55 protein-coding genes and 3 pseudogenes (2 of these 58 running past the window's edge) are annotated in these 55,923 nt (G+C 70.1%); 22 read left to right on the top strand and 36 right to left on the bottom strand.

What is annotated here, in order from left to right; all coding sequences use genetic code 11:
- A protein-coding gene (locus tag ABZ664_RS00520; protein WP_362501171.1) for a DMT family transporter crosses the window boundary here: on the bottom strand, positions 1-148 show its start. The gene continues 839 nt to the left of window position 1, outside the view; the window shows 148 of its 987 coding nt (coding positions 1-148); its start codon is at positions 146-148; its stop codon lies beyond the left edge, outside the window.
- Between the two features lie 22 nt (positions 149-170).
- Between ABZ664_RS00520 and ABZ664_RS00515 the strand changes: the two genes are divergently transcribed.
- Positions 171-1,586 (top strand): PLP-dependent aminotransferase family protein, encoded by a 1,416-nt coding sequence (locus ABZ664_RS00515; protein WP_362501169.1) that lies wholly within the window; start codon positions 171-173, stop codon positions 1,584-1,586.
- A gap of 63 nt (positions 1,587-1,649) precedes the next feature.
- On the opposite strand, the gene ABZ664_RS00510 is transcribed toward ABZ664_RS00515, so the two are convergent.
- Entirely contained in the window at positions 1,650-1,949 is a 300-nt protein-coding gene (locus tag ABZ664_RS00510) for a hypothetical protein (RefSeq protein ID WP_362501167.1), read from the bottom strand.
- Positions 1,950-2,128: 179 nt separating this feature from the next.
- On the opposite strand from ABZ664_RS00510, the gene ABZ664_RS00505 reads away from it, so the two are divergent.
- The 3 genes from ABZ664_RS00505 (at position 2,129) to ABZ664_RS00495 (ending at position 4,322) form a co-directional block, all read left to right on the top strand.
- On the top strand, positions 2,129-2,683 hold the full coding sequence (locus ABZ664_RS00505) for a CGNR zinc finger domain-containing protein (protein ID WP_362501165.1): 555 nt from the start codon (positions 2,129-2,131) through the stop codon (positions 2,681-2,683).
- 132 nt (positions 2,684-2,815) lie between these two features.
- Positions 2,816-3,427, top strand: a complete 612-nt coding sequence (locus tag ABZ664_RS00500; RefSeq protein ID WP_362501163.1) for a GNAT family N-acetyltransferase — start codon at positions 2,816-2,818, stop codon at positions 3,425-3,427.
- Positions 3,428-3,452: 25 nt separating this feature from the next.
- Positions 3,453-4,322 (top strand): 1,4-dihydroxy-2-naphthoate polyprenyltransferase, encoded by an 870-nt coding sequence (locus ABZ664_RS00495; protein WP_362501161.1) that lies wholly within the window; start codon positions 3,453-3,455, stop codon positions 4,320-4,322.
- A 37-nt stretch (positions 4,323-4,359) separates the two neighbouring features.
- Here the strand turns inward: ABZ664_RS00495 and ABZ664_RS00490 are convergent, their stop codons facing one another.
- From ABZ664_RS00490 to rimP, 14 genes are all read right to left on the bottom strand, one after another.
- On the bottom strand, positions 4,360-4,869 hold the full coding sequence (locus ABZ664_RS00490; protein WP_362501159.1) for a GNAT family N-acetyltransferase: 510 nt from the start codon (positions 4,867-4,869) through the stop codon (positions 4,360-4,362).
- 199 nt (positions 4,870-5,068) lie between these two features.
- Positions 5,069-5,806, bottom strand: coding sequence for a 4-hydroxy-tetrahydrodipicolinate reductase (gene dapB / locus ABZ664_RS00485; RefSeq protein WP_362501157.1), 738 nt, complete (start codon positions 5,804-5,806; stop codon positions 5,069-5,071).
- 130 nt (positions 5,807-5,936) lie between these two features.
- A complete protein-coding gene (locus ABZ664_RS00480; RefSeq protein WP_362502208.1) occupies positions 5,937-7,250 on the bottom strand; it encodes a pitrilysin family protein in 1,314 nt (437 codons plus the stop codon).
- The gene (locus tag ABZ664_RS00475) at positions 7,250-9,604 is read right to left on the bottom strand and encodes a polyribonucleotide nucleotidyltransferase (protein ID WP_362501155.1); all 2,355 of its coding nucleotides are present in this window, start codon (positions 9,602-9,604) and stop codon (positions 7,250-7,252) included. The genes ABZ664_RS00480 and ABZ664_RS00475 overlap by 1 nt, the downstream gene beginning before the upstream one ends.
- Before the next feature lie 324 nt (positions 9,605-9,928).
- Entirely contained in the window at positions 9,929-10,198 is a 270-nt protein-coding gene (gene rpsO / locus ABZ664_RS00470) for a 30S ribosomal protein S15 (RefSeq protein ID WP_350944705.1), read from the bottom strand.
- Between the two features lie 370 nt (positions 10,199-10,568).
- The gene (locus ABZ664_RS00465) at positions 10,569-11,522 is read right to left on the bottom strand and encodes a bifunctional riboflavin kinase/FAD synthetase (RefSeq protein WP_362501152.1); all 954 of its coding nucleotides are present in this window, start codon (positions 11,520-11,522) and stop codon (positions 10,569-10,571) included.
- A 144-nt stretch (positions 11,523-11,666) separates the two neighbouring features.
- Entirely contained in the window at positions 11,667-12,575 is a 909-nt protein-coding gene (truB, locus tag ABZ664_RS00460) for a tRNA pseudouridine(55) synthase TruB (RefSeq protein ID WP_362501150.1), read from the bottom strand.
- A 30-nt stretch (positions 12,576-12,605) separates the two neighbouring features.
- Complete coding sequence (locus ABZ664_RS00455) at positions 12,606-13,613, bottom strand: bifunctional oligoribonuclease/PAP phosphatase NrnA (RefSeq protein ID WP_362501148.1); 1,008 nt, start codon at positions 13,611-13,613, stop codon at positions 12,606-12,608.
- Positions 13,610-14,098 (bottom strand): 30S ribosome-binding factor RbfA, encoded by a 489-nt coding sequence (gene rbfA / locus ABZ664_RS00450; RefSeq protein ID WP_362501146.1) that lies wholly within the window; start codon positions 14,096-14,098, stop codon positions 13,610-13,612. The genes ABZ664_RS00455 and rbfA overlap by 4 nt, the downstream gene beginning before the upstream one ends.
- Before the next feature lie 68 nt (positions 14,099-14,166).
- Complete coding sequence (locus tag ABZ664_RS00445; protein ID WP_350944711.1) at positions 14,167-14,466, bottom strand: DUF503 domain-containing protein; 300 nt, start codon at positions 14,464-14,466, stop codon at positions 14,167-14,169.
- Positions 14,467-14,578: 112 nt separating this feature from the next.
- Complete coding sequence (gene infB, locus ABZ664_RS00440; RefSeq protein ID WP_362501144.1) at positions 14,579-17,737, bottom strand: translation initiation factor IF-2; 3,159 nt, start codon at positions 17,735-17,737, stop codon at positions 14,579-14,581.
- 143 nt (positions 17,738-17,880) lie between these two features.
- The gene (locus tag ABZ664_RS00435; RefSeq protein WP_350944851.1) at positions 17,881-18,183 is read right to left on the bottom strand and encodes a YlxR family protein; all 303 of its coding nucleotides are present in this window, start codon (positions 18,181-18,183) and stop codon (positions 17,881-17,883) included.
- Positions 18,167-19,174, bottom strand: coding sequence for a transcription termination factor NusA (nusA, locus tag ABZ664_RS00430; RefSeq protein ID WP_362501141.1), 1,008 nt, complete (start codon positions 19,172-19,174; stop codon positions 18,167-18,169). Before nusA ends, ABZ664_RS00435 begins: the two co-directional genes overlap by 17 nt.
- Positions 19,175-19,186: 12 nt before the next feature.
- Positions 19,187-19,687, bottom strand: a complete 501-nt coding sequence (rimP, locus tag ABZ664_RS00425; RefSeq protein WP_362501139.1) for a ribosome maturation factor RimP — start codon at positions 19,685-19,687, stop codon at positions 19,187-19,189.
- Positions 19,688-19,879: 192 nt separating this feature from the next.
- Here rimP and ABZ664_RS00420 point away from each other — a divergent pair, with 192 nt between their 5' ends.
- The 4 genes from ABZ664_RS00420 (at position 19,880) to ABZ664_RS00405 (ending at position 21,509) form a co-directional block, all read left to right on the top strand.
- Positions 19,880-20,365: a hypothetical protein gene (locus tag ABZ664_RS00420; protein ID WP_362501137.1), complete on the top strand. Its 486-nt coding sequence runs from the start codon at positions 19,880-19,882 to the stop codon at positions 20,363-20,365.
- Complete coding sequence (locus tag ABZ664_RS00415; RefSeq protein ID WP_362501135.1) at positions 20,362-20,844, top strand: ferritin-like domain-containing protein; 483 nt, start codon at positions 20,362-20,364, stop codon at positions 20,842-20,844. Before ABZ664_RS00420 ends, ABZ664_RS00415 begins: the two co-directional genes overlap by 4 nt.
- Before the next feature lie 180 nt (positions 20,845-21,024).
- Complete coding sequence (locus ABZ664_RS00410) at positions 21,025-21,216, top strand: DUF4236 domain-containing protein (protein WP_350944719.1); 192 nt, start codon at positions 21,025-21,027, stop codon at positions 21,214-21,216.
- Entirely contained in the window at positions 21,216-21,509 is a 294-nt protein-coding gene (locus tag ABZ664_RS00405; protein WP_362501133.1) for a DUF4236 domain-containing protein, read from the top strand. Before ABZ664_RS00410 ends, ABZ664_RS00405 begins: the two co-directional genes overlap by 1 nt.
- Before the next feature lie 124 nt (positions 21,510-21,633).
- Here the strand turns inward: ABZ664_RS00405 and ABZ664_RS00400 are convergent, their stop codons facing one another.
- Together ABZ664_RS00400 and ABZ664_RS00395 are read right to left on the bottom strand one after the other, a co-directional pair.
- Positions 21,634-23,376 (bottom strand): proline--tRNA ligase, encoded by a 1,743-nt coding sequence (locus ABZ664_RS00400; RefSeq protein ID WP_362501131.1) that lies wholly within the window; start codon positions 23,374-23,376, stop codon positions 21,634-21,636.
- Positions 23,377-23,474: 98 nt separating this feature from the next.
- Positions 23,475-24,107: a hypothetical protein gene (locus tag ABZ664_RS00395; RefSeq protein ID WP_362501129.1), complete on the bottom strand. Its 633-nt coding sequence runs from the start codon at positions 24,105-24,107 to the stop codon at positions 23,475-23,477.
- Between the two features lie 480 nt (positions 24,108-24,587).
- Between ABZ664_RS00395 and ABZ664_RS00390 the strand changes: the two genes are divergently transcribed.
- Together ABZ664_RS00390 and ABZ664_RS00385 are read left to right on the top strand one after the other, a co-directional pair.
- Positions 24,588-25,937 carry an FAD-dependent oxidoreductase gene (locus tag ABZ664_RS00390; protein WP_362501127.1) on the top strand — a complete coding sequence of 450 codons (1,350 nt, stop codon included), beginning with the start codon at positions 24,588-24,590 and terminating at the stop codon, positions 25,935-25,937.
- A gap of 150 nt (positions 25,938-26,087) precedes the next feature.
- Complete coding sequence (locus tag ABZ664_RS00385; protein ID WP_362501125.1) at positions 26,088-27,326, top strand: aldolase; 1,239 nt, start codon at positions 26,088-26,090, stop codon at positions 27,324-27,326.
- 168 nt (positions 27,327-27,494) lie between these two features.
- On the opposite strand, the gene ABZ664_RS00380 is transcribed toward ABZ664_RS00385, so the two are convergent.
- The 3 genes from ABZ664_RS00380 to ABZ664_RS00370 all read right to left on the bottom strand — a co-directional run bounded on the left by ABZ664_RS00380 (position 27,495) and on the right by ABZ664_RS00370 (position 29,888).
- Positions 27,495-28,169 (bottom strand): copper homeostasis protein CutC, encoded by a 675-nt coding sequence (locus ABZ664_RS00380; protein ID WP_362501123.1) that lies wholly within the window; start codon positions 28,167-28,169, stop codon positions 27,495-27,497.
- A gap of 43 nt (positions 28,170-28,212) precedes the next feature.
- A complete protein-coding gene (locus ABZ664_RS00375) occupies positions 28,213-28,869 on the bottom strand; it encodes a GNAT family N-acetyltransferase (RefSeq protein ID WP_362501121.1) in 657 nt (218 codons plus the stop codon).
- A gap of 272 nt (positions 28,870-29,141) precedes the next feature.
- The gene (locus ABZ664_RS00370; protein WP_362501119.1) at positions 29,142-29,888 is read right to left on the bottom strand and encodes a GntR family transcriptional regulator; all 747 of its coding nucleotides are present in this window, start codon (positions 29,886-29,888) and stop codon (positions 29,142-29,144) included.
- 136 nt (positions 29,889-30,024) lie between these two features.
- Between ABZ664_RS00370 and ABZ664_RS00365 the strand changes: the two genes are divergently transcribed.
- The 3 genes from ABZ664_RS00365 to ABZ664_RS00355 all read left to right on the top strand — a co-directional run bounded on the left by ABZ664_RS00365 (position 30,025) and on the right by ABZ664_RS00355 (position 32,383).
- On the top strand, positions 30,025-30,378 hold the full coding sequence (locus tag ABZ664_RS00365; protein ID WP_362501117.1) for a hypothetical protein: 354 nt from the start codon (positions 30,025-30,027) through the stop codon (positions 30,376-30,378).
- 276 nt (positions 30,379-30,654) lie between these two features.
- The gene (locus ABZ664_RS00360) at positions 30,655-31,305 is read left to right on the top strand and encodes a GntR family transcriptional regulator (RefSeq protein WP_362501115.1); all 651 of its coding nucleotides are present in this window, start codon (positions 30,655-30,657) and stop codon (positions 31,303-31,305) included.
- 40 nt (positions 31,306-31,345) lie between these two features.
- Positions 31,346-32,383, top strand: a complete 1,038-nt coding sequence (locus ABZ664_RS00355; RefSeq protein WP_362501113.1) for a 1-aminocyclopropane-1-carboxylate deaminase — start codon at positions 31,346-31,348, stop codon at positions 32,381-32,383.
- Positions 32,384-32,436: 53 nt separating this feature from the next.
- Here ABZ664_RS00355 and ABZ664_RS00350 read toward each other — a convergent pair whose 3' ends face one another.
- A complete protein-coding gene (locus ABZ664_RS00350) occupies positions 32,437-33,180 on the bottom strand; it encodes an SDR family oxidoreductase (protein ID WP_362501111.1) in 744 nt (247 codons plus the stop codon).
- A 244-nt stretch (positions 33,181-33,424) separates the two neighbouring features.
- Here ABZ664_RS00350 and ABZ664_RS00345 point away from each other — a divergent pair, with 244 nt between their 5' ends.
- Positions 33,425-34,723, top strand: a complete 1,299-nt coding sequence (locus tag ABZ664_RS00345; RefSeq protein ID WP_362501109.1) for a DUF2252 domain-containing protein — start codon at positions 33,425-33,427, stop codon at positions 34,721-34,723.
- 26 nt (positions 34,724-34,749) lie between these two features.
- On the opposite strand, the gene ABZ664_RS00340 is transcribed toward ABZ664_RS00345, so the two are convergent.
- The 5 genes from ABZ664_RS00340 to ABZ664_RS00320 form a co-directional block, all read right to left on the bottom strand.
- Positions 34,750-35,721 (bottom strand): ABC transporter ATP-binding protein, encoded by a 972-nt coding sequence (locus ABZ664_RS00340; protein WP_362501107.1) that lies wholly within the window; start codon positions 35,719-35,721, stop codon positions 34,750-34,752.
- 109 nt (positions 35,722-35,830) lie between these two features.
- Entirely contained in the window at positions 35,831-36,841 is a 1,011-nt protein-coding gene (locus tag ABZ664_RS00335; protein WP_362501105.1) for an ABC transporter ATP-binding protein, read from the bottom strand.
- A 13-nt stretch (positions 36,842-36,854) separates the two neighbouring features.
- Complete coding sequence (locus ABZ664_RS00330; RefSeq protein WP_362501103.1) at positions 36,855-37,772, bottom strand: ABC transporter permease; 918 nt, start codon at positions 37,770-37,772, stop codon at positions 36,855-36,857.
- An 83-nt stretch (positions 37,773-37,855) separates the two neighbouring features.
- A complete protein-coding gene (locus ABZ664_RS00325; protein ID WP_362501101.1) occupies positions 37,856-38,890 on the bottom strand; it encodes an ABC transporter permease in 1,035 nt (344 codons plus the stop codon).
- Positions 38,891-38,896: 6 nt separating this feature from the next.
- The gene (locus ABZ664_RS00320; RefSeq protein WP_362501100.1) at positions 38,897-40,570 is read right to left on the bottom strand and encodes an ABC transporter substrate-binding protein; all 1,674 of its coding nucleotides are present in this window, start codon (positions 40,568-40,570) and stop codon (positions 38,897-38,899) included.
- A 489-nt stretch (positions 40,571-41,059) separates the two neighbouring features.
- Between ABZ664_RS00320 and ABZ664_RS00315 the strand changes: the two genes are divergently transcribed.
- Positions 41,060-41,821: an SDR family oxidoreductase gene (locus ABZ664_RS00315; protein ID WP_362501098.1), complete on the top strand. Its 762-nt coding sequence runs from the start codon at positions 41,060-41,062 to the stop codon at positions 41,819-41,821.
- Between the two features lie 105 nt (positions 41,822-41,926).
- On the opposite strand, the gene ABZ664_RS00310 is transcribed toward ABZ664_RS00315, so the two are convergent.
- From ABZ664_RS00310 to ABZ664_RS00295, 4 genes are all read right to left on the bottom strand, one after another.
- Complete coding sequence (locus ABZ664_RS00310; RefSeq protein ID WP_362501096.1) at positions 41,927-42,760, bottom strand: hypothetical protein; 834 nt, start codon at positions 42,758-42,760, stop codon at positions 41,927-41,929.
- A gap of 717 nt (positions 42,761-43,477) precedes the next feature.
- Positions 43,478-43,915 (bottom strand): SDR family oxidoreductase, encoded by a 438-nt coding sequence (locus tag ABZ664_RS00305; protein ID WP_362501094.1) that lies wholly within the window; start codon positions 43,913-43,915, stop codon positions 43,478-43,480.
- A gap of 72 nt (positions 43,916-43,987) precedes the next feature.
- Positions 43,988-44,689, bottom strand: a complete 702-nt coding sequence (locus ABZ664_RS00300; protein ID WP_362501092.1) for a pentapeptide repeat-containing protein — start codon at positions 44,687-44,689, stop codon at positions 43,988-43,990.
- A 168-nt stretch (positions 44,690-44,857) separates the two neighbouring features.
- The gene (locus ABZ664_RS00295) at positions 44,858-46,378 is read right to left on the bottom strand and encodes a glycoside hydrolase family 3 N-terminal domain-containing protein (protein WP_362501090.1); all 1,521 of its coding nucleotides are present in this window, start codon (positions 46,376-46,378) and stop codon (positions 44,858-44,860) included.
- 502 nt (positions 46,379-46,880) lie between these two features.
- Here ABZ664_RS00295 and ABZ664_RS00290 point away from each other — a divergent pair.
- From ABZ664_RS00290 to ABZ664_RS00270, 5 genes and pseudogenes are all read left to right on the top strand, one after another.
- Positions 46,881-46,934: pseudogene (locus ABZ664_RS00290) on the top strand (hypothetical protein); the annotation flags it as partial.
- A gap of 35 nt (positions 46,935-46,969) precedes the next feature.
- Positions 46,970-47,227 (top strand): annotated as a pseudogene (locus ABZ664_RS00285) (IS30 family transposase); the annotation flags it as partial.
- 8 nt (positions 47,228-47,235) lie between these two features.
- Positions 47,236-48,251: pseudogene (locus ABZ664_RS00280) on the top strand (RNA-guided endonuclease TnpB family protein); the annotation flags it as partial.
- Positions 48,248-48,937: a TetR/AcrR family transcriptional regulator gene (locus ABZ664_RS00275; protein ID WP_362501088.1), complete on the top strand. Its 690-nt coding sequence runs from the start codon at positions 48,248-48,250 to the stop codon at positions 48,935-48,937. The pseudogene ABZ664_RS00280 and the gene ABZ664_RS00275, both read left to right, overlap by 4 nt.
- Before the next feature lie 80 nt (positions 48,938-49,017).
- Complete coding sequence (locus ABZ664_RS00270; protein ID WP_362501086.1) at positions 49,018-49,701, top strand: DNA alkylation repair protein; 684 nt, start codon at positions 49,018-49,020, stop codon at positions 49,699-49,701.
- 68 nt (positions 49,702-49,769) lie between these two features.
- Here the strand turns inward: ABZ664_RS00270 and ABZ664_RS00265 are convergent, their stop codons facing one another.
- The 5 genes from ABZ664_RS00265 to ABZ664_RS00245 all read right to left on the bottom strand — a co-directional run bounded on the left by ABZ664_RS00265 (position 49,770) and on the right by ABZ664_RS00245 (position 54,777).
- Entirely contained in the window at positions 49,770-50,669 is a 900-nt protein-coding gene (locus tag ABZ664_RS00265) for a carbohydrate ABC transporter permease (protein WP_362501084.1), read from the bottom strand.
- An 11-nt stretch (positions 50,670-50,680) separates the two neighbouring features.
- The gene (locus ABZ664_RS00260) at positions 50,681-51,583 is read right to left on the bottom strand and encodes a sugar ABC transporter permease (RefSeq protein ID WP_362501082.1); all 903 of its coding nucleotides are present in this window, start codon (positions 51,581-51,583) and stop codon (positions 50,681-50,683) included.
- A 108-nt stretch (positions 51,584-51,691) separates the two neighbouring features.
- Entirely contained in the window at positions 51,692-53,101 is a 1,410-nt protein-coding gene (gene ngcE, locus ABZ664_RS00255) for an N-acetylglucosamine/diacetylchitobiose ABC transporter substrate-binding protein (RefSeq protein ID WP_362501080.1), read from the bottom strand.
- A gap of 39 nt (positions 53,102-53,140) precedes the next feature.
- Positions 53,141-53,899 (bottom strand): SIS domain-containing protein, encoded by a 759-nt coding sequence (locus tag ABZ664_RS00250; RefSeq protein ID WP_362501078.1) that lies wholly within the window; start codon positions 53,897-53,899, stop codon positions 53,141-53,143.
- Between the two features lie 2 nt (positions 53,900-53,901).
- A complete protein-coding gene (locus ABZ664_RS00245) occupies positions 53,902-54,777 on the bottom strand; it encodes a MurR/RpiR family transcriptional regulator (RefSeq protein ID WP_362502206.1) in 876 nt (291 codons plus the stop codon).
- Positions 54,778-54,975: 198 nt separating this feature from the next.
- Here ABZ664_RS00245 and ABZ664_RS00240 point away from each other — a divergent pair, with 198 nt between their 5' ends.
- Together ABZ664_RS00240 and ABZ664_RS00235 are read left to right on the top strand one after the other, a co-directional pair.
- Positions 54,976-55,350 carry a hypothetical protein gene (locus tag ABZ664_RS00240; RefSeq protein WP_362501077.1) on the top strand — a complete coding sequence of 125 codons (375 nt, stop codon included), beginning with the start codon at positions 54,976-54,978 and terminating at the stop codon, positions 55,348-55,350.
- A 267-nt stretch (positions 55,351-55,617) separates the two neighbouring features.
- Positions 55,618-55,923, top strand: the 5' portion of a protein-coding gene (locus tag ABZ664_RS00235; RefSeq protein WP_362501075.1) for an HAD family phosphatase. 288 nt of this gene lie beyond the right edge of the window; only the first 306 of its 594 coding nucleotides appear in the window; it begins with the start codon at positions 55,618-55,620; its stop codon lies off the right edge, out of view.

The following is a 55,923-nucleotide window of genomic DNA, read 5'->3' as shown; positions in this document are numbered from 1 at the left end:
CCAGCAGGGTCCCCCGCCACGCTCCGCCCGGCGCCTCCGGCGACGTCGCGCCACCCGGTCGCCGGTCGTGACGCGCCTTTCCCGGGGAGGCGAGGCCGGGCAGCACCTCTGCGGGCGGGACCGTACCCGCCGCTATCCGATTTGGCACGATAGCGCTACTCTTTTCACTCATGAATGACGATAGCAGTATCGTCCGGCTCACCGCCACGCTCCGTGAGGAGGTGTCGCGGCTCCGCCCGGGTGACCGGCTGCCGTCGAGCCGGGAGCTGGTCCGGCTGCACAATGTGAGCCCGGTGACCGTGTCACGCGCGATCGGCAGACTCGCCGCCGAGGGACGGGTGATCACCAAACCCGGGAGCGGGGCCTACGTGGCTCCGGCGATCACACGGGGCGGCGACAACGCCGACATGTCATGGCAAACGGTGGCGCTGGGCGACAGGGTGGTGGACGACAGCGAGGTGAGCGGACTTCTCGCCTCGCCACCCGAGGGGGTCATCCCGCTCACCGGCGGCTACCTCAACCCGGCCCTGCGCCCCTCCAGGGCGCTGTCGGCCGCCGCCTCCCGCGCGCTGCGCCGTCCCGACGTCTGGGAGATGCCTCCGCTGAGCGGTCTGCCCGAGCTGCGCAGGTGGTTCGCCCAGGAACTGGGAGGTGACGTCACCCCGTCGGACGTCCTGATCGTCAGCGGCGGGCAGACGGCGCTCATTCACGCTTTCCGCGCCCTCACGGCCCCCGGCACCCCCGTACTCGTCGAGACCCCCACCTACCCGGGCGCGCTCGCGGCCGCGCGGGCCGCGGGACTTCGCGCGACGGCCGTGCCCATGGACCGCGAGGGGGTGCGGCCCGAACTCCTCGCGGAGGCGTTCGCCGTGACCGGCGCGCGGGTTTTCCTCTGCCAGCCGACCCTGCACAACCCCACGGGCGCGACCCTGCCCCTGGAGCGGCGCGAGCAGGTGCTGGCGATCGCCCGCGCCGCCGGGGCGTTCGTGATCGAGGACGACTACGCGCGCTACTTCACCACCGCCCCCGCACCTCCGCCGATGGTCGCGCTGGACGCCCACGGCACGGTCGTGCACATCAACTCCCTGACCAAGGTCCTGTCGCCGAACCTGCGGGTCGCCGGGGTCGTCGCCCGAGGCCCCGCCGCGCGACGGCTGAGGGCGAGCCAGCTCGTGGAGTCGTTCTTCGTCGCCAGGCCGCTCCAGGAGACGGCGCTGGAGTTCGTCGGCTCGCCCGCCTGGCGGCGCCACCTCGCCGCGCTCGGCACCGAGCTGGCGCTGCGCAGGGACACCCTCGCCGCGGCCCTCGCCGCCCGGATGCCCGGCGCCACGATCCACCTCGTTCCTCGCGGCGGCCTGCACCTGTGGGTACGGCTCCCCGAGGACCGGGACGAGGAGAGTGTGGTGGAGGCCGCCAGGAGGGCGGGAGCCCTGGTGAGTCCCGGGCGCATCTACTACCCGGCCGAGCCGCCGGGCCCGCGCATCAGGGTGACCCACTCGGCGGCCGTCCACACGGCCGAGCTGGTCGAGGGCGTACGCAGGCTGGCGACGGCCCTTGACGGCCCTGACGGCCCTGGCGGCCCCTGACCATCTGGTCGCCCTCGCGGGGGTTCGGGGGAGCCCCCTGCCCCCGAACCCCCGCGAGGGCGGTCAGGTGGCCGCGAAGACCTCGTGGTGGGTGACCATGAGCTCTCGCTCGACCAGGAAGCGGTCGTCCTCTTCATAGAAGACGGCGCGCGACGGATCCTCCCCCGCGAAGGCGGTGATCGCCTCCCATGACTCCCAGAGCGAGGTCAGCAGGAACTCGGACCGCTCCCCCACGTCCCGGCGGGTGAAGCACACCCCCCGGTTGCCCTTGGTCGAGGCGTAGCCGACGTATCCCGTGGCCAGCAGGTATCTCTCATAGGCGGCGGCGTCCTCGGCGCGGGTCCAGCCTCTCCACATTCTCATGATCATGGTTTCTCCTCCGGTACGGCGTGCGCCTGCCGGCCTCCTTGAACGCGAGATAGGCCAGGTACCACATGCACGCCCCCTCTTAAAACACCATCTATCACGTTATGCAGGTGTTGAAAGTAACACAACCCCCTAATGCCGTACAGTGGTTGCGAAGAGGGAAGAGGTGACACGCCATGGACAACCCCTCCGACCTGGTGATCGACTTCGTGAACACGTACGACGTCGAGGAGCGGACCGACTCGATCCCCTCTCCCGCCGCGCTCACCGCCTGGCTGGGCGGGCGAGACCTGATCGGCCCCGGGGACACCGCCGACGAGCGGGATCTGGCGACGGCCGTCGATCTTCGCGAGGCACTCCGCGAGGCACTCCGCCACAACCACGACCGCCCCGGCAAGACCGGCGACGGTCACGAGGCCGGGCTGTCGATGCCCTTCGCCACCCTCCCGCTGCGCGTCGCCCTCACCGCCGAGGGGCCGGTGCTCGAACCGGTCGCGACGGGGGTGCCCGGAGGGTTGGCCGGGATCGTCGCCGCCGTGATGGACGCCCGTTCCGGCGGGATGTGGCCGCGCCTGAAGGTCTGCACCGAGAGCACCTGCCAGTGGGCGTTCGTCGACTCCTCCAAGAACCGCTCACGCTCGTGGTGTTCCATGAAGGTCTGCGGCAACCGTACGAAGACAAGGGCATATCGGGCCCGACGGCAGATGGAGCCGGGTTCACGTCATCTCTGAGTCGGATTCCCCGATACGGTGTAAGAGCCTGTCTCACGGATCCACCCGCCTGATGCCCGCTCGCGTGGCACGAGATCCATGAGACAGCGCGTTTCGAGGCGACGGCAGACGGCAGAGAAGGAGCGGGCCGAGATGGCAGACGTAGGCGTGCGGGCGGCTCGGCACGATGATGTCGCCGCGGTGACGGGCACCCAGATCCGCGCGTGGAGATACGGCTACCGGGACTTCCTTCCCGAAGGACCGCTGGAGCAGATGACCGGCCCCGCGGCCGAGAACATGTGGCGGCAGCAGTGGGACGACGCGATCACCTCGCCGCCCAGCCGCCGGCACCGCGTGCTGGTGGCCGTGGAGCAGGTCGTCCTCGACACCGACGCCTTCCCGGCGCTCGGCCCTGGCGGCATCGAGGCCATGGCCGCGCTGCAGGGCGCGGAGAAGATCGCCGGTCTGGCGTCACACGCCCCGGCGGAGGATCCCGACCTCGACCCGACCACCGCCGGAGAGATGCTCACCTTCCTGATCGACCCCGACCACGTCCGGCGCGGCCACGGCAGCAGGCTGCTGAACGCCACGGTCGACTACCTCCGTGACGACGGCTACCACACCATTGTGACCTGGGTCTTCGCCGAGAACTACGCGGTGCGGGGCTTCCTGGAGTCCGCCGGGTGGGGCGCCGACGGGGCCGAGCGGGTCATCGACATGGGCCGTACGGTGCGGATGATCCGCCTGGCGACCGACATCAGCTAGAGCCGGAGAGGAACGCCGCAACGCCATGGCCACCCCGAGCCAGTGGATCGCCGGAGCACGCCCGCGCACCCTCCCCGCCGCCGTCGTCCCCGTCGCGATCGGCACCGGAGTCGCGATCGGATACGGCGGAGGGGTGTGGTGGCGGGCACTGCTGGCCCTGTTCGTGGCCCTCGCCCTTCAGGTGGGCGTCAACTACGCCAACGACTACAGCGACGGGGTGCGCGGCACCGACTCCGACCGGGTCGGTCCGATGCGCCTGGTCGGCTCGGGCGCCGCGCCCCCTCGTCAGGTCCTCCTCGCGGCCCTCGCCTGCTTCCTCGCCGCCGCGGTGGCCGGACTGGTGCTCGTCGCGGTCACCGGGGCCTGGTGGCTGCTGCTGGTCGGCGCGGCGGCGATCGCCGCGGCCTGGTTCTACACCGGCGGCTCCAGCCCGTACGGCTACCGGGCGCTGGGCGAGGTCTCGGTCTTCGTGTTCTTCGGCCTGGTGGCGGTGACGGGCACCACCTACGTCCAGCTCGAACACCTGCCCTGGCTCGCGGTGGCGGCCGCTGTCCCGGCCGGCCTGCTGGCCTGTGCGATGCTCGTGGTCAACAACCTGCGCGACATCGTGACCGACGGCCCCGCGGGCAAGCGCACCATGGCCGTGGTGCTCGGTGACACCCGCACCCGCGTCCTCTACACCCTCTGCCTCGTCCTGCCCCTGGTCATCGCGCTCGCGCTCGCGCCGTGGCGGCCCTTCGCGGCCCTGGCACTGCTCGCCGCCCCGCTCGCCATCGCCCCGGTCAAGGCGGTCCGGGCGGGCGCCACAGGCCCGGCGCTCATCGCGACGCTCCAGCAGACGGGCCGCTTCCAGCTCGTGTACGGCCTGCTGCTCACCGTCGGCCTCGCCCTCTGACCTTTGAAGCTCCCCGGCCTCACCCGACCGGGACCCTTCACAGGATCCGGCGCATCACGACGCGGGGGACGATCTCGATACCCAGTTCCCGCTCGTGGCGCACCAACTCGGCCATCTCCGGCCCCCACTCGGCCGGGTCGAGCACGACGAAGCCGCGCCGGGCGTACCAGGGTGCGTTCCAGGACACGTCGCGGTAGGTCGTCAGCGTCACGGCGGCGAAGCCGGTCGAGGCCGCGTGCTCGCAGACGGCCTCCAGCAGGCGCCCACCGGCACCCCTGCGCCCATGGTCGGGATGGACGGCCAGCTGGTCGAGGTGGAGTTGCCCGTCGACCAGGCCGACCATGGCGAACCCGATCGGCGGGTCACCCGCGACGAGCACCCGGCCGGGGTCCTCGGTCTCCTCGATCATCGTGGTCCCCGGCGGGAAGGTGATCCCGACCTCGGCGAACAGCCCGTCGGCCGCCAGCTCCACCGCCGCCAGTCCGGCCAACTCCTCCGACCGCGCCCAGCGAACCTCGGTCGAAGTCGAAGATCGAGTGCTTGTCATAGAACTGGAGGGTACAGCGGCATCACTCGCAGATCATCAGGGTTAACCGGTGCGAGGTGATGCCCCAGCGGCTGTCGAGCCTGCCCGTCTCCTTGCGGAACTCCGTGCCGCGACAGAGCGGGCAGGCAGCTCAGGGTGCGTCATACTCGCACGACGAGCGGCGCCAGGCCCTGGGTTCCAGGGCCTGCGGAGCTGGTGCTCAGAGGTCGAGAAGAGGCTCCAGGCCGACGGTCAGGCCGGGCAGCTCACGGACCCGGCGCACTCCCAGGAGCACGCCCGGCGTGAACGACGAGCGGTTCATGGTGTCGTGGCGGATGGTGAGGATCTCGCCGTCGCCGCCCAGGATCACCTCCTGGTGGGCGATGAGCCCGGCCAGCCGCACCGCGTGCACCCGGACCCCGTCGACGTCGGCACCGCGGGCCCCGTCGAGCTCCGTGCTGGTGGCGTCGGGCATCGGCGCGGAGCCCGCCTTGCGCCGGGCATCGGCGATCAGCTCGGCCGTGCGGCGGGCGGTGCCCGAGGGCGCGTCGGCCTTGTTGGGGTGGTGCAGCTCGACGATCTCGGCCGACTCGAAGTAGCGGGCGGCCTGCTGGGCGAAGTGCATCATGAGCACGGCCGCGATGCCGAAGTTGGGGGCGATCAGCGCGTTGACGCCGGGGTTGGCGTCCAGCCAGCTCTTGACGGTCGCCAGCCGCCCGGCGTCGAAGCCGGTGGTGCCGACCACCGGGTGGATGCCGTGGGAGACGCACCATTCGAGGTTGCCCATCACGACGTCGGGGTGGGTGAAGTCGACCACCACCTCGGCGCCTTCCAGCGCCTCGATCGGGTCGCCCTGGTCGACGGCCGCGACCAGCTCCAGATCGTCCGCCGCCTCGACGGCCCTGCACACTTCGACACCGACGCGCCCTCGGGCGCCGAGAACTCCAACCCTGATCACGGCCCCAAGGCTATACCGTGTGGGCCCGCCGGGCTGTCGCGGACCACCGGGTCCGGCCCTCCAGGAGCGCCCCCGGAGACATGGGCGGCCCCGGCGCGGGAGGCGCCGGGGCCGCTGACAGACGGGGTCCTCAGCCGGTGACGACCGCGCTGAAGTCCCTGTCCTCCTCGTAGGGGCCGATGACCGCGAGGGACATCGGGCGGGTGAGGACGTCCGAGGCGACCTCGGCGATCTGCTCCGGGGTCACCGCGTCGATCCTGACGAGCAGGTCGTCGACGGAGAGCAGCTCGTCGAAGACCAGCTCGCCCTTGCCGATCCTGGACATCCGGGAGCCGGTGTCCTCCAGGCCGAGCACGAGACCGCCGCGCATCTGGCCCTTGCCGCGGACGATCTCCTCCTCGGTGATGCCGTCGGTGACCACGCGGAGCACCTCCTCGCGGCAGATCTTCAGCACGTCGTCGATCTTCGACGGCAGGCAGCCGACGTAGATGCCGAACTGGCCGGTGTCGGCGAGGGCGGAGGTGTAGGAGTACGCCGAGTAGGCCAGGCCCCTCTTCTCCCTGATCTCCTGGAACAGCCGCGAGGACATGCCGCCACCGAGCGCCGCGTTGAGCACCCCGAGCGCGAAGCGGCGCTCGTCGGTGCGGGTCAGCGCGGTCGTGCCGAGGACCAGGTTCGCCTGCTCGGTCGGCCGGTGGACCACCCGCGTGCCGGAGCGCAACTCCACGCCGGGCCCCGACACGCGCGGGGGCACCGGCGAGGCGTCCCCGCCCAGGGCCCCGGCCCGCTCGTAGGCGGCGGCGACGAGAGCCACGACCCGCTCGTGGTCGACGTTGCCCGCCACCGACACCACGGTGTGGGTCGGCAGGTAGAAACGCCGGTAGTACTCGGCGATCCGGTCGCGGGTGACCGCGGTGATCGAGTCGACCGTGCCGAGGATCGGCCTGCCGACCGGCGTGTCACCGTACAGCTCCGCGGAGAACTGCTCGTGCACCACGTCGGAGGGGTCGTCGTCGTGCATGGCGATCTCCTCCAGGATCACGCCACGCTCGGCCTCGACGTCCTCCTCGGTGATGAGCGAGGAGGTCACCACGTCGGCGAGCACGTCGATCGCCACCTGCAGGTCCTCGTCGAGGACCCGCGCGTAGTAGCAGGTGTACTCCTTGGCGGTGAAGGCGTTGATCTCACCGCCGATGCCCTCGATGGCCGCGGAGATCTCCAGGGCGTCCCGTGTCGGCGTGCCCTTGAACAGCAGGTGCTCAAGGAAGTGGGAGGAGCCCATGTGCTGGGGGGACTCGTCTCTCGATCCGATGCCGACCCACATGCCGACCGCGACGGAACGCACGGTCGGCATGGACTCGGTCACCACCCGGAGCCCACCGGGAAGGACGGTGCGCTTCACGACCCCGGCGCCGTCCTTGCCGGGGTGCAGAGTGGTGGTGATCACGAGTTGCGGTCTTCCCCTCCGCCGCCACCGCGGTTGCCACCGCCGCTGTTGCTGCTGCGGGTGCGGGTGCGGCGGGGCCGCTCCTCGCGGGGCCGCTCGTCGGCGGCGGACGCCTCGGCCGCCGGGGCAGCCGAGGTCGCCGAGGACTCGGTGTCGCCGGACTCGGCCTTGGCCGCGGCCTCCTTCTCGATGACCTCGACGGGCACCAGGGAGAGCTTGCCGCGGGAGTCGATCTCGGCGATCTCCACCTGGACCTTCTCGCCGACGTTCATGACGTCCTCGACGTTCTCGATGCGCTTGCCGCCGTGCAGCTTGCGGATCTGGGAGACGTGCAGGAGGCCGTCCTTGCCCGGCATGAGGGAGATGAAGGCGCCGAAGGCGGCGATCTTGACGACCGTGCCCAGGTAGCGCTCGCCGACCTCCGGCATGTGCGGGTTCGCGATGGCGTTGATCGCCGACCTGGCCGCCTCGGCGGACGGGCCGTCGGTGGCGCCGATGTAGATGGTTCCGTCGTCTTCCAGGGTGATCTCGGCGCCGGTGTCGTCCTGGATCTGGTTGATCATCTTGCCCTTCGGGCCGATGACCTCTCCGATCTTGTCCACCGGGATCTTGATCGTGATGATGCGCGGGGCCGTCGCGTTCATCTCCGCCGGGGAGTCGATGGCCTCCTGCATCACGTCGATGATCGCCAGACGGGCGCCCTTGGCCTGCCTCAGCGCGGCCGACAGCACGGAGGCCGGGATGCCGTCCAGCTTCGTGTCGAGCTGGAGCGCGGTGATGACGTCCTTGGTGCCGGCGACCTTGAAGTCCATGTCGCCCATCGCGTCCTCGGCGCCGAGGATGTCGGTCAGCGTGACGTACTGGTCACCCTCGTTGATGAGGCCCATCGCGATGCCCGCGACGATGCCCTTGAGCGGGACACCCGCGTCGAGCAGCGCCATCGTCGAGGCGCAGACCGACCCCATCGAGGTCGAACCGTTGGAGCTCAGCGCCTCGGAGACCTGGCGGATCGCGTAGGGGAACTCCTCGCGCGCCGGCAGCACCGGCAGCAGCGCCCGCTCGGCGAGCGCGCCGTGACCGATCTCGCGCCGCTTGGGCGAGCCCACCCGGCCGGTCTCACCGGTGGAGTAGGGGGGGAAGTTGTAGTTGTGCATGTAGCGCTTGGTGCGCTCGGGGTTGAGCGTGTCGATCATCTGCTCCATACGGAGCATGTTGAGCGTGGTGATGCCCAGGATCTGGGTCTCACCGCGCTCGAACAGGGCCGAGCCGTGCACCCGGGGCACGACGTGGACCTCGGCACCGAGCTGCCTGATGTCCTTGACGCCCCGGCCGTCGATGCGGACGCCCTCGGCGATGACCCGCTCGCGCATGAGCTTCTTGGTCAGCGACCGGAACGCGGCGCCGAGCTCCTTCTCGCGGCCCTCGAAGTCGGGGCCGACCTTCTCCAGTACCAGGGCCTTGACCCTGTCGAGCTCGATCTCGCGCTCCTGCTTGCCGGCGATGGTGAGCGCGGCGGCGAGCTCGCTGCGCACCGCGCCGGTCACGGCCTCCAGGACGTCGTCCTGGTAGTCGAGGAACAGCGGGTATTCGGCGGTCTCCTTGGCGGCGACCTTCGCGACCTTGGCCTGCGCCTCGCACAGCACCTTGATGAACGGCTTGGCGGCCTCAAGGCCCTGGGCCACGGTCTCCTCGGTCGGAGCCACCGCACCCTCGGCGACGAGCTTGAGCGTGTCGCGGGTGGACTCGGCCTCGACCATCATGATCGCGACGTCGCCGTCGTCCAGGACCCGGCCCGCGACCACCATGTCGAAGGTGGCACTGGCCAGCTCGGTGTTGGTCGGGAAGGCGACCCACTGGCCCTCGATCAGCGCGACGCGGACGCCGCCGATCGGACCGGAGAACGGCAGCCCGGCGAGCTGGGTGGACAGGGACGCGGCGTTGATCGCCACGACGTCGTACAGGTGCTCGGGGTGGAGCGCCATGATGGTGGCGACCACCTGGATCTCGTTGCGCAGGCCCTTGACGAACGAGGGGCGCAACGGCCGGTCGATCAGACGGCAGGTGAGGATGGCGTCCTCGGAGGGACGGCCCTCACGCCGGAAGAACGAGCCGGGAATGCGGCCCGCGGCGTACATTCGCTCCTCGACGTCCACCGTGAGGGGGAAGAAGTCGAGGTTCTCCTTGGGATTCTTGGACGCGGTGGTCGCTGAGAGGACCATCGTGTCGTCGTCGAGATAGACGACGGCGGAACCCGCCGCCTGGCGCGCGAGCCGCCCGGTCTCGAACCGGATGGTACGTGTGCCGAATGAGCCGTTGTCGATGACGGCTTCGCTGCTGTGGACACCCTCCACGGGGGACCTCCTTGTGGATCGGTCGCCCGCGTCCGGCCAGACGCACGTGTCGCGCCTGGTTCGTCGTGTTTTGCCGGCTCCCCGTAGGTGCAGCGCCGGTCTTCGATCGAAGCGCCCGGTTCCGTATGGCTTTGTGCCATGATGACCGGGGGCCACTACCGAGGACCGGCCCTCCGACGCCGTGGGGCGCGCTTGCTTGCGGACGCGGGGCACTGTCTCGGCTATTCAGTTTGCTCACCGGGGCGGCGTCTTCGTGGCGCGACGCGCCGACATCGTCCCCCATGAGAGATGAGGGAGCGGCGCGAACGCCACTCCCCCACAACACTATCGGCGCAGGCCGAGCCGCTCGATGAGCGAGCGGTAGCGCGCGATGTCCTTGCTCTGCAGGTACTTCAGCAGCCGACGGCGGCGGCCGACGAGCAGCAGCAGGCCACGGCGGCTGTGGTGGTCGTGCTTGTGCACCTTCAGGTGCTCGGTGAGCTCGCTGATGCGCTTGCTCAGCAGCGCGATCTGCACCTCGGGGGAACCGGTGTCGGTCTCACCCTTGGCGTAGTCACCGATGATCTTCTTCTTTGCTGCGGTGTCGAGAGACACTTTTCTCCTTGAACCTCTGCGGGCACGCGCAATTCCGGCTCCCCGAACGACCGTGCGTGCCTACAGTCGCCGTGGCGAGATCAGCACCGGGATCATACGACACCGGTTACAGAGCTGACATGCCAGGCTACCACCGGCTTCGCGACCCCCGCACATCCTGTGAGAGTGCGGCGAGCCTCACCCGAAACCCCTACAGGACCGGCATTTCGGGCCCCGAGGTCCACGTGACGTGAGGGCCGTGTGACACGAGGGCCAGGCGGGACCGGGCATAAGATCGGGCATGGGATCGGAATTCCGGGATCCGGGGTCGGCGTGGCATGAGGGCCGGACGGGACCAGCGCGGAAACCCCGTGGGGACCTGCGGGGAAAGTCAGCTCGTCAAGCGCCGGACCTCGTCCACGTCGGCGTGGATCTGCGCGACGAGAGCCTCGATCGAGTCGAACCTGGTGTTGCCGCGCAGCCTCGGCCCGAAGTCGACGGCCACGTGCGCGCCGTAGAGATCGAGGTCGTCGCGGTCGAGGGCGTACGCCTCGACGGTGCGGGGCACTCCCTCGAAGGTCGGGTTGGTGCCCACGGAGATCGCCGCGGGCCAGCGCTCGCCACCGTACACCGCGGGCAGGTTGCCGGTCTCGACCCCCTGCAGCCAGCCGGCGTAGACGCCGTCCGCGGGGATGGCGGTGAACTCCGGTGACTCCAGGTTCGCCGTCGGGAAACCCAGCTGCCGGCCGCGCTGGTAACCGCGGACGACCACGCCCTCGACCCGGTGCGGGCGGCCGAGCGTCTGCCTGACCGCCTCCATGTCGCCGGAGGCGATCTGCTCGCGGATCAGGGTGGAGGAGATCGTCTCCCCGTCACTGACCAGCGGGACCGCCTCGGCCACGAAGTCGTACTTCTCCCCCAGGGTGCGCAGCGTCTCCACGTCGCCGGAGGCCTTGTGGCCGAAGCGGAAGTTCTCCCCCACCACGACCCCGGCGGCGTGCAGCCGGTCGACGAGGACGGTCTGCACGAACTCGTCCGGGCTCATCTGGGAGAACTCCAGCGTGAACGGCAGGACGCACACCGCGTCGACGCCCAGACCAGCGAGGAGCTCGGTGCGGTGCCTCGCCGTCGTCAGTCTCGGAGGGTGCGTGCCCGGCCGCACGACCTCCTCAGGATGCGGGTCGAAGGTCACCACCACCGAGGGCACCCCGAGACGAGCGGCCATCGCGACGGCACGGGCCACCATCTGCTGGTGCCCGCGGTGAACGCCGTCGAAGACGCCGATCGTGACGACGGACCTGCCCCAGTCTTCGGGCACGTCGTCCAATCCGTGCCAGCCTCGCACCGTAGCCTCTTCCCTCGTAGCGGATGAACCCCTAAAGCCTGCCATGCTCTGAGTCCTTCCCCCCAATCGGGGAGCCCCTTGCCCGTGGCGCGCCCCTCGCCGCGAAAGGCCCGGGACAACGCCCGAAACAACGACGGACAGCCGTCAGGGGACGAAGACGGCCAGGGACCTGGCGACCTGGCCGCGCTCCTCCACCAGCGCCACCAGGGTGCCGTCGGGGGCGAACACCCCGATCGGCCCGCTCCCCGCGCCCAGTGCGGGCAGCCGCCCGCCGTGCGCGACGGTGGCCGCCTCCTCGGCGGTCACGTCCCGGCGGGGAAAGGCCGCCGCGACCGCGTCGGCCATCGGCAGGATCACGCACTCGGCGGCGAGGTGCTCCAGGGTGTGGGCCACCGACAGGTCGTAGGGGCCCACCCGGGTACGGCGCAGGGCGGTCAGATGGCCGCCGACGCCCAGGTCGGCGCCGAGATCACGGGCGAGCGCACGAATGTAGGTGCCACTGGAACAGGACACCGAGGCGTCGACGTCGACGAGTTCGCCGAGATTACCGTGCCGGCGCACGGCGGTGATCTCGAAGCTCGACACGGTCACCTGGCGAGCCTTGAGGTCGACCTCCTCCCCCGCCCTGGCCCGTTTGTAGGCCCGCTCGCCGTTCACCTTGATCGCGCTGACCTGCGGCGGGATCTGCATGATCGGGCCGGTCAACGTGGCGACGCCCTTCCTGACGTCCTCCTCGGCGACCTGCGCCGCCGACACCGACGCGGTGATCTCGCCCTCGGCGTCGTCGGTGTTGGTGGTCTGGCCGAGGCGGATCGTGGCGTCGTAGCCCTTCTCGGTGAGCGCGAGGTGGCCGAGCAGGCGGGTGGCCTTCTCGACACCGACCACCAGCACGCCGGTGGCCATCGGGTCGAGGGTGCCCGCGTGGCCGACCTTGCGAGTGCCCGCGATGCCGCGGAGCTTGGCCACCACGTCGTGCGAGGTCCACTCGGCGGGCTTGTCAACGATGATCAGTCCGCTCGGCGGCGGGGTGCGCTTGGCGCGAGCCGTACTCATTGTGGTCCTTACAAGCGTGCGGTGAAGGGCTTACAGCAGTGCCCGGAGACTCGCGATCGTCTCCTCGACAGGCTGGTGAGAGGTGAAACCCGCCGCCTTGGCGTGCCCGCCGCCCCCCAACGCGACGCTGACGCGCGAGACGTCCACCCCGCCCTTGGAGCGCATGGAGACCTGCCAGACGCCGTCGTCGTCCTCCTTGAGAATCGTGGCGACGTCCGCCTCGTCGGTGCGCCGGATCACGTCGATCATCCCCTCGACCTCGTCGTAGGGCAGCCCGTACGCGGCGCGGTCGGCTCGGGTGACGAACGTCCAGACCAGGCCACCGCCCACCTCGGGCTCCAGCCGCACCCTGTCGAGCACGACGCCGAGCACCTTCAGGTAGCCGAACGGAGAACGGTCCCACAGCTCGCGGGAGATCTTCTCGGGATCGAGCCCGGTGTCGAGCAGCCGGGCGGCCATCGCGTGCGCCACCGGGGTGGTGGAGGAGTGCCTGAAGGAGCCGGTGTCGGTGACGAGCCCGACGTACAGGCAGGTCGCGATGTCCTTGTCGATCGGCAGGCCGAGCCTGTGGATCAGCTCCTCGGCGAGCACGGCGGTGGCCGCGGCGTCGGGATCGACCAGGTTGAGGGTGCCGAACCCGGTGTTGGACGGGTGGTGGTCCAGCACGACCAGCTCGTTCGCCTTGACCGTGTTGCCGGTCAGCACGCCGAGACGCCCGACGGTGGGGACGTCGAAGGTGACCATCACCTCGGGCGCGGCGGGGTAGTGCGCGGGGTCGGCCAGCAGCTCCTGCCCCGGCAGGAAACGCAGCAGCCTGGGCACACTGAAGCGCCGGTCGCCGAAGGAGGCGGTGACCCGCTTGCCCGCCGCGCGTAGTGCGAGCCCGACGGCGAGCATGGAGCCGAGCGCGTCACCGTCGGGCGAGACGTGACAGGCGAGCGCGATCTCGTCCGCGGCGGAGATGAGCTCGACGGCCCGTGCCCAGTCTCGACCGGACACCGGGCCCACCGAGCCGTCGTCACGCGAGGCGGGCCTCACGTCGCGGAGCGTCCCGCGCGTTCCGGGGATTCGTCTTCCTCGTCCCCGGAGTCGTCGCCGTCTTCCCTGTCCTCGGGCCTGCGGTAGGGATCGGCGTCCCCGGCGTGCGACGCCCCTTCGGCCCGCTTGGCGATCTCCACGTCCCTGGCCTTCGCCTCGGCGAGCAGATCCTCCAGATGACGGGCGGTGTCAGGGAGCGGGTCGTGGGTGAACGTCAGCGTCGGCGTGTGGCGCAGCCCCGTCTGGCGGCCCACCTCCGAGCGGATGAGCCCCTTGGCGCTCTCCAGTGCCATGGCGGAGTCGGCCCGCTCGGCCTCGGAGCCGAACACGGTGTAGAACACCGTGGCCTCGCCCAGGTCGTTGGTGATGCGCGTGTCCGTCACGGTCACGAACCCCAGCCTGGGGTCCTTGATGCGGCGCTCCAGCATCTCCGCCACGATCTGCTGGATCCGATCGGCGATCTTGCGCGCGCGTGCGGCGTCCATAACTCCCCCCTTCTCACGGGGATGGCCGGTGGCGGTAGGGGTCCTTCCGCGACCGGCCGTCTCCGTATCTAGTCTTCGTCCTCGTTGTAGAGCCGATGTCTGGCGGACAGCAACTCGATCTCCGGGTGGAAGGCGATCAGGCGCTCGCAGTCGTCGAGCACCTCACCGCAGTTGGCGGCGGTGGCGGAGACGACCGCGATCCCGATCTCGGTACGGCGATGCAGGTCAAGGTGACCGGTCTCCGCGACGGCCACATTCGGGAACCGTCGCCGCACCTCCGCGACGATGGGACGCACCACCGAGCGCTTCTGCTTCAGCGAGTGGACGTCGCCGAGCAGGATGTCCAATGTCAGTGCACCTACATACATGATGGGTCACTCGCCACGATCGACACCGTGCCACGGGCTCGGGTCCCGCCCACCGGCCGCGCACCCGAGGGTGCGCGGCCGGTGGAACGGTTTCCCTGCCTGTCGAGAGGCATCAGGTTCGCGGCTTCTCCCGCATCTCGAAGGTCTCGATGACGTCATCGATCTTGATGTCGTTGTAGCCGACACCGATACCGCACTCGAACCCATCGCGGACCTCGGTCGCGTCTTCCTTGAAACGGCGCAGCGAGGAGACGGTGAGGTTGTCGGAGATGACGACCCCGCCGCGGATGATCCGGGCCTTGCTGTTGCGGACGATCGTGCCCGAACGGACCAGCGCACCGGCGATGTTGCCGATCTTCGGCACCTTGAAGACCTCGCGGACTTCGGCGGTGCCCATCTGGACCTCTTCGAACTCCGGCTTGAGCATGCCCTTGAGGGCCGCCTCGATCTCCTCGATCGCCTGGTAGATGACCGAGTAGTAGCGGATGTCGACGCCCTCGCGCTCGGCCAGATCGCGCGCCCTGACCTCGGGACGCACGTTGAAGCCGATGATGACGGCGTTGTCGTCGGCGACCGCCAGGTTGACGTCGTACTCGGTGATCGCACCGACGGCGCGGTGGAGCACCCGCAGGCGCACCTCGTCGCCGACATCGATCTTGAGCAGCGCGTCTTCCAGAGCTTCGACGGAACCGGAGACGTCACCCTTGATGATGAGCTTGAGCTCGTCGACCTGGCCCTTCTCCATCTCGCTGAAGAGCTCTTCGAGGGTGCGGCGGCGGCCGGACTTGGCCATGTCCGCGATGCGCTTGCGCGCGGCGCGCTGCTGGGCGATCTGGCGCGCCATCCGGTCGTCGGTGACGACGATGAAGTTGTCACCGGCTCCCGGCGTCGCGGTCAGACCGAGGACCTGCACCGGACGGGACGGGTCGGCCTCCGGGATCGCCTCGCCCTTGTCGTCGAGCATCGCCCGGACGCGGCCGAAGGCCTCGCCACAGACGATCGAGTCGCCGACACGGAGCGTGCCGCGCTGGACCAGCACGGTCGCGACCGGACCGCGGCCCTTGTCGAGGTGCGCCTCGATGGCGACGCCCTGGGCGTCCATCGTGGCGTTGGCCCGCAGGTCGAGCTCGGCGTCCGCGGTGAGCAGGATGGCCTCGAGCAGCTGCTCGATGCCGATCCCGTTCTTGGCGGAGATGTCGACGAACATCGTGGTGCCGCCGTACTCCTCGGCGACCAGACCGTACTCGGTGAGCTGGGCGCGCACCTTGCTCGGGTCCGCCCCCTCCTTGTCGACCTTGTTGACCGCGACGACGATCGGCACGTCGGCCGCCTGGGCGTGGTTGAGCGCCTCGATGGTCTGCGGCTTCACGCCGTCGTCGGCCGCGACGACCAGGACGGCGATGTCGGTCACCTTGGCACCTCGGGCACGCATGGCGGTGAACGCCTCGTGACCCGGGGTGTCGATGAAGGTGATCTTCCGCTCTTCGTCCTCGTGCGTGGTGGCGATCTGGTAGGCACCGATGTGCTGGGTGATGCCACCAGCCTCCCGCGCCACCTCGTTGGTGTTGCGGATGGCGTCGAGCAGCTTGGTCTTACCGTGGTCGACGTGACCCATGACGGTCACCACCGGCGGGCGCGCGACCAGGTCGGACTCGTCGCCCTCGTCCTCGCCGAACTCGATGTCGAAGGTCTCCAGGAGCTCGCGGTCCTCCTCCTCCGGGCTGACCACAAGCAGGTTGTAGTCGAGCTCGGCGGCGAGAAGCTGGAGCGTCTCCTCGTTGACCGACTGCGTGGCGGTCACCATCTCGCCCAGGTGCAGCATGATCTGCACCAGGGACGCCGGGATCGCGCCGATCTTGTCGGCGAAGTCCGACAGGGAGGCGCCGCGCGACAGGCGGATCGTCTGCCCGTTGCCGCGAGGAGCCTGCACGCCGCCGATCGCCGGGGCCTGCATGTTGTCGAATTCCTGACGCCGCTGGCGCTTGGACTTGCGACCGCGGGTCGGGCGTCCTCCGGGACGGCCGAACGCGCCCGCGGTGCCTCCACCGCGGCCACGGCCACCACCACCGGGACGACCGGCGAAACCGCCGCCGCCACCGGGGCCACCGGTTCCGGTGCCGGGACGACCCGCGCCGCCACCGCCACCCGGGCGACCGGCGAAGCCGCCGCCGCCACCGGGACGACCGCCGCCACCGGGACGGCCTGCGCCGCCACCCGGGCGACCGGCACCCGCACCGCCGCCGGGACGACCGGCGCCACCGCCGCCGGGACCGGCGGGCCGGCCCTGGGGCATCATCATCGGGCTGGGACGCGGACCACCCGGACGCGGGCCACCGGGACCACCGGCGCCGCCACCGGGACGCGGGCCACCGGCGCCGGGACCCGGACGCGGGCCACCCGATCCGGGCGGGCCGGAACGGGCGCCGGGCGGACGGGGACCGGCGTTGTCGCGGTCCTGGCGAGGACCGCGGTCCTCGCGGGGGCCGGGACGCGGACCCCTGTCGCCGGGACCGCCGTCACGGCCGGGACCACCGGGACCACCGGGGCCGCCACCGCGCGGCGGACGGGCCTGGCCCATGCCGCTCGCGTTCGAGGAGAACGGGTTGTTGCCGGGGCGCGGGCCGCGCGGACCCGGACGCGGGCCGGGCTTGGGCGCACCGGCACCGGGGGCACCGGCACCGGGCCTGGGGCCCGAGGGCGCTCCACCGGGACCGCCCGAGGGACGACCGCCCTCGGGGCGCGCCTCGGGGCGCTGTGCGGGACCCGGACGCGGAGCGGGCCTGGGACCCGGCTTGGGGCCGGGGGCCGCGGGGCGCCCGCTCTCGGTGCGGGGCGCCTCGAACCGCGGTGCCTGCACCTGCGGCGGCTGCTGACGCGGCGGCTGCGGGGGCTGGACCGGCGGAGCCGGAGGAACCACCGGCGGGGCCGCCTGCGGCGCGGGGGCCGCGGGGCGAGCCTGCACGGGCCCCGGTCGAGGACCCGGCCTGGGGGCCGGACCCGGCTTGGGGATGGATGTCGGCGCCGAGGTGGCACCGTTTGGCTGGCCGTCACCCGGCCGAGGGGCCGCCTGAGGCGGCCTGGGGCCTCTGCCCCTGTCGGACGAACCCTTACTGGGGCCGCCCAGAGCTTCCGTGAGCCTGCGGACTACCGGTGCTTCGATAGTCGAGGACGCCGAACGCACGAACTCGCCCATCTCCTGGAGCTTGGCCATCACGACCTTGCTCTCCACACCGAACTCCTTGGCGAGCTCGTATACCCGGACCTTCGCCACTGCACTCCCTTGTCTCGGCCCGGGAGGCGGTGCCGCCGGACCGTCGTTACGTTGACGTACTCATCGCCGCATGCTCATCAGGCGCTCATAGCTATCTGACCAGCCCATCAGTTCGGCGTCCTACATGACAGTCGGTAACCATTTCACCCGATCCTTTCAGCCTGTTGCTCTTCCAGGTGGCCGCGCAGTCGCGACAGGTCGAGCGATTCCGCGACGCGAAAAGCCCGCGAAAACGCTCGGCGACGCTCTGCGAGTTCGAGACAGCTCAAGGTGGGATGCAGTGAAGCACCACGCCCTTGGAGCCGTCTTCGCAGGTCAGGGACGATAACGCCCTCAACCACCACCAGGCGGAGCAGCTCGGAGGAAACCGTGCGAACCCGGCACCCCACACATGTTCTTCGTGGGGCAGCCTGGCCACCATATTCCAGCTTACCGTGTGGGCGCATCTGCGGAACCGGCCGCGTCCCCCGGCTGGGTGTCGGGACGGATGTCGATCCGCCAACCGGTGAGGCGGGCGGCGAGCCGGGCGTTCTGCCCCTCCTTGCCGATGGCGAGGGAGAGCTGGTAGTCAGGCACGGTCACGCGCGCGGCGCGGCCGTCGAAATCGATCACCTCTACGTGGGAAACGCGGGCCGGGGACAACGCATTCCCCACGAACTCCGCGGGATCCTCCGACCAGTCGATGATGTCGATCTTCTCGCCGTGCAACTCCGTCATCACGTTGCGTACCCGCGAGCCCATCGGGCCGATGCAGGCACCCTTGGCGTTCACCCCCGGGCGCCGGGACCGGACCGCGAGCTTGGTGCGGTGACCGGCCTCGCGGGCGACGGCGGCGATCTCGACCGTGCCGTCGGCGATCTCGGGCACCTCCAGCGCGAAGAGCTTCTTCACCAGGCCGGGGTGGGTGCGCGAAAGAGTCACCGAGGGCCCCTTGTGGCCCTTCTTGACCTGCACCACGTAGCAGCGGATGCGGTCGCCGTGGACGTATTCCTCGCCCGGGACCTGCTCGCTGTGCGGCAGCACCGCCTCGATCTTGCCCAGGTCGACCAGAACGACCCTCGGGTCCTTGCCCTGCTGGATGACCCCCGCCACGAGCTCGCCCTCACGGCTGGCGAACTCACCGAAGTTGATCTCGTCCTCGGCGTCGCGGAGCTGCTGCAGGATCACCTGCTTGGCCGTGGTCGCGGCGATGCGGCTGAAGTTGCCCGGGGTGTCGTCGAACTCCCTGAGCACCTCCCCGCTCTCGTCGTCGAGCTCGGCCGCGAAGATGGTCACATGCCCTGACTTGCGGTCGAGCTCGGCGCGCGCCTTGGCCGCCGCGCCCTCACTCCGGAAATACGCGATCAGCAGCGCGTCCTCGATCGCCTTGACGACCAGGTCGAAGGAGATGTCCTTCTCCCTCTCCAGGCTGCGCAGGACGCTCATGTCGATGTCCACGAGGCTTCCCCCTTAGCCCTCGCCGCCGTCTTCGCCGTCGTCTTCGGCGTCGTCGAGCCGGCGGAATTCCACCTGCACCCGTCCTCGGGTCAGGTCCTCATAGTCGATGCGGCGCGGTGCGCCGTCGACGTCCAGCTCCACGCCGGTCTCGTCGGTGGCGACGATCCGGCCCTCCACGGCGGTGCCGTCCCGCAGGTCGGCCTTGACCAGCCTCTTCACCGCGCGGCGCCAGTGACGCGGCTCGGTGAGGGGGCGGTCGACTCCTGGAGAGGAGACCTCCAGCACGTACGGGGTGGTTCCCATCGCCTCGTCGGCGTCCAGTGTCTCGGAGACGACGTGGCTGATCTCCGCGACGTCGTCGAGGCTCACGCCGCCGTCACGGTCGACCACGACACGCAGCAGCCGCCGCTTGCCCGCGGGGGTGACCGTGACGTCCTCCAAGTCGAGCCCTCCGGCTCCGACGACAGGTTCCAGAAGCTTCATCAGGCGGTCGCGGGATGTGGCGCTGCCCATGCCGACCTCCCATTGTCACGATCTCAGCCGGGCGGACCTCGCCCATGCGATTAACCAGCCTATCCACACCAGGGCGTAGAAACAGCGCCACTCGGTGTGGCGGAGCCGCCCGAGAAGCGAGGTGAGTGCCATTATTCCAAGCCCGTACGATGCTAAGTGCGTCAGCTGCCCGATACAGAACCGGAGGTCGTCGTGCGTTCCGTCTCCCGGCGCGCCCTGCTGAGGGGCGGCGCTCTCGGGGTGGCAGCCGTGACGGTCACGGGGTGCGCCACCCAGGAGCCGGTGCCGCCCGTGGCCGCGCCGCCCGACCCCGAGACGCTGCTCCTGCGCGAGCTGATCGCAGGCAAGGAGCGGACCGTGGCGCTGTACGCCTCGGCCGCCTCGCCCCGGCTGGAGCCCTTCAGACAGCGGCACGAGGCCCATCTCGCCGAGCTCCGCCGCCGCCTCCCGCCCGCTCCGGCGTCCACGGTCGCGCCCCCCTCTCCTTCGCCCACGCCGTCCCCGTCAGGTGGCCCGGCTCGGAGCACGTCGGTGCGGGCCCTGCGCGACCTGGAACGCAAGGCCGCGGCGCTGCGCACCCGTCAGATCGAAGGGGTCTCACCCCCGCTCGCCCAGTTGCTCGCGTCCATCGGCGCCTGCGAGGCCGCGCACGCCCTCGCCCTGTCGAGGTCGCTGTGAGAGGCGGGCGGGGGTCCGCAGGGGCCGATCAAGGGCTCGGCACGGCGCTGGCGGCCGAGCACGCCGCCGTGTACGCGTACGGGATCCTCGGGGCCAGGACCACGGGCAGACTGCGGGCGGCGATGACGACGGCCTACAACGCCCATCGCGCCCGCCGCGACCAGCTCCGTACGATGATCATCACCGCCGGTGGCACGCCCGCCGAGCCGAAAGCGGTGTACGAGCTTCCGATCACGCCCTCCAGCCCGGCCCAGGCGGTGGAGCTGGCCGTGCTGGTCGAGCGGGGGGTGACCGGCGCCTATCTGGAGCTGGCCGCGACCACCGACACCACACTGCGCAAGATGGCCGCTCTGGTCATGCAGGAGTGCGTCACCCGCTCCTACAGCCTGCGGCCCGAGATCGACGCCTTTCCCGGCATGCCGCCCAGGACCGCGCCGCCGAGCCCGGAGCCCACTGCCACCCCGGCCACGTCCCAGTGACCTTTCCCTCCGCATTTCACGGGTGACCGCCTTCCGGCAGAACGGACTGGTCAACGCGGGAATCGATCTCCAATAGAGGTCTCCGGGGTCGCAAGTCGCGAATCAAACCCGCTTTCGACCACGTTTGCACCGCGGTTACCGGGTAGTTGGATCTCGCTGAATACGCCTAAGGAGGAAGTAATGGGCTGGGGATACCGGAAATCCATGAAGTTCGGTCCGTTCCGTCTTAACCTTTCGCGGAGTGGAGTGGGCCACAGCTGGGGAAACCGCGCCTTCAGGGTCACCAGAACGGCCGATGGGCGCCGCACGCTGAGCATCAATCTTCCCGGTGGCTTCCACTGGCGCAAGACCGTCAGCAGCAGCCGTCGCTGATGGGCATCACTCCGGAACCCTTCGCGGACGCCGCTCGTTCTCACGAGACGACACGGCGTTTCCGCGAGTCCGGGGAGAAGACGATGGGCTGGGGATACAGGAAGTCAATCAAAGTCGGTCCTTTCAGGATCGACCTGTCTCCGCGCGGGGTCGGCCACAGTTTCGGCGGTCGCGGATTTCACGTCACCAGAACTCCCGACGGCCGCAAATACGTGACCGTCAACCTGCCCGGCGGGTTTCACGTGGGTAAGGCGATCGGCCGTAGCTCCCGGCGTCAACACCACCACTACTGACGCGCGGCCACGCACTCGAAAAAGCGGCCCGCCCCTTCGAAGGGGCGGGCCGCTCTCACGTGTTCTGGGGTCATCCTCCGCGGGGCCGTTCCACGCGTTCGGAATCACCCCCGATGGGCCGTTCTCAGCCCTGGCAGGCCGCCACGACGCGGTCGACGGCCTCGGCGAGCGGGATCTCCTCCTTGGCGCCGGTGACGCGGTCGCGCAGCTCCGCGACCCCCTGGGTGAGACCTCGGCCGACGATCAGGATCGTCGGCATGCCGAGCAGCTCGGCGTCCTTGAACTTCACACCCGGAGAGACGCCCGCGCGGTCGTCCACCAGGACGCGCAGCCCGCGGGCCTCCAGCTCTTCGGCGAGGCGGGTGGCGGCCTCTATCTGGCCGTCCTTGCCGGTGCCCACGACATGGACGTCGGCGGGGGCGATCTCACGGGGCCAGATCAGGCCGAGCTCGTCGTGCCTCTGCTCGGCCAGCACCGCCACGGCCCGGGAGACGCCGATGCCGTAGGAGCCCATGGTGACGCGAATGGGCTTGCCGTCGGGGCCGAGTGCGTCGAGCTTCGCGGCGTCGGCGTACTTGCGGCCGAGCTGGAAGATGTGGCCGATCTCGATGCCGCGGTCGATGGACAGGCCGGAGCCGCAGACCGGGCAGGCGTCGCCCGCGCGGACCTCCGCGGCCTCGATGGTGCCGTCGGCGACGAAGTCACGGCCGGCGACGACGTCCACGGCGTGCTTGCCCGGCTCGTTCGCGCCGGTCACCCAGGCGGTGCCGTCGACCACGCGGGGGTCGACGAGGTAGCGGATGCCGAGGTCCCTGAGGACCTGGGGGCCGATGTAGCCGCGGACCAGGCCGGGGTGCCTGGCGAAGTCCTCGGCCTCGAAGATCGCGGGCTCGCCGGGGGCGAGGGATGCCTCCAGCCGCTTGAAGTCGACCTCGCGGTCTCCGGGCACGCCGATGATCAGGGTCTCGGTCTTGCCGGTGCCGGGAACCGTCACCTTGACCACGATGTTCTTGAGCGTCTGGGCCGCGGTGATGTCGAGGCCGTGGTGCTCGTTGACGTGGCCGACCAGTGACTCGATGGTCGGGGTGTCGGGGGTGTCGAGCACCCGCATCGCGGGCCGCTCACCGGTGATCGCGGCCGGCGCGGGGGTGACGACGGCCTCCGCGTTGGCCGCGTAGCCGCAGTTGTGGCAGGCGACGAAGGTGTCCTCACCGGTGGCAGCGGGAGCGAGGAACTCCTCGGAGGCCGACCCGCCCATCGCTCCCGAGGTGGCGAAGCAGATCTTGTAGGCGATGCCGAGGCGGTCGAAGGTCTTGATGTAGGTCTCGCGGTGGCGCTCGTAGGAACGCTTGAGGCCGTCGTCGTCGAGGTCGAAGGAGTAGGAGTCCTTCATGACGAACTCGCGCCCGCGCAGGATGCCGGCCCGGGGACGGGCCTCGTCGCGATATTTGGTCTGGATCTGGTAGAGGGTCACCGGATAGTCCTTGTAGGAGGAGTACTCCCCCTTGACCATGTCGGTGAACATCTCCTCGTGGGTGGGCCCGAGGAGATAGTCGGCCCCCTTGCGGTCCTTGAGGCGGAAGAGCGTGTCGCCGTACTCGGTCCAGCGGCCGGTCGCCTCGTAGTATTCGCGGGGCAGCAGGGCGGGGAAGAGCACCTCCTGGCCGCCCATGCGGTCCATCTCCTCGCGCACGACGCGCGTGACGTTCTCCAGGACCGCCTTGCCGAGCGGCAGCCAGGAATAGATGCCGGGCGCGACGCGGCGGACGTAACCGGCGCGGACGAGCAGCTTGTGGCTCGGGACTTCCGCGTCTGCCGGGTCGTCCCTCAGCGTTCGAAGAAACAGCGACGACATGCGCAGCAGCACGGCTACTCCTAGCTAGCGAGGTTTGATGCCCTACAGGCTATCGAGTCTCGCAAGCCGATTGTCTGCGGTCGGCGGCTTCCGAACCCTCACCGCGCCCCTCAGAGCCCGGTGAGGAAAACGAAGTACGAGGCCCCGAGGACCAGTGCGATCAGCGCGGAGCAGACATGGTCGCGTCCGCGCCCCAGCGAGCCCAGCATCCCCACCGCGATCGCGGCCACCGCCGCGACGCCCCACGGCCAGAAACCGGAGACGTACTCGGGCCCACCGGGCATCGTCTTGTCGATCCCGTCGAGCAGCGCCAGCCCGGCCGCGCCGCCGGCCGCGGTGGTCCCCCAGCGGTCGCGGCGTTTGGCGAGGTAGGAGAGGACGCCGATCGCGACGAGGTTCGTGATCATGAGGTTTATCGAGGTGCCGTCGTCGCCGAGGCTCATGCTCCAGGCACTCGACTCGAAGATCGCGGCGACGAGCAGCGAGAGTATCGGCCCGAACGTGGCCAGCACGCTGGAGAGCACCGCCCAGCCGAAGCCGGTCGCGGTCCGCCCCACGACGACGACGAGGAGAAGGTAGGCGTACGGGTTGTAAAGCGCGTACAGCAGATCGGGCCCGTATGCCGCCAGCGCTCCGATGCCCCCGAGCAACATTCCCACGAAGAGCGAGAGGAGCATGTGCCGAAGGATGGCGCGGTCCCGGCGGTCTCCCGCGGCGAAGTCAAGCGTGTAATTGCGTTCCACCAAAGCCACTGATCCCCCGATCACATTTGCTAGTGGCCATCGGCAGTGTATCTGACCTGCGACAACATCTCGAATATATCAAATTCGCAAAGCAAGCGAGCACTTGGCCAAACTGCTGTCTCCCGGCTTTCCTTGAGCATTTGATCAATCTTTCACGGAGCTCCGCCGGAGCCTCGCGACGCCGCCTGCGCCTTTCTCCCCCGGCATTCCGGCCTCCGGACCCCCGGACCGGTTCACCGTCGGGTGGGCGGGGGGCCACGTGGGAGAACACGGGAACACGTCCCTGACGCTCCCGTGAAGGATCTTCCGGCGACGACGGGAGGCGGAACCCGGCATCGGATGACATCTTGATCACCACATCCGCCGTTCACCGAAGAAAAGCTCGATCATGTCAGCGCGTGAGTCTGGCAGTCGCCCCCCTCGGTGATACAGAATCGAGCAGGGCGTCGCGTTCATGACATCCAACGCCGAGGAGGCGATATGTCACTGCGAGTCGCGATCGTGGGGTCAGGACCCGCCGGGATCTACACCGCCGAGGCTCTGACGAAACAGGCCACCGTGCCTCTCAGGGTGGATGTGCTGGAACGGCTGCCGACGCCGTACGGGCTGGTGCGGTACGGGGTGGCTCCCGACCACACCTCGATCAAGTCGATAGCCGGCTACCTGCGCGGCGTGCTGGAGCTTCCCGAGGTGCGGTTCCTCGGCGGCGTCGAGCTGGGCAAGGATGTCGACGTCGCCGACCTGCTCGACTGCTACGACGCCGTGGTCTACTGCACCGGCGCGATGGTGGACCGGCGGATGGGCATTCCCGGCGAGGACCTGCCGGGCAGCGTGGCCGCCACCGACTTCGTCAACTGGTACTGCGGTCACCCCGACATGCCCGCCGACCGTTTCGTCCTCGACAGCCCCGAGGTCGCGGTGATCGGCGTGGGCAACGTGGCGGTCGACGTGGTGCGCGTCCTGGCCAAGACCGCAGAAGAGCTGCGCGCCACGGACGTGCCGGAGGAGGTGCTGACCCGGCTCGCCGCCAGCGAGGTGAAGACCGTCCACATGATCGGGCGCCGGGGACCCGAGCACGCCAAGTTCACGTTGAAGGAGCTCAGGGAGCTGGGCGAGCTGGCCAACGCGGACGTGCGCGTACGGCCCGAAGAGTGCGTGGCGGACGTCACGGCGGCCTCCCGGCAGGTCCGGGGGAACGTCGAGGTTCTGCGGAGCTGGGCGACCCGCCCCTCCAGGGGCCTCCCCCGGCGGCTGGACGTGCGGTTCTGGATGCGCCCGGTGGAGATCCTCGGCGAAGGGCGGGTGGAGGCGCTCAGGCTGGAGCGCACCCGGCTGGAGGACGGCAGGGTCGTCGGCACCGGCGAGTTCGAGACCCTCCCGGTCGGCATGGTGCTGCGCTCGGTCGGCTACCAGAGCGTGCCGCTGCCCGGCGTTCCCTTCTCGGAGACCAGCATGACCGTGCCGAACGAGGCCGGCCGGGTCCGCGACCGCGAATACGTCGCGGGCTGGCTCAAGCGGGGTCCCACCGGTGTGATCGGCACCAACAAGTCCGACGCCGCGGAGACGGTCCGCACCCTCCTCGCCGACCTCGCCGACCTCGATCCTGTACCTCGCGCGGACCCGGACGAGCTTCTCGCCTCCCGGGGCGTCTCGCCGATCACCTACGAGCACTGGCTCGCCATCGAGGCGGCCGAGGCGGCTCTGGCCAGGTCCCTCGACCGAGGAGATCGGGTGAAGCTCCTCGGTCTCGCCGCCATGCTCACCGCCTGCGATCGGGAGCTACGGTCGGGAAGCGACCTGGAGGCCGACCGAACCGGCCAGGCAGGCTGAACCGGCAACCGGCCGGGCAGGCTCTACCGGCCGATGGCCGGGGATGGCCGGGGATCGGGGCGCTTCCGCGCCCGCGCGCCCTGGCCGAATCGGCATGCCCACCCCGAACCGGCCCCCGCGCGAACCAGCACGTCCAGGAGGAGCACCAGCATGCGCGTCACGCTCGCCGACCCGTCCGCCCTGATCCCGGGTTTCGAGCAGACCCATCGTGAGCAGGCCGCGCTGTACCCGTACCGACCGGTCGAGTGGCAGCCCGTGCACACGGTCTACGTCCCCGCCGACCGGTTCGACGCCGCGACGACGCGGAAGTGGGGGGACACGGCGCTGGAGCTGTTCCGGCGGCACCTGCCGGAAGGCGACCTCGCCGCGATCCTCGACACGACCCCCGGCGTTTTTCTCGATGCTCCCCTCGGTGCGCCCTTCGGCGCGGGCGAGGACGTCGCCGGAGCCGTGCACCGGATGGTGGCCGCCAAGCTCACCGGGGAGCCCGTCGAGGACCTGCGGATCGACTTCGAGGACGGCTACGGAACGCACCCCGCGGAGGAGGACGGCCACGCCTCCTCCGCCGCCAGGGCGATCGCGGCCATGCACGCGTCCGGGACGCTCCCCCGCCGCTGGGGGCTGCGGGTGAAGTCCTTCGCCGACGGCGACCCGGTCCGCGCCGTCAGGACCCTGGACGGTTTCCTCACCGGCGTGCTCGATCGGGCCGGGCACCTGCCCGAGGGCTTCGTCGTCACCTTCCCGAAGGTGCTGATGAGGGACTACCTGTACCAGTTCGCCGACTGCCTCGACGCGCTGGAGGACGGACTGGGTCTCGGCCGGGGCGCGCTGAGGTTCGAGATCCAGGTGGAGGCGCCGCAGACGGTGTTGTTCCTCGACGCGGGCCTGGTGACCTCCCTGCGGGGCAGGCTGGCCGCGGCCCACTTCGGCGTCTTCGACTACACGGCGAGCTGCGCCCTTCCCCCGCACGAGCAGCGGCTGGACCACCCCGCCTGTGACCACGCCAGGCACGTCATGCAGACCGTCTTCGCCGGGACCGGGGTGGAGCTGTCCGACGGTTCGCTGGCCGCCTCCCCCGCCTCGGACGGCGGGAGTGAGGTGCGGGCCCTGTGGCGGCGGCACGCGGAGCTCGTCGGGCACTCCCTGAGACACGGCTTCTACCAGGGCTGGGACATGCACCCGTCACACCTGGTCAGCCGGTACGCGGCGGTCTACGCCTTCCACCTGTCCCGGTACGGGGAGTACGCCCACCGGGTGCGCGCCTGGGAGGAGCGGCGCGACGCCGGTGAGGGCGTGATGGACGAGCCCGCCACGGTCAAGACCATGGCCGCCGCTCTCCGCCGCGCCGACCTGGCACTGGGCGACGGCCTCGCGAAGCCACCGGCCTGACCCCGGTCACCTCCCGGACCCGGTTCCGGACACGGGTTCCGGACACGGGTTCCGCTGAGCGACGCCCAAGCCGAGTGGTACGGCGGGGATCCCGCCACCTCGCGGCCGATCACCGCGCCCCGAAGGCCTCGTCGGGACCCGACACGGCCCGACGAGGCTCAGTTGGGCTCAGTCGATCAGGGTGCGCCACTCGCGGACCCGGTGGGCGTCGACCGGGTCCGACCAGGACGCCCGCACGGCGCTGCCGACGTGGAAGGCCCGCACGCCGTACTCCATCAGCGCTCCGACGTGGCAGGGCCGCAACCCGCCGCCGGCCATGATCAGCGGGCCGTCGCCGGCCTCGCACCGGGTCTTGAGCACCGGCAGCCCGTCCGCCACGCCACCGGGCGCGCCTGAGGTGAGCACGGTGGCGAGGTTGGGCAGGAGGCGGACGGCGCGCCAGCTCGCCTGGATGTCGGCCGCGTGGTCCACCGCCCGGTGGAAGGTCCAGGGCAGCGGCGCGACCGCATGGATGAGCGTCTCGGTGGCGGCCAGGTCGACCGCTCCCGCCTCGTCGAGGAAACCGAACACGAACCCGGCCGCGCCCGCGTCGGCGAGGGCCCTGGCAGCGCGGCTCAGGGCCTTCAGCGACTCGGGCGTGGCCAGGAACGACGCCTCTCCGCGCAGCATCACCATCTGCGGAAGCGCGCACTTCCTGGAGATCGCCGCGACCGTCTCCACCGCCGGGGTGAGCCCGTCGGAGGTCATGTCGGCGACGACCTCCAGGCGATCGGCGCCGCCCGCTTCCGCGGCGACGGCGTCACGCACATCGAGCGTGATCACCTCAAGTAAGGATCCGGTCATGAATGGAGGTTATCGGATGGTTTTGTCCTGGGATCGCCGTGGTTCAGACATGCTCGGAGACGAACGCTCCGCGCCGGTCCGAGAAGGGCAGCGCGAGGCCGGACGCGCGAGCGCGCAGGCCCCCCGGCCGCTGGAACAGGGCGCCGGAGGCGCGGTGCGGCAGGTCGACCGTGCGGAGATGCGCGAAACGCTGTCCCCGATAGTAGTCCTGCAACCTTGGGTTGTCCTTGGAGCAGTCAAGCCTGAGCCATCTTTTCCCCAAGGCCAGGGCCCGCAGGCCCGCCCAGTCAAGGAGCGCCTCTCCCAGGCCCGTACCGGCGTGGTCGCGCGCCACGGCCAGCTTGTGGACATAGAGCGCTGAGGAGGGCTCGTCGTCCCGGCTCCAGAACTCGGGGTCGGCGTGACCGTCCAGGGCGAGGGTTGCGACGGGTCCGCCCTCCCGGACCCGTCCGTCGTCGGCGTCCAGGTCGGGCCGCTCCTCCCCGGCCTGCCTTTCCAGCAGGTACAGGACCCCCTCGCCGATCAGCGGGGTGATGCGCCCGGCGGGGAAGCCGTCCGCGGGCCACTGCCGCACGCCGCGGCCGTTCAGCCATCCGGCGGTCTCGGCGAGGAGCGCGAGCACTCCTTCGAGGTCACCGTCCGTGGCCCTGCGCAGCGTGAACGGGCGCGTGGCGGTGGGACTGGCGGTGTTCGAGTGCATGGTTCATCCCTTCGTTGCGTTTGGTGCGTGAAATGACACGGAGCGTGACCATGGGATGGCGCACGGCAGCCATGCCGGGCTAGGCGGATGCCTAGGGGTCTGGGGTGAGCGGCGAGACCGCGATGGGGAGAGGCGGCGCGGAGAGGCCCGCCAGGACGAGAGGCGCGGGCAGGCGCGGAGAGCGGCGTCTAGCCACCCGGCGGGCGCGGCCCTGTGCTCGCCCGCGGCGCGGGCGGAACGGCGGCCGGCCCGTCAGGGCGGTCACGGAGACGTCAACGGCTTTCCAGCTCGTACCGGATCAGGTGCTTGTCCGCGGGCAGCACGGAGACCGCCACGCGCACGGGGGTGTCGTCCTCGTCGTAGCCGACCCGGATGTAGACGACGACCGGCGTGCCGAGCTGGAGCTGGAGCCGCTCGCTCTCGGCGCTGTTGGGCATCCGCGCCCAGATGTCGTCCACCACCCGCACCTGACGGTGGCCGAGTTCCTCCAGGACCTTGTTCGCCCCGCGCTTGATGTCACCGGGACGGGTGATCTCGGAGTCCGCGACCAGGGCGAGGGGGAAGTAGGAGTCGTTGGTGTTGTACGGCTGGCCGTCCACGAAGCGCAGCCTGCGGCGGACCACGGCGAGCTCCTCGTCGGAGAGCTCCAGCCTGCTGGCGATCTCCTCGGCCGGCTGCACGATCGAGACCTCGATCTCCTGACTCGGCGCGCGCCCCTCGCGGGAGACGGCCCAGGCGAAGGCCTCCATGGTCTCCTCGCGCCGCGGCTGCAGCTCGCGCTGGGGGTGCATGAGCAGCGGGCGGCGTTCCCTCACGACGGTGCCCCTGCGGGGGGTGCGGGTGACCAGGCCCTCGTTCACGAGCTCGCCGAGGGCGAGCCGTACGGTGTTGCGGCTCACCTGGTGCACGAGCATGAGTTCCGCCTCGGTCGGCAGCTGATCTCCCGGCCCGAGCGCACCGGAGTAGATGGTCCTCCGCAGGTCGGAGGCCACCTGCTGATACAGCGTTGACCGTGCCATTAAGTCCCCTTTGTGCCAACAAAACTAGACGATCTGGTTCTAGTGGGGAACAGCCCCTTGACCCAACCTCCCAAGACCCGCATCATCCAATCGTTGGTACAAATCCACCGAAAGGTCTACGAGGGGGTGGAAGCCGGTGCTGTCGGTCCGCACGAATACGCCGCACGCGCCCTGGCGTGAGCCCCGCGAGGCGACGCGTCTGCTGCGTTACGCGTTGCACCGTCAGGGATTCACCCACACCTACCAGAGCAACGGAAACGGCATGTCCGTACTCTCGGTAATGACCGATCTAACCGTTTGGTGCAAAAACGGGCTATTTGTCTGGAATGAGGACGGCGTCGAGTCGTCCCACCCGGCCGACGACCCGGCGGGAGCGGCCCGTCTCATCTCACGGCACTACCGGCGGCCCACACCCGACGACGACCTCCCGGAGGAGGCGGCGGACCCTTCGGTCCACGCCTTCGCCGCCACAGGCTCCGAGCGCGACTAGCGGACCGAGGACCCCATCCCTCGCCGGGGTCCTCCGTCGCCGCGCCGGGGGCGGAACGCGTCCTGGCGGGTCCCCCACGCCCGCCAGGGCGCGCTTCCCATCACGGGAACGCGTCCTGGCGGGAAGGGACCCGCCGGGGCGTGGCCACCCGCCTCCCCGCGAGGCGCACCTCACCGCGCTCGGCCGGACGGGAATCCCGGACGACATCCGGCGCGACGGCGCACGTCGACATCGGCTCCGGTTGAAGATTTCCGTTTAATGTGTGCAATATATTGCATGCCCATCCCGAGGGACCTGCCCGCCATCGACCGACGCCTCCTGCGTGACGACGTCTACCACCGTCTGCGCGACGCCATCGTCGACGGCAGCCTCGCGCCGGGCGAGCAGTTACGCGACGTCGAGCTGGCGACCTGGCTCGGGGTCAGCCGCACCCCTGTCCGCGAGGCGCTGCTGCGGCTCGCGGAGGCCGGGCTGGTCGTGGCCCAGCCGGGCCGCTCCACGACGGTGAGCTCGCTGAACCTGCGCGACATCCGTGAGGCCCGCGACGTGGTGGCGGCGATGCACGAACTCGCCGTCCGTGAGGCGGTGGGCGATCTCACCGAAGCCGACCTCGACGCGATGCGCGAGGCCAACGACCGGTTCCGCGCGGCGATCGAGCGGGGTGACGTCGAGGCGGCCCTGCGCGCCGACGACGAACTGCACGGCATCCCCGTGCGGGTGGCCTCGAACCGGGCCCTGACCTCGGTCCTCGACCAGTTCACGCCGGTGCTGCGCCGCGCCGAGCGGCTGCGCTTCTCGTCGCTGGGCGGGCGCGCCTCCCTCGCCCGGCACGACAAGCTGATCCGGTTCTGCGCCGCCGGAGACGCGGACCAGGCGGCGGCGATCGCCTTCGACACCTGGCGCACGCTGCCGGCCACCGAGGAGTGAGCATGCCCCTGTCCGATTTCCCCGCCACCGTGGAGCGAGTATGACCCTGTCCGATTTCCCCCGCCACCGGCTGACCTTCGGGCCGAGTCCCGTCCATCCGCTGCCGCGGCTCACCCGGCATCTCGGAGGGGCGGCGATCTGGGCGAAGCGCGAGGACTGCAACTCCGGGCTCGCCTACGGCGGCAACAAGACCCGCAAGCTTGAGTACATCGTCCCGGACGCGCTCGCCCAGGGCGCCGACACGCTGGTGTCGATCGGCGGATACCAGTCCAACCACACCCGCCAGGTCGCCGCCGTCGCCGCGTCGCTGGGGTTGAAGGCGGTGCTGGTGCAGGAGAACTGGGTCGACTGGCCCGATTCCGTCAACGACCGGGTCGGCAACATCATGCTGAGCCGGATCATGGGCGCCGAGGTCCGGCTCGACCCGGCCGGCTTCGGCATCGGCTTCAAGGACTCGTGGAACCGGGCGATCGAGGACGTGAAGGCTCGCGGTGGCACGCCGTACCCGATCCCGGCGGGCGCCTCCGACCACCGGCTCGGCGGGCTCGGGTTCGCGAACTGGGCGTACGAGGTGGCGGAGCAGGAACGCGAACTGGGCGTCTTCTTCGACACCGTCGTGGTCTGCGCGGTCACCGGCTCGACCCAGGCCGGCATGATCGCCGGGTTCGCCGCCCTGGAGGAGGCCGGTGGCCGGCCGCGCCGCGTGATCGGGATCGACGCGAGCGCGAAGCTTGAGGAGACCCGCGACCAGGTGGCCCGGATCGCGCGGGCCACGGCCGAGCTCATCGGCGTCGGCCGCCCCCTGAGGGAGGACGAGATCACGATCCTCGACGGGTGGGCGGGCGACCTGTACGGGATCCCCGTACGGTCGACCCTGGACGCGATCCGGCTCACCGGCGAACTGGAGGGCGTGATCATCGACCCGGTCTACGAGGGCAAGTCGATGGCCGGCCTGATCGACCTCGTCACCGGCGGGGAGATCCCCCGCGACTCCACCGTCCTGTACGCCCACCTGGGCGGCCAGCCGGCGCTGAACGCCTACAGCGGCCTGTTCACCCACACGAGCCGGGTCACCTGACACCGCTCACGGCTCGCGCTCGGACGTCTCCTCGACGTCGTGGACCGCGCGGCTCAGCTGAGGCCGCCGTTGGCCTGGAGGTTCTGGCCGGTGAGCCAGCGGCCGTCGGGTCCCACCAGAAAGGCGACGACGTCCGCGATGTCCGAGGGGGCGCCGAGGCGGGAGAGCGGGGTGAGTGCGGCGATCTCGGTGAGGACCTTCTCCGGGTTGGTACCGCGCAGCAGGTCGGTGTCCGTCGCGCCCGGGGAGACCGTGTTGACGGTGATGCCCCGCCCGCCGAGCTCGCGGGCCGCGACGGCGGTCAGCTGTTCGAGCGCGCCCTTGCTCGCCGCGTAGGGGGCGATACCGGCCGCGGGGCGAACGGTGTTGAGAGTGGAGATGTTGACGATGCGGCCGCTGTCGCGCATGTGCCTCGCGGCGTACCGGATGGTGAGGAAGGCGGCCTTGGCGTTGACCGCCATGGCGCGGTCGTACAGTTTCTCGCTGGTCTCCGCGATGGAGATCGGGGTGAAGCTCAGCGCGGCGTTGTTCACCAGGATGTCGAGGCCGCCGAGGACCTGCTCCGCGGTCTCCATCAGCCACTCCGCGGCGCCGCGCCTGGCGAGGTCCACCTGGACGGCGCGGGCGCTGCCGCCCGCCTCCTTGACGATCTGCTCCACCTCGTTCGCGGACACGGCGGCGTTCGCGTAGCCGAAGACGACGTCCGCCCCGTCGCGGGCGAGGCGCTCCACGATCGCCCGGCCGATGCCCCTGGACCCCCCGGTGACCACCGCCGTCCTGCCTTCGAGCACCGCCATGCCGATCTCCGCCTCTCCCGTGAACTCCCCGACCGCGCCTTCGCGTTCGCTCCCCGTCCGTGCCCCTCGGCTTCCCGCGAATCTATGATCAACCGGCGTGTTTGTCGATGCCTCCCCGTCCTCTTGGACGGCCGCGCCCGAGCTCGCGCGCCGGATGGGAACGGGGCCGGTTCTTTGGTGCGTTCCAGATCCGTAATGCTCCGGCCCTGGCGGAATTTCGGTCCCGCGACCTAATCTGCCCACCATGACCACCGATGGGCGCTCGGCGCGCATTCTCGACGTCCTCATCACCGAATTCGGTGACTCCATGAAGCGCGACCCCGCCGCCTTCCGGCGCAAGTTCCGGAAGATGGCCGCCTCGCCCTTCGCCTTCTACCGGGGCAGCGCCTGCCTGTTCTACGCGGACATGACCGGCGAGTTCACCGACGACGCCTTCCTCGACGACCAGACGCGACGCGTCTGGATCCACGGCGACCTGCACGCCGAGAACTTCGGCACCTACATGAACGCCTCGGGCGTCCTGGTGTTCAACGTCAACGACTTCGACGAGGCCTACGTCGGCCCGTACATCTGGGACCTGCGACGGTTCGCGGCCAGCGTCGCGCTCATCGGGTACGCCAAGGCGCTGTCGGACGATGTCATCGGCGAGCTGGTGACCGGGTTCACCCACTCCTATCTCTCCGAGCTGCACGGCATCTCGGAGGGCGGGGACGACGCGATCGGCTCGCTCACCCTGGAGACCACCACCGGCGTGCTGCACCGGGTGCTGCAGCACGCCCGGCTGAACACCCGGGTGGCGCTGCTGGAGCTGGAGACCACCATCGAGAACTTCGACCGCAGGTTCGCCGTCATGGACGGCCGCTATCCGGTGGACCAGGAGACTCGCGAGGCGGTGGAGGTGGCCTTCCGCGACTATCTGACGACCCTCCCCGCGGCCTCCGAGATCGAGCACACGATCAAGGACTTCGCGCTGCGCACCGGCATCGGGATCGGCTCGGCCGGGCTGCCCTCGTACAACATGCTCCTAGAGGGCCACACCCAGGCCCTGGAGAACGACGTCATCCTCTACATGAAGCAGGCCCAGGTGCCGGCCGTGGCGCGGTACATCACCGACGAGAAGGTGCACGGCTACTTCAAGCACCAGGGCCACCGCACCGCCGAGTCGCAGCGGGCCCTGCAGGCGTACGCCGACCCGTGGCTCGGCTACACCACGCTGAACGGCGTCGGCCAGATGGTCGCCGAGGTCTCCCCCTACTCCGCCGACCTGGACTGGGGCGACGTCAACGAGCCGGACGAGCTGTCCTCGGTCATCCGCGACCTGGGCCGGGCCGTGGCCAGGATGCACTCGGTGGCCGACGACGAGTCCAGTCACGACCTGGTCGACTTCTCCACCGAGGACGCGATCGTGGCCGTGATCGACGGCGACACCGACGGCTTCACCCGCGGCCTCGTCGAGTTCGCCCACACCTACGGGGCACGGGCGAGGGCCGACCACGGTCTCTTCGTCGACCTGTTCAGGAACGGCCGCCTCCCCGGTCTGTGACCTCTCCCGGTCACCGTCTCCCGCTTCTAACCTCTCACCCCTCGGCGGGCCTCGGCGTGGTGGCAGGCGACCTGGGCTTCGGCCGAGGAGGGCAGGACGGGAAGCGGCCGTGACGCGCACAGTCCGTCGACCCCCGCCTCGGCCGCCGCGCCCGAGGCGAGGACCTGGCAGCGCGGATGGAAGCGGCAGCCCGGCGGGACGCGGGTCGGGTCCGGTGGCTCGCCGCCCAGCACCACGGGCGACGGCGACTCCGGCAGCACCGACAGCAGCGCCTGGGTGTACGGGTGCGAGGGCGCGGTGAGGATCCGTTCCACGGGTCCGGCCTCGACGATCCTGCCGAGATACATCACCGCGACACGGTCGGCGATGTTCCAGGCGAGTCCCAGGTCGTGGGTGACGACCAGCGCCGACAGGCCGAACTCGTCGCGGAGGCGCAGCAGCAGGGCGAGGATCTCGCCGCGTACCGACGCGTCCAGCGAGGCCACCGGCTCGTCGGCGACCAGCACCCTGGGCTCCAGCGCGAGGGCTCCCGCGATGACGACGCGCTGGCGCTGGCCGCCGGAGAGCTCGTGCGGGTAGCGGCCGAAGAACCGCTCGGGAGGCCGCAGCCCGGCGCGCGACAGCGCGGAGGCGACCCGGTCCGCCTCCGCGGGCAGGCGGTGGATGCGCGGCCCCTCGGCCACCGCCTCGTAGACGGTGTGCCGGGGGTTGAGCGATCCCGTGGGGTCCTGGAGCACGAGTTGCACCTCGCGCCGGTGGGCCCGCAGCGCGCGTGAGGAGTAGGCCAGCGGTGCCCCGCCGTACTGGACCGACCCCGAGGCGGGCCGCTCCAGGCCGAGCAGGGTGCGGGCGAGCGTCGTCTTGCCGCAGCCGGACTCGCCGACCAGCGCGACGATCTCCCCCTCGCCCACGGCGAGGTTCACCCCGTCCACCGCGCGGGCGCGGCGCCCGCGCGAGGCGAACTCCACGCGCAGGTCCCGCGCTTCGAGCAGGGTCATCGGGCCTCCTCGGGGACGCCGTGGACGCACTCGTCGGGCGGGATCATCGAGCCTCCTCGGGAACACAGGACGTGGACGAAGAACTCCGCGTCCCGCGTTTCGATCGGAGTCATCGGGCCTCCTCGGAGACGTGGACGCACGCGGCGCTGTGCGGCACCTCGGCGCCACCCGGCCCGGTACGGCCCACCGCCCTGAGCTCGACCGGCTCCGACGCGCACGAGACGAGCGACACCGGGCAGCGGGGATGGAAGGAGCACCCCGCGGGCAGGTGGGCCGGGTCGGGCGGGTCGCCGCCCAGCCCTCTCGGCGCCATCCTGGAGGCCGGGTCACCGACGGTGGGGAACGCCTCGGCCAGCGCCCTGCCGTAGGGGTGCCTCGCGTCCAGGAAGACCTCGCGCGAGGGACCGGACTCGACCACGCGGCCCGCGTACATCACCGCCAGCCGGTCGCACGTCGCGGCGAGGACCGAGAGGTCGTGAGAGATCATGATGAGGCCGATCCCGTGTTCGGCGATGAGCGAGCGGATGAGCGAGAGCACCTGCGCCTGGATCATCACGTCCAGCGCGGTGGTCGGTTCGTCGGCGACGATCAGGCGCGGGGAGCAGGCGAGCGCCATCGCGATCATCACGCGCTGGCGCTGCCCGCCGGACAGCTCGTGCGGGTAGCCGCGAGCCCGCCAGGCGGGCAGGCCGACCTGCTCGAGCAGCTCCGCCGTCCTACGCCGCGCCGCCGCGCCGGTCGCCATCCCGTGCACCCGCAGCGGCTCGGCGATCTGGTCACCGATCCTGCGCACCGGGTTCAGGGCGTGCTGTGCCCCCTGGAAGACCAGGGAGGCCGACGCCCACCGGACCGCGCGCAGCCGCCCCCAGCTCATCGTGAGAACATCCTCGCCGTCCAGCAGGATCTCCCCGGACACCAGCGCGTCCCTGGGCAGCAACCGCAGCAGCGACATGGCCAGCGTCGACTTGCCCGACCCCGACTCCCCCGCCACGCCGAGGGCCTCGCCCTCCGCCAGGCCGAGTGAGACCCCACGCACCGCGGGGACGTCTCCGGTCGTGCTCCGGTAGGTCACCGCCACGTCGCGCAGTTCGAGCAGGCTCACGAGACCCCCGGAGACCATCGGTCGAGTACGGTCACGAGGCCCTCCGAAGGCGTGGGTTGAGTACGGTCTCCAGGGCGCGCCCGCAGAGGGTGAACGCCAGGACGACCAGGATGATGCACAGGCCCGGCGGCAGCACGTACCACCAGGCGCCCGAGGTGGCCGCGCCCCAGTCGTAGGAGGCGCGCAGCATGCCGCCCCACGACACCTGGCCGGAGTCGGCGCCGAGGAAGGCGAGAGTGGACTCGGTGACGATGGCGCCGGCGACCGTGAGGGTGGTGTTCGCCAGGACCAGCGGGGCGACGTTCGGCAGCACGTGCCGGGTCATCACGTGCCAGTGCCCGGCGCCCAGTGCCCTGGACCTCTCGATGTAGGGCCTCGCCTCGACCGCGAGCGTCTGTGCCCGGATCAGCCTCGCCGTGGAGGCCCACGAGGTCACCCCGATCGCCAGAATGATCGTGGAGGTGCCGCCGCCGAGTACGGCCGCGAGCACCAGGGCGAGGACCAGGGCGGGCAGCACCAGGAACCAGTCGGTGACGCGCATCAGCACGGCGGAGACCCAGCCCCGGAAGTGCCCGGAGGCGATGCCGAAGACCGTACCGATCACCATGCTGAGCAGCGCCGACATGAACCCGATGAGCAGCGAGACCCGCGCGCCCCACAGGAGCATGAGCAGGACCGAGCGGCCGGACTCGTCGGTGCCGAGCGGGAAGCCGACGCCCGGCGGAGCCATCTTGGCTCCCGTCGCCCTGGTCACGTCCAGGCCGGACGGGTCGGTGACCAGCGGCGTGACGAGGGCCGCCAGGACGGCGACCAGCAGGATCGCCGCGCCGTACAGCCCGGCCCTGTCGCGGCCGTACGCGCGACGGAATCGCGCGAACGCGGCACGGCGGCGCGTCCTGGCGATCGTGCGCGGAGTCGCGGAGTCGCCATCGGCGGTTCGCGACGTCATGGCGGCTCCATCGGCGGTTACCGGTGAGCCTTCCTCGCCTGCCCGCTCCTCACTCGTGTCCCTCGCGTCCTCCTCCTTCGTGCTCACGCCGACCTCACCCTCGGATCCAGGACGTGGTAGACCACGTCGGCCAGCGTGTTCATGACGATCACCGCGACGCAGACGAGCATGAAGGTCCCCTGCATGACCGCGTAGTCGGGTCCCCTGATCGCCTCGACGAACAGCAGGCCGAGACCGGGCCAGGAGTAGACGAATTCCACCGAGACCGCGCCGCCGACCACGAAACCGATCTGCATGAACACCAGGGTCACCGTCGGCAGCAGCGCGTTCGGCACCGCGTGGCGCCGCCGCACGTCGTCGTCGCGCAATCCCTTGGCGCGGGCGGTGGTCACGTAGTCCTGGCCGATCTCGTCCAGCAGCGAGGAGCGCATGACCAGCAGGTACTGCGCGTAGACGACGGCGACCAGGGTGAGGCACGGCAGCACCAGGTGATGGGCGACGTGCAGGAGGTAGAGCGGCCCGTCCGGCGCGTCGACGTCCCGCATGCCCCGGGTGGGGAACAGGCCGGGTATCGGGCCCGCCCCCGCGGCGAGGACCATGAGCAGCAGCAGTCCCAGCCAGAAGGTCGGCACCGACCACAGGGTGAGCGCGGTTCCCGTGGAGAGGCGGTCGAACCGACCGCCGTGACGCCAGGCGGCCCTCGTGCCCTGCCACATGCCCAGGCCGACCGCGACGGCGAGCCCGGTACCCACCAGCAGCAGCGTGGGACCCACCCGCTCGCCGATGAGCTCGGCGACCGGCCTGCGGTACTCGTACGAGGTGCCGAGGTCCAGCCGCAGGGTTCGCAGCACGAAGTCCAGGAACTGCTCGCCCAGCGGCCGATCCAGGCCCATCTGCCGCCTGAGCAGGGCGAGCTGCTCGGGGGTGACCGGCACGTCGCGGGTGTAGGCGATGGTCGGGTCGCCGGGAATCAGGCGGAACAGGAAGAACGTCGCGACGATCACCAGCCCGATGCCGAGCAGCGCCCCGCCGAGCTTGCCCAGCGCGTAGCGGACCACGGCCCGGCGGGCACCGCCCTCCTCGGTGCCGTCCCTCATCTCCTGCGGTGTTGTGAGCATCGGCTGCTACTCGCGGTCGTCGACGGAGGCGCGGCGGCGCCGCAGGAGGAAAGCCCCGGCGCCGAGAGCCAGTACAACGGCCACCGCGACGGCCACCACGGTGCCGGTTCCCGAACCGCTCCCGGCCGGGGCGGCGACGCGCTCCACCGCACGCAGCGAGTAGACCGGCCAGTAGCTGCTCCCGCCGTACAGGATGCCCCTGTCCTCGGGGATCGGGGTGATGGCGGCGATCCGGTCCTTGCGGTAGCCCTCCAGGTTGTTGGGATAGTAGAGCGCGACGACGGGGGCCTCGGTGTAGAGCCGCTCCTGCATCCGCTTGATCAGCTCGACCCTGGCGGCCCGATCGAGTTCGGCCAGCTGGGCCTGGTAGAGCCGCTCGTACTCCTTGTCACAGAAGAACGACTCGGTGCCGCCGCCCTGGCCGCTCGCGGTGGGCCTGCGGCTGCACAGGTGGGTGGCGAGGATCTCCTCCGGGTCCGGGTTGACCGACCAGCCGCTGATCGCGATGTCGTAGAGGGCCGTGCTGCCCGTCTCCTCGGTGAACTTGTTGGAGTCGAGCTTGCGGGTGGTGACCTGAATGCCGATGTCCTTCAGCCAGCCGGTGAGGAACTGGGCGATCTTGTCCTCGACGGGTTCGTCGGTGTGGATGCTGAAGCGCATCTCCAGCCTGCGTCCGCCGTCGGGCATGGTGCGGATGCCGTCCGCGCCCTTGGTGTAGCCGGCTTCGTCGAGGATGCGGTTGGCCTCCGCCAGGTCGAAGGCGACGGCCGCCTCGCCCTCGGCCTTCCAGAAGAACTCCTGGTACATCGGCGGGACGATCGAACCGTCCGCCGGTACGGCGAGACCGTTCTGCGCCTGCTCGACGAGGGTCTTCTTGTCGATCGCGTGGTGGATGGCCCGGCGCACCCTGACGTCCTTCAGCGCGGGGTGCCCGTCGCCGATCGGCTCGCCGTCGGCCGTCGCGGCGCCCGGGTTGAACTGCAGGTAGGCGGCCCGGCGGCCCTGGGTGTTCCACTGCGTGATGTTCGCGTCGTTCGCGAGGGCCTGGAACTGCGGGCCCTGCAGGCGGCCGATCCAGTCGATGTCGCCCTTCTTCAGACCGGCGATCGCCGCCTCGGGATTCTCGTAGAAGATGACGTGCAGCTCGTCGATGCCGGGAGCGCCGCGCCAGTACGACGGGTTGGCCTTGAGCCTCACATAGGCGTTCTTCCTGTGCTCGACGGCGATGTAGGGGCCGCTGCCGACGGCGGGGTAGGCCTCGTTCTCGTAGGTGCCGATGTCAGGGACGCTCTCCCAGACGTGCTTGGGCATGATCGGGATCGGCAGCTCCAGCATCGATGCCTGAGGCTTTTTGGTGGTGATGACCAAGGTCCGGTCGTCGGACGCGGTCACGGTGTCGAAGTTCTCCACGGCGGGGCCGTTGGCCGTCTTGGCCCCGTCATCCGTCATGATCTTGTTGAAGGTCCACGCGGCGTCCTGGGCGGTGACGGGCCTGCCGTCCGACCAGGTGGCTCCGGCACGCATGGTGAAGGTCCAGGTCAGCTTGTCCGGTGAGGTCTCCCACGACTCGGCGAGGTCCGGGCCGGGCTTCAGGGTCTTGAAGTCGGGCACCGTGAGGAAGCCGTACATCCAGCGGTGAATCGACGTGGAGACCACCCGGACCGCCAGGAACGGGTTCATCGAGTCCACGCTCTGCGTCGCGCCCAGCCGGACGATCCTCTTCTGCTGCTGTGGCTGCGACTGCGAGGCCCCCGCGGCGGAGAGTGTGAGGGGCTGGGGAGACGGAGGGCGTTCGGGAAGTGGGGGGAAGTGCCTTGGAGACGACGGGAGGTGTTCCGGGGGTGAGGCGTGTGCCATGGGAAGTGCCGTTGTCGAGAGTGCCATTGACAGTCCCAGGCTCAGCGCCGCCAGGCGCGCACCCCTTCTGAGCATGCCGTACCCACCTCCGGATCGGTGACTCCCTGACAACGAAGGCACACCATACAAACAGCGCGTGTCAACGGGCGGTGGAAGATTGTTTCACTCTCGTTTTATTTGGCGACATTATTTTTCAGATTCCCTGGGACGAATGCTGACAAAAGGGATTTTTATTCGAGAAAGGGGCGGCCGATGCGCTGCACCGACCGGCTGGTATGGACGAGGTCACCGGGGTGCGGCATGCTGCGGAACATGACTCTGTTCTCGGTGGAAGGCAAGACGGTCGTCGTCACCGGCGGATCCCGGGGAATCGGCCGGATGATCGCGTCCGGGTTCGTCGACGCGGGGGCCACGGTCTACATCTCCTCGCGCAAGGCGGCCGAGGTCGGCGAGACGGCCGCCGAGCTGGGGTGCACCGCGATACCCGCCGACCTGTCCACACAGGAGGGGGTGTCCACGCTGTTCGAGGCGGTCGCGGAGCGGGAGGCTCGGCTCGACGTACTGGTCAACAACGCCGGGGCGACCTGGGGGGCGCCACTGGAGGAGTATCCCGAGCACGCCTTCGACAAGCTCTGGGGGATCAACGTCAAGGGCGTTTTCCACCTCACCCAGCGGTTCCTGCCGCTGCTGCGCGCCGCCGCGAGCCCGGAGGACCCTGCCAGGGTCATCAACATCGGCTCGGTGGACGGTCTCCGGGTGCCGGCGATGGAGAACTACGCCTACTCTGCGGCGAAGGCGGCCGTGCACATGCTCACCCGGCACCTGTCCCAGCGGCTCGCGGGAGAGTCGATCACGGTCAACGCGATCGCTCCCGGGCCGTTCGAGTCGAAGATGATGGCCTTCGCGCTCGACGACCCGGCGATGCGCGCGGCCGTCGCCTCGCACGTCCCACTGGGCAGGATCGGCAGCCCGGAGGACATGGCGGGCACCGCGATCTTCCTGTCCTCGCGCGCCGGCGCCTACCTCACCGGGACCGTGATCCCCGTCGACGGCGGCATCTCCGGCTGCGCGTAGTCCTCCGCCATCGGACCTTGGAGCATTTTCGGCTTCGAAGCACCGGAGGAATGTGGTCCGGAGCCGCTGAGCAAGAGCGTCGTGCTTCTACACCAACGCGATCGGTCAGATCGCCTTGGCCAGGGCGGTCGCCAGGTTCGCGGCGGCGTCGGGCGCGTAGCCCAGGAAAAGGTAGGGCTCGGTGAGCTCGATCTCGATGAGCACCGGGCTGCCGTCGGCCAGCCGGACCAGGTCCACCCGGGCGTAGAGCAGTTCGGGAAACTCGCCAAGCACCTGCTCCGCGAGCGCGAACTGGTCGGGGTCCGGGGTGCGAAGCTCCCCGTGGTCGTTACCCTGTCCCGGCTTGGTGGCGCTCTCGGTCAGCATCGGGCTGCGCCGGACGGCGTGGCTGAACCTGCCGCCGAAGTAAAGCAGCGAGGTCTCCCCCTCGCCCTCGACCATGTCCAGGTACGGCTGGACCATCGCGGTCCGGCCGTTGGCGGCCAGCTTGGCCGCATGCTCCTCGGCCTGTGCGCGGTCCGTGGTCCTGATCGTGTCGCGGGCTCCGGCCGAGATCGATGGCTTGACCACATACTCGTCGAGGTGCGGGAGGTCCGCGGCCTCGCCCGGCGCGACCCAGGAGGTGGGGATGATCGGCGCCTTCAGGTCTTTCAAATAGACCTTGTCGGTGTTGCGTTCCAGCACGGCGGCCGGGTTGAGCAACCGGGTGACGGACTCCACGTGGCGCGCCCAGTCGAGGAATTCTGCCCGCCTCGCCACATAGTCCCAGGCGGTGCGGACCACGACGGCGTCGAACGCGGCCCAGTCGACGTCGGGGTCGTCCCAGCGCACGATGTGACCGGTGATCCCCTGGTCGGCCCAGGCGGCGACGGCGATTCCCTTCTCGTCATCGATCTTGTCCGGATCCGTGAAGGTCACGTAGGCCGCGGAAGCAGGCATGAGATATCCCCCTATGTCAGTATCAATTAGACATAAGGCACCTTACCTATGGCCGTGTTTTCGGCTGCGGGTCGGTCTGTGCGGGTCGTGTTCTGTGGTGTTCTCGGGTTACGGGGGCGCTGCGGTTGTTTCCCGGCTGATCCGATGTGCGCGCTCCGGTGGGCGGGTGCTCCGGCCGGCCGTCTCAGTTGCTCCCTGGCGTTTCAGGCCTCCGGCCTGCTCGGGCGCGATGGTTGCGGGCTTTTGTACGCCGGCCGGAACACCCACCCACCTCCGCGCTCCCCCACCCCGCCGTACGATGCGCGGACCGTAGTCGCTCACTCTCCGACCGCCCAGCGCGCTCTCCGATGCTGAAGCCCCCGCGACGGGACCGCTCAGGGTCGATCGCCGTAGCTGACGCGTATCTCACGCACCACTGCAGGGCCGATGTCGTCGGAGCAGGTGAAATGCGCCGACCGGACCGGCCCACTGTGGAACTTGGTTGCGCTGTGGCCTACGCGCTGTTTTTCGGATCTGCCATCGAACGGGATGACCTCGTGCACATCCCCTGTGAAGTGCACGAGGGGCACGTTTGGTGGGGCGGTGCACCGGCTACGGCTCTTGGCCGGTCAGCCCGCGTCATCCGGCGGGACAACGCAGGCGATACCTGCCCTTCGAACCGGCCTAACCCTGGAGAGCTGGTCTCAGTAACTGCCCAAGCTACTGATTAGCGCGGACTCAAGCGCCGGCGCCGCCGGTCACCATCGAGGCCCGATCGCTGAGCAGCCACGCCGCCACCTCGGCGACCTCGCGAGGCTCGGCCATCCGGCCGAGCGGGATGCTCACGTTGATGCGCTCGACGCCCCCCGGGGACACCGCCTCCCACTCGTCGATCATCTGCGTCGCGGTGCCGCCGGGGGTGGTGCCGTTCACGCGGACCCCCTGCCGCCCCCAGGTCACGGCGGCGGTCTCAGTGATGCTGTTGAGCGCGCCACCAGGATCCCGTGACTGGGAGTCGAGAGCGTCAATGCGGGCAGACAGCTCTGACCAGGCCGGAAGTCCGGGCGCTCGTGAGGTGGGCGGCCGACCTTCTGTCAGGTCTTGGAGGGCTCGGCGTCCGGTCAACGCTCGGCCCTGACCGATCGCGATTCCCGCTCGACAAGGGTCGGGGGTCACGGCTCCAGGCGGGTGCGGTCGAGGTGGGCCGGCCGGTCGGGACCGGTGTGTCTGGTCTGCGGTGAGCCTCCGTCAGCCCACGGTCAGTCCCCGGGAGGCGAGGATCAGGGCAGCCTGGGTGGGGCTGACGACCGCTCCGCGTAGCGATCGGAGCCGGGTGTCGTCGACCTCGCCGAGATCGGCGCCGCGCAGGTCCGTCTTGGTGAAGACCGTCTCGACGGTGCGGGCGCCGATCATGCGGCAGTCCTCGAACACACTCTTGGTGAAGTCGCAGCCCGACAGGTTGGCGTCGTCGAAGCGGACGCCCCGCAGGTGGAGGCCTCGCATCGAGCAGCCGGTGAGGTCGGCCAACGCCAGGTTGGAGCCGTCGAACCGGTAGCCGGTGCCCCGGCAGGAGGAGAGCACCGCGCCGATCATGCGGCAACCGGTGAAGGTGACGTCGGTGAGCAGGGCCAGTTCGAAGCGCGCGCCCGACAGGTCGACGTCGGTGAAGGTCGCGTCGACCAGCTCGGCGTTCGTGAACCTGAGCCCCGCTCCCCCGCCGCCGGAGAAACGCGCCCCGTCCAGGTCCGCGCGGCGGAAGTCGGTCCGCTCCAGCACGCACTTCTCGAACGAGGCCTCCACCAGTGACGCCCCGGCGAGGTCCGCGCCGGTGAGATCACACTCCCTGAACACGTAGGGTCCTTCACCGGTCAGATGATCGCCGAGCGAGAGCCCCGCCAGATCGACCCCGTGGATCTCCCGCTGCTCTGTCAGCAACCGTGCCGCATTCATTCAGCGATTCAAGCAGCCCGCACCGACAGAATTCTCACCCCCCGCTCCGGGAGACCACAGGGCCTTCCGGAGACTCCGTACTCCGGAAGGCCCTGTGGTCCAAGAGGTCCCGCGTTCCGCGAGGCCACGGCGCTCCGGGGTCGTCGTGGTCGGTGGGAGCGCTCCCGCTCAGGCCGTGCCCTGATCCCCGGCGAGGAGTTCGGCGGCGGCCTGGCCGCAGACGCGGGAGGCGCCGTGGGTGGCGATGTGGACGGCGCCGAGGTCGGAGCGGCCCGGCAGTCCCATCTCGACCACGACCGCGTCGGCGCGGGCGGCAAGCAGGTGCAGGAGCGCGTCGGCCTGCCAGGGGTGGCGGTGGGCGTCGCGGACGACGACGACGAGGGGACGCTCGGCCGCCGCGGCGAGTGCGGCCTCGATGGCGCCTCCGGTGGCGCCGGAGGCGGTCAGCCGGGTGACCGTGGTGCCGGGGAGAAGCTTGCCGAGCGGCTCCCCGACGCCCCACGGGGTGTCCTTCTCGATGGCGAGGTTCATCTCGGGGGCGAGCTCGACGACGTGCGGCGGTGCGGACAGGGGGAAGACCGCGGTCGAGGAGCGGCGGGTGATCCGCAGGGCCCGCCGGGCGGCGGTCAGGCCGATCGACGGGTCGCCGGGTCGGCCGGAGGCGGAGCCCGCCGACGCGTTTCGGTGGGTGGCCGTGGTCCAGAGGGCGAGTTCGCAGACGCGCCGGGAGGCGTCGGCGAGCCGCTCCTCGGAGAGCCTGCCCTCGATCACGGCGTCCACGATCGCGTCGCGGATCCCGAGCGCGGTCTCCTCGTCCGCGTGCTCACCGCCCACGCAGATCGCGTCGGCGCCCGCTGCGACGGCGAGGACCGAGGCGCCGCCGATGCCGTAGGGGCCGGAGACGGCGGCCATCTCGATGCCGTCGGTGACGATGACGCCCTCGAAGCCCAGCTCGACCCTGAGCAGGTCGTGCAGGACCGGCCGGCTGAGGGTGGCGGGCATCGCGGGGTCCAGGGCGGAGACGAGCAGGTGCCCGGTCATGACCGTGCGCACTCCCTGCTCGACGGCGGCGCGGAAGGGCCGCAGCGCCACGTCGCGCAGTTCCTCGGGGGTGGCGGTGACGAGCGGTACGCCGTGGTGGGAGTCGACGGAGGTGTCTCCGTGGCCGGGGAAGTGCTTGGCGCAGGCCGCCACTCCCGCCGACTGCATGCCCCGGATCCAGGCCACGGTGTGTCTGGCGACGAGGTCGGGGTCCGCGCCGAAGGAGCGCAGGCCGATGACCGGGTTGTCGGGGTTGGAGTTCACGTCCGCCGAGGGGGCGAAGTTGAGGTTGACGCCGGCGAGGGCGAGGTCGCGGCCGAGGTCGGCGGCGAGTTCCTCGGTGAGATCGGTGTCGTCGACCACGCCGAGGGCGAAGTTGCCCGGCCGGGTGCTCCCGCCCGCGGCCTCCAGGCGGGTGACCTCGCCGGACTCCTCGTCGATGCCGACGAGGACCTGGGGGTTCTCTCCTCGGAGTACGGCGGTGAGGTCGGCGACCTGGGAGGGGGTGGCGATGTTCCTGGAGAAGAGCACCGCTCCGGCCAGTCCCTCGCCGATCCGGCGTCGGATCCAGTCCGGCGGCGATTTGCCCTCGAACCCGGGAAAGACGACCGTCTCCGCCAGACGGAGCAGCTCTGGGCCGCGCTTCATTCACCCCTCCTCGCCTGACGACCGGTCGGCGTTCCTGCCGTGAACGCGCAGGCACCGCGTTGTCACCGGACCCCCGGGGAAAGCGCTCCCACGGCGGCTCTGCGCAAATCTAATAGGAAAGTTTCCTAATTGCTAGTGGGCTGACCATAGGGCTTCCGCTCAGGATTTTGCGGATCGCGACGATGGACGAGCCGAAGGTCCGCTGATAGGCCGGCGGAAAACGAGAGGCCCGCGCGTACGGCGAGACCCGCAGGGCGCCGAAGGTGACGAGCGTTCGGTCGCGGGGGAGAACCGGGATGAGCTGGCGCGTTCCGATGAACAAGCGATTGCGCAAGAGCTCGTCAGATTCCTCTCCGTGGAGACCCCCGCCTTCAGGGCGGGGGTCTCCACGGAGAGGAATCTGACCCCCGCGGAGCAGGACAAGGATTGGCGATTCGCCGTCAGTCGGAGGGTCGTACCGAACCCGCACGATCTTTAGCCGGTCGTGGTTAACATCTGGGCCATGGCGCAGATCGTGAGGCGGGCCTACAGGTACCGCTTCCACCCGACCCCGGAGCAGGCCGATGAGCTGGTCCGGACGTTCGGCTGCGCATCGACACTGGGCTTCAGGTCTACTTCGCCGATCCACACAGCCCGTGGCAGCGCGGCACCAACGAGAACACCAACGGCCTGCTGCGCCAATACTTCCCCAAGGGAACCGACCTGAGCAGGCACAGCCGAAACGAGCTGGACGCCGTCGCCGCCGCGCTCAACAGCCGACCTCGCAAGACACTCGGCTGGCGTACTCCCGCCGAGGCGTTCAACGAGCATCTACGCTCGCTGACAGGCAGTGTTGCAACGACCCCTTGAACCCGAGGTCGGTGCCCCTGCAGCAGGCGCTGCGCCACCTTCAGGCGGCGTTCACCAACTTCTTCGCCAAGCGCGCCCGGTACCCGACGTTCAAGAGCAGGAAGAAGGCACGGGCGGCGGCCGAGTACACCCGGCCGGCGTTTCGCTGGCGGGAGGGGGAGTTGACGCTGGCGAAGATGGATGCGCCGCTGGCCGTCGTGTGGTCGCGTCCGCTGCCCGCAGGCGCGCAGCCGTCCACCGTCACCGTGAGCAGGGACGCGGCGGGCCGCTGGTTCGTGTCCCTGCTCATCGAGGAGACGATCAGCCCGCTGCCTCCGGTCGATCAGAATGTGGGGGTGGACGCGGGCATCACCGCACTGGCCACGCTGTCGAGCGGGGAGAAGATCGACAACCCCCGGCACGAGCGGGCCGACCGGCGCGAACTCGCCAAAGCCCAGCGCGACCTCGCCCGCAAGGAGAACGGGTCGGCCAACCGGGCCAAGGCGAAGCTGAAGGTCGCCAAGGTGCATGCCCGGATCGTCGATCGCAGAAGGGATCACCTGCACCAGGTCACCACCCGGCTTGTTCGCGAGAACCAAGTGATCGCCGTGGAGGACCTGACCGTGCGCAACCTGGTCAAGAACCACAGCCTGGCCCGCGCCGTCTCTGATGCCTCCTGGCGTCAGATGCGCTCGATGCTGGAGTACAAGGCGCAGTGGTACGGGCGGGAGCTACTGATCGTGGATCGCTGGTTTCCCTCTTCCAAGCTGTGCTCGGCGTGCGGGGCGTCGCAGGGTAAGATGCCGCTCGGTGTCCGGTCGTGGACCTGCGCCTGCGGCGCGGTCCATGACCGGGATGTCAACGCCGCGAAGAACATCCTCGCCGCCGGGCTGGCGGAGAGGTGAAACGCCTGTGGAGCCGGTGTAAGACCTCAACGAGAGTCCTCTCGGGCGGGCGACTGGCATTGAAGCAGGAACCCTCACGGGCGACCCCGTGGGAATCCCGCTCGTTCACGAGCGGGGAGGATGTCAAAATGGGGGCGTGAACACGCGAAAGAACTCCGGCGGCGCGACCACGACCCGGATCAGGCGCCAGGGCGGGACCAAGCGCGCGGCCACATCAGGGCCCGCCTCGGAGCGCCGTGACCATCTCGTCAAACTCGCCGCCGAGCTCTTCGCCCGCAAGGGTTTCCAGGCGACGACCGTCCGGGAGATCGCGGAAGAGGCGGGCATCCTGTCCGGAAGCCTCTATCACCACTTCGACTCCAAGGAGACGATCGTCGACGAGGTGCTCACCACCTTCCTCGACGACCTCGTCGGCCGCTACCGCGCCGCCCTGGACCGAAACGGCGACCCCCGCACGATCCTCTCAGAGATGGTGCGCATCGGGTTCGGCACGCTGGAGCCCCACCGCGCGGCGATCACCGTCATGCAGAACGACTGGAGTTACCTGAGGTCGCTCCCCGGCGACCGCTTCGACTACCTGGTCAGGGCCGAGGAGGAGGTCGAACGCATGTGGGTCGGGCAGATCAAGCTCGGCCAGGCCGCCGGCCTGCTCCGCGCGGACGTCGACCCCAAGCTCACCTACCGCATGATCCGCGACACCATCTGGGTGACGGTGCGCTGGTTCCGACCGGGGGGCCGCCTCAACACCGCGGGCCTCGCCGAGCACTACATCACCATCCTGTTCGACGGCCTGGCGACCGGCGAGCGGAGTAGCCAGAAGGAATAACGCCCACGGAACCGGCGCGGCGGGCGGCGCGGCCTGTGAGAATCAAGCGTCCGCGAAGCGAACGGGAAGTGGTGGGCAGCGTGGAGATTCTGCAGAAGGCCGTACGAATGGCGCTCACCGACGTGGCCGATCCCGCCAAGGCCCCGGTGATGCAGACCTACATGAGGTCGTCGATGCCGTTTCTCGGCGTGCAGGCCGCGCCCCGCCGCGCCGCGCTGAGGCGGGTCTTCGCCGACTATCCCGTCGACGAGGCGTCCGCGTGGCGAGAGGCGGCGCTGACTCTGTGGCGCGAGGCCGAATACCGCGAGGAGCGCTACGCGGCGGTCGAGCTGACCGGTTTCCGCCTCTACCGCTCCTTCCAGACGCTCGACGCGCTGCCGATGTACGAGGAGATGATCGTCACCGGAGCCTGGTGGGACTACGTCGACGAGCTCGCCGTCCACCGCGTCGGCGGCCTGCTCGCGGCCTTCCCCGACACCATGCGCCCCCTCATGCTCCGCTGGGCCCGCGGCACCGACCTGTGGAAGCGCCGTACGGCCATCCTCAGCCAGAACCGCTTCAAGTCCGCCACCGACACCGGCCTGCTGTACGCCTGCATCGAGCCGAGCCTGTCCGACAACGACTTCTTCGCCCGCAAGGCGATCGGCTGGGCCCTGCGCGAGTACGCCAAGACCAACCCCGACGAGGTCGTCCGCTACGTCGACCACACCCGCATCAGCGGCCTGAGCCGCCGCGAGGCCCTGAAAAACCTCCCCAACCGATAGACCCGGTCGTCTCGCGGAGGCGACTGGGAACGCGGCCGAGGCTGCCGAGGCTACAGCGGCTTGGCGCTCTACTTGAGGGCGCCGGCGGTGAGGCCCTTCTGGATCTGGCTCTGGAAGATCGTGTAGACGATCAGCATCGGCAGGATGGCCATGCTGAGGGCGGCGAACAGGGCCGACCAGTCGGCGTCGTAGCCCGCGGCGGTGGAGATGTCGGCGATGCCCTGGGTGAGCACCCACTTGTCCCGGTTGGAGTTGAGCAGGACGAGGGGCAGTTGATACTGGTTCCACTGGCCGAGCACGTTGAAGATGGTCACGCTCACGATGCCCGGCTTGGCCATCGGCAGCATGATCTGGAAGAACACCCGGGCGTGCGAGGCCCCGTCCACGAAGGCCGCCTCGGCCACCGCTCCGGGCAGCGTCCTGAAGAAGGCCGCGAGGAAGAAGACGGTGAAGGGCAGCGAGTAGGCGATGTAGACCAGCACCAGCCCGCCGTGCGTGTTCAGGCCGATGAACGGGCCGATCACCGGGACCGTCCCCATGTTCTGTACGACGAAGAACAGCGGGGTCAGCGCCAGGTAGACCGGGAAGGCGAGGCCGGAGACGAAGAGCAGATAGATCGCCCGGTTGCCCCGGAAGCGGTAGCGGGCGAGCACGTACGCGGCCATCGAGCCGAACAGCATCGTGCCCAGGGTGCCGAAGGCCACCACGACGATGCTGTTGATCATGTACTGGCCGATGTGCGCCTGCTCCCAGGCGCGGGCCCAGTTGTCGAGGCGGAGGTGGGCGGGCAGCGACCAGGCGTCGCCGAAGATCTCGTCCTCGCTCTTCACCGACGCGAGGAACGTCCACACGATCGGCACGACGACCAGCACCGTCCAGACGAGCAGCGCGACGTGCGTCAGAGCCGCCAGGGGGCCCAGGCGCCGCCTGCGCTCCTCGCGGGCGAACGCCCTGCTCGGGGATGTCACGACGTCGGCCACTAGAACTCGATCCGCTCACGCCGCGACAGGCGCAGGGCCAGCGCCGCGAACCCGATGGTGAAGAAGAACAGGACCACGCCCATCGCGGAGGCGTAGCCGAACTTGAAGTACTGGAAGGCGGTGCGGTAGATCTCCGCCGCCATCACGGTCGTGGAGTGGTCGGGGCCGCCGTGCTCGGCCGTCATCACCCACACGATGGCGAAGACGTCCAGCGCGGCGATGCCCAGATAGACCCAGCCGACCTGGATGGTGTCCCACAGCAGCGGCAGCGTGACCCTCAGGAACAGCGAGGGCCCCCCGGCGCCGTCGATCGCCGCCGCCTCGAAGAGGTCGCGCGGGATGGAGGCGATGCCCGCGGAGAAGAGCACGACGTAGAAGCCGACCGCCTGCCAGACCAGCACGGCGAGGATCGACCAGAAGGCGACGTCGGTGCTGGACAGAAAGCCGATCGGCTCGAACCCCAGGGCGATGAGCGGCGCGTTGAGCATGCCGCTGCGGTCGGGCCTGAAGACCTGCTGGAACAGTACGGCGACCACGGCGACGGCCAGCACCTGGGGGAAGAAGAACACCACCCGGTAGAACTTCGACCCCCAGATGCCCCCGGTGCCGCCCCGCCCGCCCGCGTTGAGCAGGAAGGCGAAGAAGAGAGCGATCCCGAGCGTGAGGATCGGCAGCAGGAGGAGCAGGATCAGGTTGTGGCTCACCGCCTGCCAGAACACGTTGTCGGCCAGTAGCCGCCGGAAGTTCTCCAGCCCCACGAGGCGCGGGGTCGCGTTCACCCCGCGCCAGTCGGTGAACGCGATGTAGAAGGCCTGCGCGTAGGGCGCGATCACATAGATCAGGTAGAGCGTCACCGGGATCGCGAGGAACCCCGCGACGAACCGCGTCCTGCCGTGGTCCATCGCCGGCCTACCGTTTCCTCGGCGTCGTCACGCCACCGAGGGAACGGCCCATGACCGGTGCCCGGTGAGCGACGGGCCGTCCCCCGGGCGCCCCGTCGCCTGCCACCGTCATCGGCTGAACTTCTTCACCGAGGCGTCCTTCTTGATGGCGTCCGCCTTCTTCTGCGCCCGGTCCGCCCACTGGTCGACGGTGAGTTTGCCCGCCATGAGCTGCCCGGTCGCGGCGGCCACCTCGTCGTGCAGCTCGACGTACCACTTGCGGAACAGGAACCAGACGGCGTTGTCGCCCGCCGCCTCCAGCGCGGCCGAGGCGCTCTTCAGTCCCGGCTGGAGGGTGCGGCCCGCGTCCGCGCCCTTGACGACCGTGAGCGTGGAGACCATCTCCATGAACTTGCCCGCGCCCTCCTTGGAGAGCATGGCGCGCATGTACTCAAGCCCCGCGCGGGGGTTGGCCGACTTGGCGGGGACGACGTACTCCTCGCCCGGCTGGGCGTGCAGGGTGCCGTACGGCAGGGCGTCGGAGGTGCCGAAGTCGGGGAGCGCGAACATCGCGTAGTCGAAGCCTTCGGGCGTGGAGTCCTTCTGCTCGTTCTCCAGCCAGGAGCCGCAGGGCAGCATCGCGACCTGGCCCTTGTTGTGCGCCGTCTGGGTCTGCACGTGGTCGAGCCCCGCGGTGCCCTGGAGCAGATACTTCGACCCGAGCTCGACGAAGGCCCCCGCGGCCTGCCTGACCGGCTCGGCCTTCCAGGCGCCGTCCTGGAGGTTGTCGATGTTCTTCAGCACGTCCTTGCCGCCGATCTTCGCGGCGAGTGTGAGGATGGCCTCGTAGATGTAGAACGGGTGCTTGCCCGCGTAGGTGAAGGGCGCCATCTTGCCCGACTTCTTGATGGTCTCGCACAGGGCCAGGAAGTCGGCCCAGGTCTTGGGGACCTGCCAGCCCTCGGCCTCGAAGAGCTTTCGCGAGTACCAGATGCCCCAGACGGTGTTGGCGTAGTTGAGGACGTACGGCGTGCCGTCGTAGCTGCCCAGCTCGATGGCGTTCCGGTCGATCGTGTCGCGCACCTTGACGGCGGGGTCGTCCCAGCTCGGCGCGTCGTACAGCGGCGTGAGGTCGGCGAGCTGGCCGTCCTGGACGAGGGCGCCGAAGTCCATCGCGTTGGCGCCGGAGTTGTTGACGAACTCCGGCGGGTCGCCGCCGGCGAAGCGCGGCTGGAGGGTCTTCGCGATCTCCTTGGTGGCGTTGTGCCTGATCTCCAGGTTGGGGTGTTTGGTGTTGAGCAGCGGCTCGTGGACGTCCGTGGCGTAGGCGTCGCCGAAACCGCCATCGAAGATCCAGACCTCCAGGGGCCTGTCCTCGACGAGGCCGAGCGGGTTGGCCGCGCTGGTGGCCCCGACGACGGGCGCCGAGGACGCGGCGCCGCCGTTGCCCGCGGGGGTGGCGCACGCGGACAGGACCGGCACGGTGAGACCGGCCAGGGCGGCGCCGCGCAGGAGCTCGCGCCTGGATAGCTGGGTCATGCTTCCTCCTGGAAGTGGCCTGGGAGTGAAGGGCGGTGCTCAGGCACCTCGCCGGATCCTTCCGGCGTAGCGGTTCTCAAGGGCGCGGTTGTGCTCGTCACCGCCGGTCACGTTGGCGGAGCGGTAGATCGGCGGGGTGAGGCCCGCCTCGCTCAGGTCGCGCACCACCTCGGCCACGACCATCTGGGCGAGCAGCGCCGAGGTGATGGTGGAGACCGCACCGAACGTGCCGCCGTCCGGGAGCGGGAGGACCGCGTCGCCGTACGGGGCGCGGTTGTCGAGCACCACGTCGGCGAGGTCGAGGAGCTTGCGGCCCGAGGGGTGGCGGGAGGTCATCGCGGTGCTGTGCCGCACCGATGTCAGGGCGATCAGGGCGTGCCCGTGCTCCTTGACGATCGAGGCGAGCTCGACCACCGATCCGTTCACCCCTGAACTGGAGATCAGCACGAACACGTCCTCGGGACGGACGGGAGCCAGGTCGTAGATCCGCCGGGCGACCGAGGGATCGCGCTCCAGCTCGCCGGGTGCTCCCAGAAGGGTGGCGACCGGGGCGTCCCCGTACAGGACGACGTCGCGCAGGGCGAGGCGGTTGCTGGGCACCAGGCCGCCCGCGCGTCCGGCGATCTCCATCGCGATCGCCTCGGAGTGCCCGGAGCCGAACGCCTGGATCACGCCGCCACCGCGCAGGGACTCGACGATCAGCGCCGCCGCGGCCCCCACCGCGTCCTGCTGGGTCCCGAAGACCTCGTCCACCAGTTCCTTGACCTCGTGAACGTACTCGGCAGCACCGATCCGCACGGTCAGCTCCTCTCCACGCGATGGCTCTCCAGAGCCCTGATCGTCAACTCGAACGCCTCGTTGGTCTGCTCGTAGGTGCGCTGCGCGACCGCGACATAGACGGTGTCGAGGACGAAGAGCTGGGAGTGGACGGCGGCGAGGCCGCCCAGCCTGAAGGTGGTCTCGCGGCTCGCGGTGGTCAGCACCCGATCCGACAGCTCGGCCAGCGGGGAGCGGGCGAAGGAGGTGACCGCGACGGTGAGCGCGCCCCGGTCCCCCGCCTCGCCGAGGGACTCCAGCACCTCGCGGGTGCGGCCCTGATGGGAGATGCCGATCGCGACGTCACCGTCGGCGAGCAGCGCGGCGTCGGCGAGCGCCTCGTGCGCGTCGGCGTGGCTCCAGCAGGGGATCCGGATGCGGCGCAGCCGCCCGCCCATCATCACGGCGACCGCCCCGCTGGTGGAGACCCCGAAGATGAGGACGCGGCGGGCCGCGACGATGGCGTCGGCGATTGTGGCGACGGTGCCCACGTCCAGCTGGGCGGCGGTCTCCTGGATGAGCCGGGAGTCGGCGGCGGCCATCACGCCGATCGCCGCGTCGAGCGGATCGGTGGGACCGATCTCGTGGCCCACCCCCGCGTCCCAGTTGGCCTGCGCGGCACGCCCGTTCTCCGTGGCGAGGGCGACCCGCAACCCGGCGTACCCGGCGAAGCCGAACACCCTGCAGAAGCGGGTCACCGTGGCGGGTGAGCTGCCGCTCCGCTCGGCGAGCGTGATGATCGTCGATCGCGCGGCCTCGGCGGGGTCGGCCAGGATCGCCTCCCCCACCCTGCGCAGCGCCTCGGGCAGCGCGGGTGTCTCGGTCTGTATGCGTCCGAGCGCACCTGCGGCCACAAGCATTCCTTTCACCAGAATTCTTCTGGATGAAAATTATTATCAAGTCAAGCTCGCGTCAAGGCCGTCGGGGGCACCGTTCGAGGCGCCGCGCCCGCCCGGCCGGGGTTTGGGGGGAAAAATCGACAACCTTCGGCGCCTTTCGAGCGTCGTTCTCAACAGAGGTTCCAGAAAAGGAGCCGCCTGACGGAGGCGAACCCCACGATGACTCCACGTCCGGCCGACACGCCGCACCAGGTTTCCGGCGCGCACGTCCACGACGAGCTCGCCGCCCGGCGCGCACGGCGCGCACGGGACCAGAGATTGCGCAACGACCCGCACATCCGGCTGCTGGAGCACGAGCACGGCATCCGATTCACCGCCGAAGAACTCAGGGCCGCAGAGCGCCAGGCCCAGGAGCTGCTGACATCGCCGCCTCACCAGGAGCCGCTCATCGACGAGGAGACGCGCTCCCTGCAGCTGCTCGTCTGGCGCCGCCTGGGCCCGCGGGGGTTCCAGGGGTTCATGCGGGAGCTTGAGGAGATGGAGACCGAGCTGGCCAGGGCACGGCACGACGGCTGGGGCGACGAGATCAGCTGAGTCCTCCCGCACCGGCCGCGCTCCGACGGATCGGCACGTTCGGCCGTACGCGGGCTACCGCGCACCCGCCGGGCCGGACGAGTTCGGAAGCCTTACCCGCCCTACCGGCGGAAGCCGAAAACCGCACATTCGCCGCCTTGACCGCCCCTCGCACCCGCCGTCGCGATCCCACCCGTCACGGTGACGCGACCACCCCCCGGACAGGCGCCCTCCCTTTCCAGCGCGGGTTAAAGTGGGCGTAGATCCACCGTCACGTGTTAGGCGACCATGCTCCACCAGCGACTCCAGCCCTCCACCCCCTACGCCGCCCTGATCTTCGACTGCGACGGGACCCTCGTCGACACCACCTCCGCCAACGAGAGCGCGTGGCGGACCGCGCTGGCCGGGTGGCAGGTCGACCTCGACTCCGCGTGGTACCGGGCGCGCACGGGCCTGTCGTCCGACCGTCTGCTGGCGGAGCTGGAGACCGAGACCGGAGCCGAACTCGACTACCAGGCGGTGCGGGCGGCGGCGCTCGACGCCTACCAGTGGCTGATCCACACGGTCACCCCGCACCGGCCGGTCAGCGCGGTC

Source organism: Streptosporangium sp. NPDC006930 (assembly GCF_040635605.1).
GTDB lineage: Bacteria > Actinomycetota > Actinomycetes > Streptosporangiales > Streptosporangiaceae > Streptosporangium.
This window is presented reverse-complemented; position numbering and strand designations above follow the sequence as displayed.

Excerpts from the sequence above, each read along its gene's own strand:
- ABZ664_RS00515 (WP_362501169.1), top strand. The coding sequence starts at position 171 with ATGAATGACGATAGCAGTATCGTCCGGCTCACCGCCACGCTCCGTGAG.
- ABZ664_RS00510 (WP_362501167.1), bottom strand. The coding sequence starts at position 1,949 with ATGAGAATGTGGAGAGGCTGGACCCGCGCCGAGGACGCCGCCGCCTAT.
- ABZ664_RS00505 (WP_362501165.1), top strand. The coding sequence starts at position 2,129 with ATGGACAACCCCTCCGACCTGGTGATCGACTTCGTGAACACGTACGAC.
- ABZ664_RS00500 (WP_362501163.1), top strand. The coding sequence starts at position 2,816 with ATGGCAGACGTAGGCGTGCGGGCGGCTCGGCACGATGATGTCGCCGCG.
- ABZ664_RS00495 (WP_362501161.1), top strand. The coding sequence starts at position 3,453 with ATGGCCACCCCGAGCCAGTGGATCGCCGGAGCACGCCCGCGCACCCTC.
- ABZ664_RS00490 (WP_362501159.1), bottom strand. The coding sequence starts at position 4,869 with ATGACAAGCACTCGATCTTCGACTTCGACCGAGGTTCGCTGGGCGCGG.
- truB (WP_362501150.1), bottom strand. The coding sequence starts at position 12,575 with ATGAGTACGGCTCGCGCCAAGCGCACCCCGCCGCCGAGCGGACTGATC.
- rbfA (WP_362501146.1), bottom strand. The coding sequence starts at position 14,098 with ATGGACGCCGCACGCGCGCGCAAGATCGCCGATCGGATCCAGCAGATC.
- ABZ664_RS00445 (WP_350944711.1), bottom strand. The coding sequence starts at position 14,466 with ATGTATGTAGGTGCACTGACATTGGACATCCTGCTCGGCGACGTCCAC.
- ABZ664_RS00435 (WP_350944851.1), bottom strand. The coding sequence starts at position 18,183 with ATGCGCCCACACGGTAAGCTGGAATATGGTGGCCAGGCTGCCCCACGA.
- rimP (WP_362501139.1), bottom strand. The coding sequence starts at position 19,687 with ATGGGCAGCGCCACATCCCGCGACCGCCTGATGAAGCTTCTGGAACCT.
- ABZ664_RS00410 (WP_350944719.1), top strand. The coding sequence starts at position 21,025 with ATGGGCTGGGGATACCGGAAATCCATGAAGTTCGGTCCGTTCCGTCTT.
- ABZ664_RS00405 (WP_362501133.1), top strand. The coding sequence starts at position 21,216 with ATGGGCATCACTCCGGAACCCTTCGCGGACGCCGCTCGTTCTCACGAG.
- ABZ664_RS00390 (WP_362501127.1), top strand. The coding sequence starts at position 24,588 with ATGTCACTGCGAGTCGCGATCGTGGGGTCAGGACCCGCCGGGATCTAC.
- ABZ664_RS00385 (WP_362501125.1), top strand. The coding sequence starts at position 26,088 with ATGCGCGTCACGCTCGCCGACCCGTCCGCCCTGATCCCGGGTTTCGAG.
- ABZ664_RS00380 (WP_362501123.1), bottom strand. The coding sequence starts at position 28,169 with ATGACCGGATCCTTACTTGAGGTGATCACGCTCGATGTGCGTGACGCC.
- ABZ664_RS00375 (WP_362501121.1), bottom strand. The coding sequence starts at position 28,869 with ATGCACTCGAACACCGCCAGTCCCACCGCCACGCGCCCGTTCACGCTG.
- ABZ664_RS00370 (WP_362501119.1), bottom strand. The coding sequence starts at position 29,888 with ATGGCACGGTCAACGCTGTATCAGCAGGTGGCCTCCGACCTGCGGAGG.
- ABZ664_RS00360 (WP_362501115.1), top strand. The coding sequence starts at position 30,655 with ATGCCCATCCCGAGGGACCTGCCCGCCATCGACCGACGCCTCCTGCGT.
- ABZ664_RS00355 (WP_362501113.1), top strand. The coding sequence starts at position 31,346 with ATGACCCTGTCCGATTTCCCCCGCCACCGGCTGACCTTCGGGCCGAGT.
- ABZ664_RS00350 (WP_362501111.1), bottom strand. The coding sequence starts at position 33,180 with ATGGCGGTGCTCGAAGGCAGGACGGCGGTGGTCACCGGGGGGTCCAGG.
- ABZ664_RS00345 (WP_362501109.1), top strand. The coding sequence starts at position 33,425 with ATGACCACCGATGGGCGCTCGGCGCGCATTCTCGACGTCCTCATCACC.
- ABZ664_RS00340 (WP_362501107.1), bottom strand. The coding sequence starts at position 35,721 with ATGACCCTGCTCGAAGCGCGGGACCTGCGCGTGGAGTTCGCCTCGCGC.
- ABZ664_RS00335 (WP_362501105.1), bottom strand. The coding sequence starts at position 36,841 with ATGGTCTCCGGGGGTCTCGTGAGCCTGCTCGAACTGCGCGACGTGGCG.
- ABZ664_RS00330 (WP_362501103.1), bottom strand. The coding sequence starts at position 37,772 with ATGACGTCGCGAACCGCCGATGGCGACTCCGCGACTCCGCGCACGATC.
- ABZ664_RS00325 (WP_362501101.1), bottom strand. The coding sequence starts at position 38,890 with ATGCTCACAACACCGCAGGAGATGAGGGACGGCACCGAGGAGGGCGGT.
- ABZ664_RS00320 (WP_362501100.1), bottom strand. The coding sequence starts at position 40,570 with ATGAACCCGTTCCTGGCGGTCCGGGTGGTCTCCACGTCGATTCACCGC.
- ABZ664_RS00315 (WP_362501098.1), top strand. The coding sequence starts at position 41,060 with ATGACTCTGTTCTCGGTGGAAGGCAAGACGGTCGTCGTCACCGGCGGA.
- ABZ664_RS00310 (WP_362501096.1), bottom strand. The coding sequence starts at position 42,760 with ATGCCTGCTTCCGCGGCCTACGTGACCTTCACGGATCCGGACAAGATC.
- ABZ664_RS00300 (WP_362501092.1), bottom strand. The coding sequence starts at position 44,689 with ATGAATGCGGCACGGTTGCTGACAGAGCAGCGGGAGATCCACGGGGTC.
- ABZ664_RS00295 (WP_362501090.1), bottom strand. The coding sequence starts at position 46,378 with ATGAAGCGCGGCCCAGAGCTGCTCCGTCTGGCGGAGACGGTCGTCTTT.
- ABZ664_RS00260 (WP_362501082.1), bottom strand. The coding sequence starts at position 51,583 with ATGGACCACGGCAGGACGCGGTTCGTCGCGGGGTTCCTCGCGATCCCG.
- ngcE (WP_362501080.1), bottom strand. The coding sequence starts at position 53,101 with ATGACCCAGCTATCCAGGCGCGAGCTCCTGCGCGGCGCCGCCCTGGCC.
- ABZ664_RS00245 (WP_362502206.1), bottom strand. The coding sequence starts at position 54,777 with ATGCTTGTGGCCGCAGGTGCGCTCGGACGCATACAGACCGAGACACCC.
- ABZ664_RS00240 (WP_362501077.1), top strand. The coding sequence starts at position 54,976 with ATGACTCCACGTCCGGCCGACACGCCGCACCAGGTTTCCGGCGCGCAC.